The 56,893-nt window shown below is 66.4% G+C and carries 52 protein-coding genes, 1 tRNA gene and 1 pseudogene (1 of these 54 cut by a window edge); 23 read left to right on the plus strand and 31 right to left on the minus strand.

Annotated features, from left to right (window positions below; all coding sequences use genetic code 11):
- The first annotated feature begins 7 nt into the window (after positions 1–7).
- The gene (locus ACZ3HV_RS39595) at positions 8–139 is read left to right on the plus strand and encodes a hypothetical protein (protein ID WP_465692587.1); all 132 of its coding nucleotides are present in this window, start codon (positions 8–10) and stop codon (positions 137–139) included.
- Between the two features lie 586 nt (positions 140–725).
- Here ACZ3HV_RS39595 and ACZ3HV_RS39600 read toward each other — a convergent pair.
- From ACZ3HV_RS39600 to ACZ3HV_RS39620, 5 genes are all read right to left on the minus strand, one after another.
- Entirely contained in the window at positions 726–1,223 is a 498-nt protein-coding gene (locus ACZ3HV_RS39600) for a hypothetical protein (protein WP_465692433.1), read from the minus strand.
- 612 nt (positions 1,224–1,835) lie between these two features.
- Positions 1,836–2,327, minus strand: a complete 492-nt coding sequence (locus tag ACZ3HV_RS39605; RefSeq protein WP_465692435.1) for a hypothetical protein — start codon at positions 2,325–2,327, stop codon at positions 1,836–1,838.
- Positions 2,328–3,067: 740 nt separating this feature from the next.
- The gene (locus ACZ3HV_RS39610) at positions 3,068–3,406 is read right to left on the minus strand and encodes a hypothetical protein (RefSeq protein ID WP_465692437.1); all 339 of its coding nucleotides are present in this window, start codon (positions 3,404–3,406) and stop codon (positions 3,068–3,070) included.
- Between the two features lie 279 nt (positions 3,407–3,685).
- Positions 3,686–5,383 (minus strand): caspase family protein, encoded by a 1,698-nt coding sequence (locus ACZ3HV_RS39615; protein WP_465692439.1) that lies wholly within the window; start codon positions 5,381–5,383, stop codon positions 3,686–3,688.
- The gene (locus ACZ3HV_RS39620) at positions 5,349–5,726 is read right to left on the minus strand and encodes a hypothetical protein (RefSeq protein WP_465692441.1); all 378 of its coding nucleotides are present in this window, start codon (positions 5,724–5,726) and stop codon (positions 5,349–5,351) included. The genes ACZ3HV_RS39615 and ACZ3HV_RS39620 overlap by 35 nt, the downstream gene beginning before the upstream one ends.
- Positions 5,727–6,397: 671 nt before the next feature.
- Between ACZ3HV_RS39620 and ACZ3HV_RS39625 the strand changes: the two genes are divergently transcribed.
- The gene (locus ACZ3HV_RS39625) at positions 6,398–7,489 is read left to right on the plus strand and encodes a DUF389 domain-containing protein (protein WP_465692443.1); all 1,092 of its coding nucleotides are present in this window, start codon (positions 6,398–6,400) and stop codon (positions 7,487–7,489) included.
- A gap of 555 nt (positions 7,490–8,044) precedes the next feature.
- Here the strand turns inward: ACZ3HV_RS39625 and ACZ3HV_RS39630 are convergent.
- From ACZ3HV_RS39630 to ACZ3HV_RS39640, 3 genes are all read right to left on the minus strand, one after another.
- On the minus strand, positions 8,045–8,863 hold the full coding sequence (locus ACZ3HV_RS39630) for a CorA family divalent cation transporter (protein WP_465692445.1): 819 nt from the start codon (positions 8,861–8,863) through the stop codon (positions 8,045–8,047).
- A 259-nt stretch (positions 8,864–9,122) separates the two neighbouring features.
- Positions 9,123–9,560 carry a hypothetical protein gene (locus ACZ3HV_RS39635; RefSeq protein WP_465692447.1) on the minus strand — a complete coding sequence of 146 codons (438 nt, stop codon included), beginning with the start codon at positions 9,558–9,560 and terminating at the stop codon, positions 9,123–9,125.
- Positions 9,561–10,321: 761 nt separating this feature from the next.
- Positions 10,322–10,654 carry a histone-like nucleoid-structuring protein Lsr2 gene (locus ACZ3HV_RS39640; protein WP_465692449.1) on the minus strand — a complete coding sequence of 111 codons (333 nt, stop codon included), beginning with the start codon at positions 10,652–10,654 and terminating at the stop codon, positions 10,322–10,324.
- A 437-nt stretch (positions 10,655–11,091) separates the two neighbouring features.
- Between ACZ3HV_RS39640 and ACZ3HV_RS39645 the strand changes: the two genes are divergently transcribed.
- From ACZ3HV_RS39645 to ACZ3HV_RS39655, 3 genes are all read left to right on the plus strand, one after another.
- Complete coding sequence (locus ACZ3HV_RS39645; RefSeq protein WP_465692451.1) at positions 11,092–11,985, plus strand: Pycsar system effector family protein; 894 nt, start codon at positions 11,092–11,094, stop codon at positions 11,983–11,985.
- A gap of 213 nt (positions 11,986–12,198) precedes the next feature.
- A tRNA-Arg gene (locus tag ACZ3HV_RS39650) sits at positions 12,199–12,265 on the plus strand.
- Positions 12,266–12,356: 91 nt separating this feature from the next.
- A complete protein-coding gene (locus ACZ3HV_RS39655) occupies positions 12,357–12,761 on the plus strand; it encodes a nitroreductase family deazaflavin-dependent oxidoreductase (RefSeq protein ID WP_329475423.1) in 405 nt (134 codons plus the stop codon).
- 90 nt (positions 12,762–12,851) lie between these two features.
- Here ACZ3HV_RS39655 and ACZ3HV_RS39660 read toward each other — a convergent pair whose 3' ends face one another.
- Both ACZ3HV_RS39660 and ACZ3HV_RS39665 read right to left on the minus strand, forming a co-directional pair.
- Positions 12,852–13,817, minus strand: coding sequence for a cyclase family protein (locus ACZ3HV_RS39660; RefSeq protein ID WP_465692454.1), 966 nt, complete (start codon positions 13,815–13,817; stop codon positions 12,852–12,854).
- Between the two features lie 469 nt (positions 13,818–14,286).
- Complete coding sequence (locus ACZ3HV_RS39665) at positions 14,287–15,273, minus strand: 50S ribosomal protein L11 methyltransferase (RefSeq protein ID WP_465692456.1); 987 nt, start codon at positions 15,271–15,273, stop codon at positions 14,287–14,289.
- 477 nt (positions 15,274–15,750) lie between these two features.
- On the opposite strand from ACZ3HV_RS39665, the gene ACZ3HV_RS39670 reads away from it, so the two are divergent.
- From ACZ3HV_RS39670 to ACZ3HV_RS39680, 3 genes are all read left to right on the plus strand, one after another.
- Positions 15,751–16,014, plus strand: coding sequence for an SHOCT domain-containing protein (locus tag ACZ3HV_RS39670; protein ID WP_465692458.1), 264 nt, complete (start codon positions 15,751–15,753; stop codon positions 16,012–16,014).
- 63 nt (positions 16,015–16,077) lie between these two features.
- Positions 16,078–16,491 (plus strand): nuclear transport factor 2 family protein, encoded by a 414-nt coding sequence (locus ACZ3HV_RS39675; protein ID WP_465692460.1) that lies wholly within the window; start codon positions 16,078–16,080, stop codon positions 16,489–16,491.
- Positions 16,484–16,936, plus strand: coding sequence for a GNAT family N-acetyltransferase (locus tag ACZ3HV_RS39680; RefSeq protein WP_465692462.1), 453 nt, complete (start codon positions 16,484–16,486; stop codon positions 16,934–16,936). The genes ACZ3HV_RS39675 and ACZ3HV_RS39680 overlap by 8 nt, the downstream gene beginning before the upstream one ends.
- A 55-nt stretch (positions 16,937–16,991) precedes the next feature.
- Here ACZ3HV_RS39680 and ACZ3HV_RS39685 read toward each other — a convergent pair whose 3' ends face one another.
- The 4 genes from ACZ3HV_RS39685 to ACZ3HV_RS39700 form a co-directional block, all read right to left on the minus strand.
- Entirely contained in the window at positions 16,992–17,222 is a 231-nt protein-coding gene (locus ACZ3HV_RS39685; RefSeq protein ID WP_465692463.1) for a M14 family zinc carboxypeptidase, read from the minus strand.
- Positions 17,223–17,491: 269 nt separating this feature from the next.
- Complete coding sequence (locus ACZ3HV_RS39690; RefSeq protein ID WP_465692588.1) at positions 17,492–17,851, minus strand: rhomboid family intramembrane serine protease; 360 nt, start codon at positions 17,849–17,851, stop codon at positions 17,492–17,494.
- A gap of 12 nt (positions 17,852–17,863) precedes the next feature.
- Positions 17,864–19,510 carry a hypothetical protein gene (locus tag ACZ3HV_RS39695; RefSeq protein WP_465692465.1) on the minus strand — a complete coding sequence of 549 codons (1,647 nt, stop codon included), beginning with the start codon at positions 19,508–19,510 and terminating at the stop codon, positions 17,864–17,866.
- 522 nt (positions 19,511–20,032) lie between these two features.
- A complete protein-coding gene (locus ACZ3HV_RS39700) occupies positions 20,033–22,723 on the minus strand; it encodes a winged helix-turn-helix domain-containing protein (protein WP_465692467.1) in 2,691 nt (896 codons plus the stop codon).
- Between the two features lie 320 nt (positions 22,724–23,043).
- Here ACZ3HV_RS39700 and ACZ3HV_RS39705 point away from each other — a divergent pair, with 320 nt between their 5' ends.
- Positions 23,044–23,328: a hypothetical protein gene (locus ACZ3HV_RS39705; RefSeq protein WP_465692469.1), complete on the plus strand. Its 285-nt coding sequence runs from the start codon at positions 23,044–23,046 to the stop codon at positions 23,326–23,328.
- A 152-nt stretch (positions 23,329–23,480) separates the two neighbouring features.
- On the opposite strand, the gene ACZ3HV_RS39710 is transcribed toward ACZ3HV_RS39705, so the two are convergent.
- The 9 genes from ACZ3HV_RS39710 to ACZ3HV_RS39750 all read right to left on the minus strand — a co-directional run bounded on the left by ACZ3HV_RS39710 (position 23,481) and on the right by ACZ3HV_RS39750 (position 31,963).
- The gene (locus tag ACZ3HV_RS39710) at positions 23,481–23,693 is read right to left on the minus strand and encodes a hypothetical protein (RefSeq protein ID WP_465692471.1); all 213 of its coding nucleotides are present in this window, start codon (positions 23,691–23,693) and stop codon (positions 23,481–23,483) included.
- A 120-nt stretch (positions 23,694–23,813) separates the two neighbouring features.
- Complete coding sequence (locus ACZ3HV_RS39715) at positions 23,814–24,329, minus strand: DUF1269 domain-containing protein (RefSeq protein WP_465692473.1); 516 nt, start codon at positions 24,327–24,329, stop codon at positions 23,814–23,816.
- A gap of 26 nt (positions 24,330–24,355) precedes the next feature.
- Positions 24,356–26,734, minus strand: a complete 2,379-nt coding sequence (locus ACZ3HV_RS39720) for an arylsulfatase (protein WP_465692475.1) — start codon at positions 26,732–26,734, stop codon at positions 24,356–24,358.
- A gap of 179 nt (positions 26,735–26,913) precedes the next feature.
- Positions 26,914–28,353 carry a DUF2252 domain-containing protein gene (locus ACZ3HV_RS39725; RefSeq protein ID WP_465692477.1) on the minus strand — a complete coding sequence of 480 codons (1,440 nt, stop codon included), beginning with the start codon at positions 28,351–28,353 and terminating at the stop codon, positions 26,914–26,916.
- 117 nt (positions 28,354–28,470) lie between these two features.
- Positions 28,471–28,857: a DUF7144 family membrane protein gene (locus ACZ3HV_RS39730; protein WP_465692479.1), complete on the minus strand. Its 387-nt coding sequence runs from the start codon at positions 28,855–28,857 to the stop codon at positions 28,471–28,473.
- A gap of 246 nt (positions 28,858–29,103) precedes the next feature.
- Positions 29,104–29,886, minus strand: a complete 783-nt coding sequence (locus tag ACZ3HV_RS39735; protein ID WP_465692481.1) for a GAP family protein — start codon at positions 29,884–29,886, stop codon at positions 29,104–29,106.
- Positions 29,887–30,548: 662 nt separating this feature from the next.
- The gene (locus tag ACZ3HV_RS39740) at positions 30,549–31,130 is read right to left on the minus strand and encodes a DUF1214 domain-containing protein (protein ID WP_465692482.1); all 582 of its coding nucleotides are present in this window, start codon (positions 31,128–31,130) and stop codon (positions 30,549–30,551) included.
- A gap of 76 nt (positions 31,131–31,206) precedes the next feature.
- Entirely contained in the window at positions 31,207–31,428 is a 222-nt protein-coding gene (locus ACZ3HV_RS39745; protein ID WP_465692484.1) for a hypothetical protein, read from the minus strand.
- A gap of 58 nt (positions 31,429–31,486) precedes the next feature.
- On the minus strand, positions 31,487–31,963 hold the full coding sequence (locus ACZ3HV_RS39750; RefSeq protein WP_465692486.1) for a DUF1269 domain-containing protein: 477 nt from the start codon (positions 31,961–31,963) through the stop codon (positions 31,487–31,489).
- A 473-nt stretch (positions 31,964–32,436) separates the two neighbouring features.
- On the opposite strand from ACZ3HV_RS39750, the gene ACZ3HV_RS39755 reads away from it, so the two are divergent.
- Entirely contained in the window at positions 32,437–32,643 is a 207-nt protein-coding gene (locus ACZ3HV_RS39755) for a hypothetical protein (protein ID WP_465692488.1), read from the plus strand.
- Positions 32,644–33,489: 846 nt separating this feature from the next.
- Positions 33,490–33,756, plus strand: a complete 267-nt coding sequence (locus ACZ3HV_RS39760) for a hypothetical protein (RefSeq protein ID WP_465692490.1) — start codon at positions 33,490–33,492, stop codon at positions 33,754–33,756.
- A 201-nt stretch (positions 33,757–33,957) separates the two neighbouring features.
- Here ACZ3HV_RS39760 and ACZ3HV_RS39765 read toward each other — a convergent pair whose 3' ends face one another.
- Entirely contained in the window at positions 33,958–37,008 is a 3,051-nt protein-coding gene (locus ACZ3HV_RS39765; protein ID WP_465692492.1) for a helix-turn-helix transcriptional regulator, read from the minus strand.
- Between the two features lie 1,245 nt (positions 37,009–38,253).
- Between ACZ3HV_RS39765 and ACZ3HV_RS39770 the strand changes: the two genes are divergently transcribed.
- Genes ACZ3HV_RS39770 through ACZ3HV_RS39780 form a run of 3 tightly spaced genes read left to right on the plus strand, consistent with a single transcriptional unit; the run spans position 38,254 to position 40,469 of the window.
- Entirely contained in the window at positions 38,254–38,712 is a 459-nt protein-coding gene (locus ACZ3HV_RS39770; protein ID WP_465692494.1) for a MarR family winged helix-turn-helix transcriptional regulator, read from the plus strand.
- Positions 38,709–40,142, plus strand: a complete 1,434-nt coding sequence (locus ACZ3HV_RS39775; RefSeq protein ID WP_465692496.1) for an MFS transporter — start codon at positions 38,709–38,711, stop codon at positions 40,140–40,142. Before ACZ3HV_RS39770 ends, ACZ3HV_RS39775 begins: the two co-directional genes overlap by 4 nt.
- Positions 40,143–40,175: 33 nt before the next feature.
- Complete coding sequence (locus tag ACZ3HV_RS39780) at positions 40,176–40,469, plus strand: DUF1330 domain-containing protein (RefSeq protein ID WP_465692498.1); 294 nt, start codon at positions 40,176–40,178, stop codon at positions 40,467–40,469.
- Positions 40,470–41,115: 646 nt separating this feature from the next.
- Here the strand turns inward: ACZ3HV_RS39780 and ACZ3HV_RS39785 are convergent.
- Complete coding sequence (locus ACZ3HV_RS39785) at positions 41,116–42,009, minus strand: phosphotransferase (RefSeq protein ID WP_465692500.1); 894 nt, start codon at positions 42,007–42,009, stop codon at positions 41,116–41,118.
- Between the two features lie 258 nt (positions 42,010–42,267).
- Here ACZ3HV_RS39785 and ACZ3HV_RS39790 point away from each other — a divergent pair, with 258 nt between their 5' ends.
- On the plus strand, positions 42,268–42,609 hold the full coding sequence (locus tag ACZ3HV_RS39790) for a GntR family transcriptional regulator (RefSeq protein ID WP_465692502.1): 342 nt from the start codon (positions 42,268–42,270) through the stop codon (positions 42,607–42,609).
- Positions 42,610–43,644: 1,035 nt separating this feature from the next.
- Here the strand turns inward: ACZ3HV_RS39790 and ACZ3HV_RS39795 are convergent.
- Positions 43,645–44,115 (minus strand): ALF repeat-containing protein, encoded by a 471-nt coding sequence (locus ACZ3HV_RS39795; RefSeq protein ID WP_465692504.1) that lies wholly within the window; start codon positions 44,113–44,115, stop codon positions 43,645–43,647.
- 739 nt (positions 44,116–44,854) lie between these two features.
- On the opposite strand from ACZ3HV_RS39795, the gene ACZ3HV_RS39800 reads away from it, so the two are divergent.
- Positions 44,855–45,223, plus strand: coding sequence for a hypothetical protein (locus tag ACZ3HV_RS39800; protein WP_465692506.1), 369 nt, complete (start codon positions 44,855–44,857; stop codon positions 45,221–45,223).
- A 605-nt stretch (positions 45,224–45,828) separates the two neighbouring features.
- Here the strand turns inward: ACZ3HV_RS39800 and ACZ3HV_RS39805 are convergent.
- Positions 45,829–46,272, minus strand: a pseudogene (locus ACZ3HV_RS39805) (IS21 family transposase); the annotation flags it as partial.
- 187 nt (positions 46,273–46,459) lie between these two features.
- On the opposite strand from ACZ3HV_RS39805, the gene ACZ3HV_RS39810 reads away from it, so the two are divergent.
- Positions 46,460–46,726 (plus strand): hypothetical protein, encoded by a 267-nt coding sequence (locus ACZ3HV_RS39810; RefSeq protein WP_465692508.1) that lies wholly within the window; start codon positions 46,460–46,462, stop codon positions 46,724–46,726.
- Positions 46,727–47,216: 490 nt separating this feature from the next.
- Here the strand turns inward: ACZ3HV_RS39810 and ACZ3HV_RS39815 are convergent, their stop codons facing one another.
- The 3 genes from ACZ3HV_RS39815 to ACZ3HV_RS39825 all read right to left on the minus strand — a co-directional run bounded on the left by ACZ3HV_RS39815 (position 47,217) and on the right by ACZ3HV_RS39825 (position 49,552).
- Positions 47,217–47,402, minus strand: a complete 186-nt coding sequence (locus tag ACZ3HV_RS39815) for an SOS response-associated peptidase family protein (RefSeq protein ID WP_465692510.1) — start codon at positions 47,400–47,402, stop codon at positions 47,217–47,219.
- Positions 47,386–48,312 (minus strand): alpha/beta fold hydrolase, encoded by a 927-nt coding sequence (locus ACZ3HV_RS39820; protein WP_465692512.1) that lies wholly within the window; start codon positions 48,310–48,312, stop codon positions 47,386–47,388. The genes ACZ3HV_RS39815 and ACZ3HV_RS39820 overlap by 17 nt, the downstream gene beginning before the upstream one ends.
- A 625-nt stretch (positions 48,313–48,937) precedes the next feature.
- On the minus strand, positions 48,938–49,552 hold the full coding sequence (locus ACZ3HV_RS39825; protein WP_465692514.1) for a hypothetical protein: 615 nt from the start codon (positions 49,550–49,552) through the stop codon (positions 48,938–48,940).
- A 1,236-nt stretch (positions 49,553–50,788) separates the two neighbouring features.
- On the opposite strand from ACZ3HV_RS39825, the gene ACZ3HV_RS39830 reads away from it, so the two are divergent.
- From ACZ3HV_RS39830 to ACZ3HV_RS39845, 4 genes are all read left to right on the plus strand, one after another.
- The gene (locus tag ACZ3HV_RS39830) at positions 50,789–51,070 is read left to right on the plus strand and encodes a hypothetical protein (RefSeq protein ID WP_465692516.1); all 282 of its coding nucleotides are present in this window, start codon (positions 50,789–50,791) and stop codon (positions 51,068–51,070) included.
- A 240-nt stretch (positions 51,071–51,310) separates the two neighbouring features.
- Positions 51,311–51,442: a hypothetical protein gene (locus ACZ3HV_RS39835; RefSeq protein ID WP_465692518.1), complete on the plus strand. Its 132-nt coding sequence runs from the start codon at positions 51,311–51,313 to the stop codon at positions 51,440–51,442.
- A 139-nt stretch (positions 51,443–51,581) separates the two neighbouring features.
- Positions 51,582–52,910, plus strand: coding sequence for a chloride channel protein (locus tag ACZ3HV_RS39840; protein ID WP_465692520.1), 1,329 nt, complete (start codon positions 51,582–51,584; stop codon positions 52,908–52,910).
- A complete protein-coding gene (locus ACZ3HV_RS39845) occupies positions 52,907–54,601 on the plus strand; it encodes a SulP family inorganic anion transporter (RefSeq protein WP_465692522.1) in 1,695 nt (564 codons plus the stop codon). The genes ACZ3HV_RS39840 and ACZ3HV_RS39845 overlap by 4 nt, the downstream gene beginning before the upstream one ends.
- A 54-nt stretch (positions 54,602–54,655) precedes the next feature.
- On the opposite strand, the gene ACZ3HV_RS39850 is transcribed toward ACZ3HV_RS39845, so the two are convergent.
- Positions 54,656–55,291, minus strand: a complete 636-nt coding sequence (locus tag ACZ3HV_RS39850; RefSeq protein WP_465692524.1) for a hypothetical protein — start codon at positions 55,289–55,291, stop codon at positions 54,656–54,658.
- 248 nt (positions 55,292–55,539) lie between these two features.
- Between ACZ3HV_RS39850 and ACZ3HV_RS39855 the strand changes: the two genes are divergently transcribed.
- Both ACZ3HV_RS39855 and dnaN read left to right on the plus strand, forming a co-directional pair.
- Positions 55,540–56,151, plus strand: a complete 612-nt coding sequence (locus ACZ3HV_RS39855) for an AAA family ATPase (protein WP_465692526.1) — start codon at positions 55,540–55,542, stop codon at positions 56,149–56,151.
- A gap of 30 nt (positions 56,152–56,181) precedes the next feature.
- Positions 56,182–56,893, plus strand: partial view of a DNA polymerase III subunit beta gene (gene dnaN / locus ACZ3HV_RS39860; RefSeq protein WP_465692528.1) — the 5' portion only. 422 nt of this gene lie beyond the right edge of the window; the window shows 712 of its 1,134 coding nt (coding positions 1–712); its start codon is at positions 56,182–56,184; its stop codon lies beyond the right edge, outside the window.

Here is a 56,893-nt window from a genome sequence, read left to right on the forward strand (position 1 = left end):
CGCCGCCATGCTCGACCGGCTCCTGCACCGCTCCGTCGTGCTCAACCTCGACGGCGATTCCTACCGACTCCGCGACCACCACGCCCGCAACGACATACTCCGCCAGACCACCACCGGCACCCGCCGGCCGCTACAGTAACCACCACTCAGGGTGAGGAATTTCGATAAGCATCACTGGGGAATTCCGGCGAGCGCCATCAGCCGAGGAGGCCATCCACCTGGACCGCGCCTGCTCATTGTGGGAACAGGTTTCGCCAGGTGTGCGCGGCTCACCAGCCGGATACCTGGAGCTGCTTCGCCGGGCGAGCGACGTCTGCGGACGCGTGGGCCGGCTCAACTCGGCTGTCAGTCTGGCAGAACAGGCGTTGAACCTGGTCGATCGTGAATCCAAGCCGCTCCTGACGAGCACTCTGCTGGTTGCGTGCTGGAAAGCGAAGTATCAACGCTCGCTGCCCGGGAAGATGGTGGGCGACGAGCTCGTCGAAGCTGTCCGACTCACTGACCAATTCCAGAAGGCGCATGTCGGCGCGGGGGGTCGGTCTCCTAAACCGTGTATCGCTCGACTGAGCTCGAGCTGGCGACACACTTGCCGGGCACCGCGTTGGTCTTCGTCCGCCCTCCTCTCGCACGAAGCATGGTCAGACGACAATGCGGGATCCGAGCGAGCTCGCATCCAGACCGAGTCGGAGGAGTGGTCCAGGGAGACTCCAGCTACGTGCTGGCGATCACGTGATATCGAGCAGCCAGATCTCCGAGTCTGCTGGCGCATTTGGCTGGTTTTGCTGCTGAGTGATCTGTCCACGAGCCGTAGCGTAGGCCTCTGTCCCGCCTGTGATGGCCAACCTATTTGGCGGCTCGACGCTTTGGAACTGGCCACCAGACAAGTAGAACACTCCGTGTGCGGTGATCTGCCCCTTCAGCAGAGGAGTGTTGGCCAGGTCAGTGAACCTGAATACGACTTCGTAATTGAAGAGATAGCTGCCGGGCTGCAAAAAGACATCGTTCGGCTCAGCGACCCGAAGGGTCGTCACGAGTCCTGAGTACGTGCCTGCATGCCGCTGTGGCGGGGTCGGCGGCAAGCCGCCTCCCGGCGTGCTCGCGTCGATGCGTTCAAGTACGAGATTCTTGCTGAAGACGAACCGTCGGCCCGGCCCCTTAGGGGGAGGCCCCTGCACTGCCTCATTGACGGGGTCGGGAAGTAAGTTGCTCACAACGATTTGCATGCCGGGCACCTATCTTCGAGGGAAATGGGCCTGGCCGGCGGCCTTCAGACGCAGGGCCCTCCCGTCGCCTGAAGGCTGGGCCAGGGTCCGCGAGGGTGACCTCACCGGATCTGCAATTAGTCTGGCACGAATCCGTCTCACCCTGTAGCGCCTATCCACAGGTCACGAGCCGCTAGCTAGCGCAGCGTGTAATTGGTCTCTAGACGTATTGGTCTCGGTAATAGTGAGGTATGGCGAAGAGGGTCTGACCAGCGTTTTCGCTGGTCAGACGTAGAGCCGCCTGTCGGAATCGAACCGACAACCTTCTCATTGCGAGTCCGTTGCCCTGAGCCCCAACCACCCGACGACCCCCGACCTTGAGCAGTGATCGTGCTCAGTGGCCGGGGGGCGTTGACGACTGTTCAGGGTCCTTCGGGGGCACCGCCTTCTGATCCGTAGAAGCCTGAACAGCTCGATGCCCACCGCCGCGCTTCACACGCTACTGCTGCCAACGGTGCCGACCAACGCCCGTCGTTAGGGGTCGTTGGGGTCGGACTGGGGTCGGGGCCGTTGACAGCTTGTCGGGGTCTTTCGCGGGCCTCTACTCCAATAGAAGGAAGGCGGGCACCTCCATCATTGCTGCACCTGCTCGATGCACGCCTGGCGGACGATTCCGGCTAGCTCATCCTCCGTCCGGCTCCATGGTTCGCCCAGTTCATCGTCGATTCCCCACAAAGCGCCCAGAGGCTGTTCGAAGACCTCGGAGGCGTACCCGTTGCCAATCACAAGTTCGACGACTTGATTGACGGCCCAGGTCCAGTGGGCGCGGCCGCTGAGGTGCATGTTGGCGATGTGGTCGTATGCCACCTTGAGTGCGGCCTGCCTTGAGGACAAAGGGTCAACGCCCGCGTCCGCGAGAGCTGCCGGGAGGAGGTCGCGGACCTCACGGGTGTCCCGTCCACTGAGGCCGGCTAGTTCCGCCAGCGACTCACCGTCATAGCCCTGAACGAGCCAGGTGGCCGCCCACATCGGCACGGACTCTGCGCGCAGGGTGTCCAGGGCCAGCCACGCGGCGACGAGGGCGGGTGTCGGCGTCTCCCCATCCGGATCAATCCCCTGCAACATGGCGCCATTGTGCTCGGGTCGCGTGCCAGCGTCATGGGCTTTGTTGGTGCCCTCCGCACAGATCTCCCCCTTTCGTCTTCCCGTCTGCCGTTCAGCCCACGCGTAGCGCGATCAGGAGACGCCAGAGGGGCCAAGATGGAGCGCCCCACTGGACGAACGACCTTGGCCCGTCTGGTGGCTCCTGATAGGTCCTGACTGGGCTGGGCGGCAGGCGGGAAGACGCACCCCGACCACCTCCCAGGTAGCCGGCCGATTCCGACCCGTCATCCGGGGGTTCCGCTGGAGCAGATTCAGGACATCCTCGGGCACGAGGACCCCCGCACGACGAAAACCATCTATGTCGACGTGGTGGAGGATCTTCAGCGGGGCGCCGTGGACAAGCTCGGGTTGCTGTTCGAGCAGGACGGCGAGTGACGTTGGGGTCAGCCGTGGGTCAACCACCCTCAGGAACGCGAAAACCCCGGGTCATCCACCTGGCTGACCTGGGGTTTTGTTTGCGCGCTCGGAGGGACTCGAACCCCCAACCTTCTGATCCGTAGTCGAGTTCAAGGCGTCCACCCCTGACCACAGCACGCCCGAGCGCACCCACCGATCTGGCGGAATGTCCAGGGCTGTCCGGCCCGATCCGTGGCCGCTGTTAGCAAGGCCGTTAGCAAGGCGCTGGACGAGCTACTCATCACGAGTCCGTTGCCCTGAGCCCCAACCAGCCGACGACCCCCTACCCTGAGCAGTGATCGTGCTCAGTGGCCGGGGGTCGTTGACGGCTGTTCAGGGTCCTTCGGGGGCACCTCGGGGGCACCGCTCTCCGCCTCGCCCCACCACGGTTCAGTGACCACAACGCGGATGTCAGGCAGCGAATTGCGGATGCTCGTCAGCAGCTCCAGGCCCTCGCTCAGCCAAGTTGGATCCCCTGGCCCGTCGACAGGGATGCGATCCTCCTCGTACCGACCATGCCAGTTGCGAATCCGCTCAACCAGTACTGGCGGAAGGGCCAGCGCATCCAGGTCGACCGCCCGACCCTGCTCATCCCAGAGTGGCCCCTGACCGTAGTCGGGCCAGAACTCCAGCGTTCTCGTCACAGGCACAGTGTGCCGTACGCGGACGCTGTGACGCACAGACCCCGAGCAGCACCACTTACGTCTTCCCGTCTGCCGTTCAGGCGGCCTTCTAATCCGTCGGTCACCCTCTGCTAGACGGTATGGAGTGACCGCTTGGGGTTGCTGGGTGGTTGCGGGCCGGGGCCTCCCACGCATGTCGGATAGACGGAGCAGGCAGCCTCTACTCGGCAACCCATGAATCTGTGTGAGTGCGGCCCGGGCCCGCAACCCCGTCACGACGACGGCGTCACGTCATACCGTCTAGCCGGCAGCTATTTGCACGATGCAGGGATTGGCTGCGAGGTAGGCGAGGAGGTGCCCGTTGGAGTCGAGGACTACGCTGCTGACGCGTGGGTTCAGGTTGTCGGAGTCGAGCGTTTGTCCGTCTTCGGCATCGCGCAGCTCGACGTCGCAGCTGTCGTTGCTCTGGTAGTTCTTTACGCTCACGGTGACTTTGCCCGAGGTCGAGATCGCGAAGGCGTTGCTGTCGCTGCCGGACTCCGGTTGGGAATAGGGCAGCGTGGCCTTCCCGGGGCCGGACTGTGGGGCTATGGCGCAGCCTGAATCGTTGGATTCCCATCGGAGTTTGCCTGTCATCTGCATCTGGAACGACTTTCTGTCGTAGACGTGCTCGTGAATCTTCTGCTTGCCGGTGTCGGTCTGTGTGACCGAGACGGTGCAGCCGTGGGCGCTGTTGTCGTCCCAGATTTCAAGCCGCCAGGGGGTTGTCTCTGTGAAGATGCCGCTCGTTGGGCGTCCTCCTCCTGCTGGTGAGTCGCCAGGCTCGCGGATGAGCAGAGCGAATGTGGTCCCGGCTGCTGCGAGGACCACCGCCGCTGCGGCCGCGTAGACCAGGCGGCGGCCTCGTGGACTACCAGGCCATGCGCGCCGAGCTTGCCGTGTCTCCCTTGCTGATGCGACGTCGCCAGGCGCGGCCTTGCCGGGTGGCGGAGCGGAGTCGAGGAGTTTCTGAGCCGCTTCGGCGACGCTTGGTACGTCGGTGGCGGCAATCTGCCCGAGCGCGTTGCGCGCCGCCTGCGCCTTGGCCGGGTCGTCAGCGGCCAACCACTCGGCGAGGGCGGCAACCGCGCCGAGCCGGATCGTGGGCAGCGAACTGTCCATGCCGGTCTGCAAGGCCGCCGGCAACTCGGCGGGAGCGATCGTGATACCGGCAGGGCTACGAGCCAAAAGGATCGTCCCCTCGGCTCCGTACAGCCAGCGTTGCGGGGTTTGCTGGGCATCGGCGGCCCGGATCTGGTCGAACGCGTAGGTGTAGGCATCGTCCACGGAGATGAAGCCGTCGTGGTCGCTGTCGGCCGCGCCGGTCCGGATGCCTGCCACCAGCGCGCTGGTGAACACTGACCCGGGCATGGCCGAGCCTGGAACTGGCTCACCTTCGAACGAATACTCGCTGGCGCGGGAGGCAGTCAACACGACCCGGCCCCGGCCCTGGCCCTGGAACCGTTCGCCCAGTGCCAGGCCGGTGTCTGCTGCCTTCGCCCCCTGGGCGAACGCACCACTGAAGCAGCAGTCGAGCACGACCACCTGCTGCCGGGCCCGGCAGTCGTCCAACTGGTCGAGCAGCCACTGCGCCTCCACCCCCGTGGACGCCAGCCGGCCCTTGAGCGTGTCGGTCGCGGTGAAGTACAACCGCCGGCGCAGGTCGACGAGCCCGTGGCAGGACAGGTACACCAGCAGCAGGTCGTCGGTCTGGCGTCCAGACAGGAACTCCTCGACCGCCAGGCGGATGCCCTGGGCCGTACTGTCGACAACCGAGGTGACCGCAAAGCCGCCGATCTTCGGGTCGGCGAGAAGGTCGCGCAGGTCGGCCGCGTCACGTGCTGGTGCCCGCAGCCGGCGCAGTGTGGCGTCGGCATATTTGGTGGTCGCCACCACCAGGGCAAGCCTCCGCCCCGTGGGCAGGTCAGGCGCCGGCAGCGTGGCGTGCGAGCCAGGCATCGATGATCTTCTCCTGCTGCTCGGAGGTCACGCCGGTGACCTTCAAGACATCGCCGCCGTAGCTGACTTCCACCACCCGGTGCGTCCGTGCCGCCCAGCCGCGAACGACATCCACCACGGCACGCAGCCCGGCGACGGAGCCGAACTGCACTACGAGCCAGCCCGCGAGGATGCCCAGCCCTTTCGCATGTTCCGGTGATGTCGCCTCTGTGACCGGGTCGACCGCGGCCACATCAAGTTCCAGCAACTCCACCCGCAGCCGCCCGGTGAAGTCCTCCAGCTCGTCCTGATCACCGCCGAGCTCCGGCAGGACCTGCACCGTCAAACCCTCGAGGTCCACCATCTTCCCCTTCCCCACGACGGACCCACCAGCAGTCGCGCCAACGACCAGTGAAACTGGCTGTCAAGGACAGCCGCATACCTGGACTCGACGACATCGGCGCCGACCGCGCCGCCCTCGTCCCCCGCACCCGGTCCGCCGTTCCCCCAGTCACAACCCCCATCCCTTCCAAGGTACGCCGCCCGACACCAAGCGCGGTCATACCCGTGAGCGGGCGCGATCGAGCACCACACGTACTGAGACCCATACCAACAAGCTCTGCTCCGCACGTTGAGCCCGCGACACGGCCACCTCGCCTGGGAGCACCGCAGCACGGGCTCGGGGAACAACCCTGGGAGCGAACTGGCAAGCCTGGGCCGACACCCAGGGACCCCGGTGCGGCGGGCAGCAGACGAGGCACGCGGCACTCGCCGCGTGCCATGGTTCGTGCCATGAACTCGCGTCTAACAGAGAGACGACGCGCCTAAAGGGGGCCGATCCGCAACCTGCATAGGCTCGAGTCGGCCACTGTTGCCAATGGCGTGGCTCTCATAATCCCTGGATCAGAGCTCGAGTCCTGCACTCGATCGTTGGGAGGAAGAACACATCCAGCTCGGTCTGTAGCCAGTCTGGGCGGGCGGCTGGTCTGGCGGTCGACCTTCGGCGGCGCCTGTTGAGTTGGATGGTCTGTCACCTTGCTCGTCGAAGACGGGTCGATACCTGCGGGGTCATTGCCGGCGGTTCCGTTCGCAGGTCCCGAGGGATGGCGCACCAGCGCCTTCGGCCTTCACGCGGTGCAGACTGAGCGGATGCTGCACTTCAGGATTTCGTCGCCTGCGGCGAAGAGCGAGGCTGTGATCAAGGCGTTGTCGGATGACCCTGCCGTCAGCAGCCTCGCGGTGTTGCGCGGGGCGTCTGTTCGCCCGCCCGGTGATGTCGTCCTTGCCGATGTCGCCAGGGAGGCCGCTAATGACGTCGTGGACCGTCTGCAAGCACTCGACGTTCATCGCGACGGAAGCATTGACATCGAGCAGGTCCGGGCTTGGATGTCGCAGCGCGGGCTCGATGCGGAACGGCAGGCGCCCGGCAGTAGTGCGGACTCGGTGGTGTGGGCAGACGTGACACATCAGGCGTACGCGGAATCGGAGTTGAACTGGACCTATGTGAGCTTCATGACCATGGCCACGTTGATCGCCGGCATCGCAATTGTCGTAGATTCACAGATCCTCGTCATCGGTGCCATGGTGCTCGGTCCGGAGTTCGCGGCGGTCGCGGCGGTGGGGGTGGCTTTGGTGCGGCGTCGTTGGACTCTGATGACTCTTGCGGTGCGAACCCTGGTCAGCGGGTTTGTCATCGCGATACTTGCAACGACGCTGGCAGCGTTGGTCGGTCGGGCTCTTGGCTGGGTGACGGTCGAGGACTTGACGGCGCCTCGACCGGAGACGGCGTTCATCTACGAGCCGGACAAGTGGTCGTTCATTGTCGCCGTCATCGCCGGTGCGGCTGGCGTGTTGTCGCTGACGTCGGCTCGCGTCGGCGGCCTGTCCGGGGTCTTCATCTCGGTGACCACCGTCCCGGCGGCCGGGAACGTCGCCCTCGGTCTTGCCTTCGGCCTCGGTCATGAGATCTGGGGCAGCGGTCTGCAGTTAGTTGTGAACCTGTCGGGCATGGCGGTGGCCGGCTGGGCCGCGCTCGCGTTCCAGCAGGCTGTCTGGTCGCGGGTGTCTACGCGGCGGGCCCGACTGGCTGGCCGGCTACGAAAGAGCGGTCACCGTCATGACGAGTGAGGATCCGTGTTGGGATGAGGCCGGCCACACTGGAGTCAGAGTCGTCCCCTCCCGCGCTGGTTGCCGCGTGGGTGTTGGTCCGTCCAACATGTGCCAGTAGGCGATGTCGGAGAGGCGCCGTTTGGTGCAGCGCATGGCTTTCCATCGGGGTTGTGCCGCGGTGATTGGGGTTCCACTGCCTCAGGTGGCTGCTCCTGCGATCGCGTGACGCGTTCGTGACGCGAACTGGAGTCAACTCGTGCTGGCAGAGGTATCCAGAGGGGCTGTCGGCGCCACTCCCGACGCCTAGAGATGGCAGAGTCGATGCCATCGCGCAGCCTGTTAAAACTGCAGGCCGCCAGGTTGATGACGCGACAGCGCCTAAGCGTCGACCGCTCGGCTCAATGAGAGCTCAGCGACATGAGTCACCGTATGGGTTGACGGCACGCTCGAAATATTGGTCGTTCAGGCATGGCCTCGGATGTGACCGCCCAGGGCTGGTCTAAAGCGCGCAATCGCAGGCCGCCTGCGTCACGAATCGCGACCAGTAAGATCACCGGTGTCGCATGATCGGCGTCACGTGCGGCTGATCCGTCGTGCGGTCAGCACCGTCAGGCCGACGAGGGCAAGCGGGGCGACGATGCCGAGGACCGCGAAGGCCGCCGCAGATCCGATGTGGTCGGTCATCCAGCCGAAGTTCATCCCGAAGAACCCGGAGCTGACGGTGAGCGGCAGGAAGAGCACCGTCACCAGTGTGAGCCGTTCGCTGATCACTGCGGAATAGCGGTCGAGTGTGTCGCCAAGCAGCGCGTAGACCTGTGCCGCGGCGGCCGCGCTCGCCTCGAAGATCACTCCGGACTGCCGTAACCGGTGTCGGCCGGCGCGACTCAGGGCATCGGCCAGAGTGTCGTCCACGGTGCACATAACGTGGTGCGCGTTCCATAGCTGCTGGAGCGCGAAGAGGCGGTGCCGCAGCCCGGAGACTGTACGCCGTTGCGCGTCGGCGGCGAGACCGATCGAGCCCTGGTCGAGCCGGTTCGCCTCCGCGGAGAGGTCCTGGACGGCGGCAGCGGCCTGGTTGGCCAGCATCAAGAGCACTGCGAGCATCGCTTCCTGCGGCCCGCGACGTACCTGGGACACTGCCTCGCGCAGTACCGGCATGAGGGGCTCGGGGCACACCGCCACCAGCCCGCGCCTGCCGACGTGCAGGTGCACCTCCTGGCTGGTGAAGTCCTCAGCCGTAGCGAAAGCGACCAATGAGATCCGTCGCCCGGCCGCCTGCGCGACCGGCCGGCGATGCGACGAGGCCAGTGCTTGTTCGGCGGTGGCGGCGTCGGCGCCTACCCAGGCGGCCGCCGTGATCACCTCCCGGGGCGCGGAAGGGGGCACCACCACGCAGACTCCGCCCGCTGGGGCGATCCTGTACCGCTTGACTGTCGTGCCGTCAATAACCTCCACCGCTGTAACCTACGATCTGTTGGCTGCTCGATGGCTACCCGCCGGCCGCCGGTGCGCGCGCCGGCTTCGGTTCCGGCCCAGCGGTTCGATCTCCCACCGCCGGACGTCGAGGTCCGAGCTCGTGCGGCGGATGGAGAGCAGGCGGGAGGGACGCTCGAAGCGACCAAGCGTCCCTTTGAAGGCGGCGAAGGCGTGATTATGGAGCGTTTGCTGCGGCCCTGGCCCGCTCGTCGGCGTATGCCCGCGCGTCCATGGCATCGAGGGCTGCGAGCCGCGCGTTGTCGACCGTCCATGCGGCGTAGTCGATGGCGTCGGCTGCGTCCGCTTCGGCCAAGTCCGCGTCGGCGGCGGCCAGCTTGGCGTCGCGCTGCTCGTTACGCTTCTCGATCTTCGCCTTCACATCGTCCATCTTGGCCGACGCGTCAGCCCTCATCTGCGCCCACTTACTCTGCGCCCGCTCAGCGGTCTCCCCCGCCTTCTGTTCGACATCCTTGCCTGCCAGATCGAGGTCGACCTGGGCCTGGTCGATTCGCGAGCGCAGTTTGTCCCGCGACTCGCCGGCCGCGCTCTTCACCGCGGACAGCCCCTCGGCAGTGCGCTTCTCGAGAGCCTCGAACTGCGTGGAGAAATCCATCTCGTTCCCTCCCTTTACTCGACTCCGGGCCTGCTTCCGACAGATACAGCCAACTCCTGGTGAAGACCCATGACAACCCCGAGCCCACGATCTTCGAGGTCGACCGGAGCCGACCTTGCACGGGACGCCAGCGCCGCACCTGCGAGCCGGTGCCGCATTGCAGAAGTCCGAGAAAATCAGCGACCGCAGGGAGCGCCGAGGCAGTTGTTCGCTGGCCGGGTGGCACGTAGCGCAGACGGTTGCGTGGGGGGCACGGCGGCCCAGAATCGGAAGCCAGGCGGGGAAGGAACTCAGTGGGGCTGCGCCGACGAAGTCGGGTCATCGCCCGCAGGAGCGGCTTGCCCTCGGAGTACACGGCGTCGGCGGGCAGGGCAACGATGATCGCGGACCAGTCCACGCGGCCCCCCGGAGCCCTGGCCTGAATCCTGTCGGTCACCCGGGCACGCCGCCAGCTGCTGCCCGCCCGGCTACCTCCAGGGTCTACCGACGGCTGGCAGCTTGTCACGGGCTCCCCGCCGGTACCAGTTCATTCGGCAGCGGGTACGGGCGGGTATGTCACGCTCAGCAGTTCAGTGTGGGAACAGCGTGGGAACAAACAGGTGTCGATCCGAAGCAACTGGAGTCAAGATCGGCCGAACTGGTGATGGCTGGCTACGTCTGCCGGGGCGTATGTCGGTGTGGTGCGTCGGTTTCCTGAACCGAGCGTCACCTACCTGAACTGGCATCATCGGTCTGTGGTCGCGAGTCTCTCCTAGGGTCAGCTAATTGGCGGCGTGAAAGGCCTCGCGGATGTGGGCTGGGACTCGTCCGCGGTCATTGACCTCGTACCCGTTCGCACGAGCCCATTCCTTGACGGTGCGAGCATCCGCATCAACTGTGGTTCGGATGACCCGCCTGCCGCGTCTCTTCTCGATCGGCCGGCCTGCCTCGACGTACGGACGAAGTACAGCGCGCAAGGCTGCCGCGTGCCTGGTGCGGAGGTCGATCTCGTACGACGTACCGTCGAGGCCGAACGGCACGGTCTCACCCTTGCCGGTACGGATATCGCCGCCGTCGAGGTCGTCCGTCAGCAGGATCTCGACTCTTTGAACCATCGGGCGCCTCCTGGCCGTTGATGCACGTGCACACAGCATCGCTCACCACCCGCCCGAAGGGGCTCACCCGCCGCGACGCGATTACTCTTTGCTCTGCAGAACGGCTCGCGAGTGGGCGCACGCGGTGAGGTTCGCGGGTGCAGATACAGGAAGTCTGCGCCGGAGGCGCGCCTTGAGACATGAGAGCTCGATTCCGACGCGCGTCTGGGTGTCCGACCGGAGACGGTACTCCATCTGTCGATGGATGAACTGTGTGCGAGATGGAGACGCGCACGGTCAACGGGTGAGGAGGTCAGAAAGGCGTTCAAGCCTGAAAGTGCCGACGCCTAGCGAGGTTGGTTGCTACGGCATCATTGCCCCTCTTAATCCACAGGTTGTCGACGTGTGGCTTGATCGGGAGGAGCGTGTGCCGTAGGGACACGCTGACAAGGGGTGCCATGACTACGAGGGATGGCGCGAGGACCACATCACCAGGACGTCCGTGCCCCGAGGACGCCATCCCCGACAGCCCGCTCTGGTGGTACCTCACGTTGTCCGGGACCCATGTGACTGTGTCTGCCGACGACCAGGGCGGCTATCGCTACCGCTGCGCCGGTTGCAGGACGTTTTCGGACCGCGCCGAGGGCCGCGCGCGAACCTTGTCGCACGCGAATGAGCACGCTGCGCAATGTCGTGCGACGTCGCGCCCGCAGTCCAGACACGCCGCCGAGATCGCGCAGGAGGTAACTGCAGACGTCCGAGCAGAACTGCCTCGCATCGATGCGAGAGCTGCTGCGGGTATCGCTCTCTCAGCTGCCGTGCTGATCGGTATAACCAGCCAACCACAACCCGCGCCGATCCAGTACTTCGCTATCATCGCGGCAGCACTTCTGACCATAGCTTTACTCCTGTTCTTCACCGTTCTCCTGCCGGCGCCGGCCAGCGCTTCACGGGTCGCGATTCGCCGCTGGGCCGACTTCACGAACGGTGAGGATCTTGCTAATGAGCTCGCGACTTGGGACCGCGCCGCATATCACGCGTCACTAGCAATCGAGCTGTCCTCCGTAGTTCAGGCCAAACACAAGCGACTGACCCTCGCGCTCTTCTCAGGCGCGCTCGCGGTCTTATCCCTGGCCTCTGGAGCCTCATATGCACTCTTCCTAGGATTTCGCCAGCCAAGTGAAAGCCGGCAGCATCTGAGCAGAGGAGCCCAGCCGGCCCCTTCCGGGGAGAGGACTAGGGTTCGGGGCGAAGCCCTGAGGTCTTCGATGAGTGCTGTCCCCACCGGCGGCGGCCGTCCGAGGACGGCCCCCAGGGCCGCGGCGCAAGGGCGCCGTCCCAGCGGCGCCTGATCCGTAAGGGCCGCTTCCGGCAGGCTGTCCACGGCGACAGTCCACGGCGTCAGCTCTCGGCGGTTTGACGGCAGCTGCGAGCAGGCCTGCCCAGCTCTGCGCGATGGAGTCCATCGAGCAGCTGTGGAACACTTTGTGGAACGAACTGGCGAGTAACAGAGTTACTGGAGTCGATAAGAGCCGAACTCAGCGCGGTCCCTGAGGCTCAAATCGGCCCCTGTCGATGCGGTCCGGCGGCCTTCTAATCCGTTGGTCGCAGGTTCGGGTCCTGCCGGGGGCGCCTCCCAAACCCGATGGTCAGAGGCCGGTCTACCCACAAGCGCCTTCGCCATTACTGCTCCGCGCCCGGCAGGTCTTAGTAGCGTGGTGGCATGAGCGCAGATGGGCGGACGCGGGTGTGGCGGTTCCGGCATGTCGCCACGCGGTACGTGAATCCTGTGTCGAGACATGTCGCGGGGTGGCTGCCGGGGTTCGGGATCGTGACTTACAGCGGACGGCGCAGCGGGCGGATCTACAGCACTCCGCTGAACGTGTTCCGGCGGGACGACAGGTACTTCTTCTTTCTGACGTACGGGTCCGAGGCGCAGTGGGTGAAGAACATCCTCGCGGCCGGTTCGTGCTCGCTGAAGACCCGTGGTCAGGTCGTGCATCTGGTTGACCCCGAACTGGTCACCGACCCCGAACTCCGCCCGGCACCATTCCTGGTCCGGCTCATCGAACGCCGTGTCGCCGGAGTCACGCAGTACCTGACGATGCGGCCGGCACCGAGCATCTGAGCGTGTCCTGCCAGGTACGGGAGGCCCGCTCCGGCCCGAAGCACTACCCCGAGGCCGCCGACCACTCCGCGGCCTCGGGCGCGTGAGTGGTCACAGTACGGCGATCGGGTTGATCGGCGACCCGGTCGCGGTCGGCAGCCGGAGCGGCGCGATGACGCACAGGAAGGTCCAGTGCGCCGTTTCCTCGCATATCCGCACGAGGTCATCGAACTGGAGGTAGTCCAGCAGCATCACGCCGAGCGCGTTGATGGCGAGGACGTGGACGGGGAAGGCCACCCCGTCGGTCAGGCTCGGCGCGGTGTCGTTGTTCCCATCACCGCCCAGAACCGCGATCTGCCGCTCGGCCAGCAGCGGCATCACCTCCGGGTGCAGCCCGGCCCGGGCCGCGGCCGCATCCCAGGGCCCTCGCACCTCCCGCCGCTGCCGGTGACCCACCCGCACCAGCAGAATGTCGCCACGGCCGACGTGGACGCCTTGGTCGCGCTCCGCGGCCAGCAGGTCGTCGACGGTCACGTGGTCGCCGGGCTCCAGCCAGGCCACCCCGCGAGACCGTGGTACGTCGAGGAGCACCCCGCGGCCTACGATCCCGTCGGCGGCCACTCCGACGGACAGCTCGGTCGCGCCGCTCTCGGTGATGGTGTCCGCGGGCACCCCGTTGTACAGCTCGCCGTCGAAGATCACGTGGCACAGGGCGTCGAGGTGGCTGTCGGCGTTGCCGTGAATGTTCATCTCGATCCGGTCCATGCCGAACGCGACGCCTCGGCCGGCCTCCGCGGCCGGTGGCCCTTTCATCTGGTGCCGGGCGGGTTCGGGGTCGTCCGGCGTCACCCGTCCCTCCACCGGTGCGGCGAGCGATACCGCGCGACCCAGCCTGACTTCACCTGCGCCGGCCATGGTTCCGGCGGAAGTGAGGTAGTTCAACGCCCCTCGCCGGTCGTGAGGCCCCCAAGGGCGCTGGCTGCGCAGCTGCTCGTACAGCGAGCGGAACTCTGCCTCGGTCATCCGGCCCGGCGGGAGTCCGGCCTCCCCGGTGCCCGTACGTCCCCTACCGGTCATGTCGTCAGCCTCCCCGTTTTGCGCGCCTGTGGGTAGCCCGTCGCCAGATGGCCCACCGCGCAGCGAGTCCGGCGATCGCACGGCCACCCGGAGCATGTGCCGAACGACGCCGACGTCAAGGCCTCCGGCCGCTACGCGGTCGGGCCACGCCCGAGCCCTGACCCCCCACTCGGCACGCCCCGAACCCGGCGAACAAGCAGAAAACAGTCAAACACCCCTGACCGGCCGCCACTCCTTCAGGGATGACCTGGGGGTTTGGGTGGAGCCGCCTGTCGGAATCGAACCGACGACCTTCTCATTACGAGGAAAAACGAGAGCGTCGCATCCGCTCTCTACGAGCGCTTCTAGCAACACGGCCTCCCCCAGCGAGCGCGAGATTCCCCATGCGTATCCGTCATCTGGTGCTACGAGTCATGCCATGCACACGCTTGCGCCGCCGGGGGAGCCCCCCGGCGGCTGCTGAGATTGTTCAGTCGTCAATCTCCTGCCAGACCGCCTGCTCGTCGTGCTCCTCCCAGTCAGCGCCTGGCAGCGCGACAGCCCAGCTCGTCCATGTCCCGGCCGACCGGGCTGGGGCGGTCCTCACCCTGGCGCGGACGAACATGCCGGGCGTGAGCTCCACGGGCGAGCGCAGCGGGGCCGTCGTCATCCCCCAGTGCGTCGGCGGATCGCCGGGTCCCACCGACAGCGAGACGCCGGGCGCGAGTTCGGCGCTGAACCACAGTGCGAGCGCGTTGGCCGTCCCATGGTCGCGGACGGGCAGCACCGCCTCGGCTTGGTGAGGCGCCTGCGCCTGCTGAAGCGGGATCACGCCGGCGTCCGTCGCCCACAGCCGGCTCGCCTCGGAGCGCCTGTCACCCGCCGCGAGGTGACGAAAGGTACCGGAATAGAAGATCTCGTTGACGGTCTTTTCGATCAGGTCGTCGAACCTGACGCCGTACGGGTTGTCCCGCAGGAACTCCACCATCTCCGCGAGGTAGCGGTCGTGCACCAGCGCGGCCCACGCCGTGACCAAACGGGGGATCATGACCCCGCCCGGCTTGAGCCAGCGATCACGGGCGACGATGACCGGAACGAGCATCCCTTCGTCGATCCCGAACCCACCGAGCCACTCCGAGACGATCACATCGACACGCTCTGGCAGCTCGAGGTCTATAACGTCGCCGTGGATCACCTGGACGATCTCCGCGACCCCATTCGCGGCGGCAAGCTCCTGCGCCAGCACGGCGGCCGACGTCCGCTCCACCGCATAGACGCGCGCAGCACCCGCCCGAGCGGCGAACACGCTCAAGATGCCGCTTCCGGCCCCGACATCGAGAACAATGTCGCCGGGGCGCACCACCAACTCGATCGCACGCCGGAAGGCCCCGGTGCGGACGCGGTCACAGATCATCGTCCGGTGTACCTCGAATTCCGCATACATCGGGTCCGGCGGGTTCCTGATCGGCGTCCGCACGCCAGCATCGTAGCCCCGCCGGTGACTGGTGCACTCGCGGGCGCCAATGCCCGCCTAGAGGGCGTGGATCGGCCAGGAACTATGCGTAGATCTAGCTCCAGACCGCCAGCGGTCGATGACGGTGGATGTGGCGGCCGGGCAGCCGGGCTTGTTGGACGGACAGGGGCGTTTCGTGTCGACCCGGGTCGGCAAGCGGCCGACCCGGCGGTGCGCCGGGAATGTCATCGGCTGTTCCCGAGGAGATTTCTGCTCGTGAGGCGCACGCAACCGAGTGTGCGCATGACAGAAATCGCGAGCGCCGCGGCCCGCCGGGCTGTTATCGCGATCACGCAAATCACCCAGCCCGGGTGGTGCGCACGACGGCCCGGTGCGGCAACGTGGCTGGTGCGGACAGGTCGTGTCGACTGGTGATGCGGCGATGGACGCGCACTGTCCGGACCGGCGCAGGTCGGCCGGACGAACGGGAAGGAGTTCGCTATGGGTTTCAGGCGACGGACAAGGCGGCGCGCGCTGATTGCCGGAGCGGCGATCGCTCACCACGAGACCAGGAAGGCCGACGAGCGGCAGCAGGCCGACGACCAAGCACCCGACGACCAGGCACCGGCCGATGACCAGGCGCAATATGCGCCCCCTCCGGCGGACCCGGCCGACGAGATCGAACACCTCGCACAGCTGCACACCTCGGGCGCGCTCTCAGACGAAGAGTTCACCGCTGCCAAGGCGAAAATACTCGGGACATGAACGCGTGCCCGATTGCCAGAAGATGCCGAATACATCGATTCCCGGCAGGAACAGGTGGCTGAAATGAGTGGATCTCGCAAAGAGGTGCTGTCGAACGCGCTCAAGGCCGAGGTCGGCGGCGCATCGGCAGATCTGAAGACCCTGTTCACCGATGACGTCGTCGGCTGGTCACCCTACGCCACCGTGTTCGGGCTGGCAGCACTCGCTGAACTGTCCGCCCTCCGTGAAGAAGCGTTCTCCAACGTCGTGATCACGTTCCGGGGACTCGATGAAGTAGGCAACAAGGCGTTCGCCGAATGGCTCGTCGAATCCGACCACACCGGGCCACTCGTGCTCGGGGACACCGTGCTGGAAGCGACAGGACGGCACGTGCAGTTGCCCGGCGTCACCGTGGCCGACTTCCGCGAAGGGAAGATCCGGTCCTTCCGGACCTACTTCGACGACATCTCGCTGATCGAGCAGATCGCCGGTGTCTGACGAGCCGACCGCTGTGGAATTCCACGTCGAGGACCATCCGGATCCGCTCGACATCGACGTCCTCGAAACGCAGATCCGTCATGAGGCGTCCGCCGCCATGGGACTCGGCGGCGAAGCCGACCTGGCGATCTTCGTCCGCGACGCCGGCAGGGTCGTCGCCGGCATCAGCGGGTGGACCTGGGGCGACTGCTGCGAACTGCAGAGCCTGTGGGTGGAGCCGAGTCTCCGTGGGCGTGGCCTCGCGACGCGGCTCCTCGCCGCTGCCGAAGCCGAAGCGGCAGCCCGCGGGTGCTCGCAGACCGTCCACTTCACCTACGCCTTTCAGGCCCGGGCTCTCTATGAGCGGAACGGCTACGAACTAGTGGGTTGCGTCGAGGACTTCCCATCCGGAACGGACGTCCTTTGGTACCGCAAACGCCTTGAAGGCTGCGCGGATAGATGCTGAACAGAGCCTTCGTGCCCTCGCCAGTCGCACACCACGTTGATGGATGTGGCAATCGCTATGAACCGACAATGCTACGCATGCCGGAAATCGTGCCATCCGCACCTGATCTGCGATTCCTGCTCCCGGACTGGTTCCGGTTGAGGTCGACGCCGTCGGCGGTGGTGAGCTGCCCGTCGCCGTCGTTGTCGCGCGCATTCTTACGCCACAGCCGGTTGGCTGGATCGAAGGTGAGGTCGTATCCGTCAGGGCTGACGCCTGGGATGAAGTAGACGTGTCGACCAGACATGAAGAACCCCAGGCCACGCTTGTGACCTGGGCCCGAGTTGGGCCGATTTAGTGCGCACCCTGAGCGGCTTCTTGCACCGCGGTCGATGCAGATCTCGGCCTCGATCGCGCATGTGGGACACGCGTAGAGCCGGGCACACCGCGTGTCGTCTTGACACATTCGATCGCGGAGACCGCCAGGGTCGTCCTCGTATATCGAGCGGCTCGCCTGACACCCGGTTCAGGGCGACCCGACTGCACCGATGGTTGCCCGGAGCAACTGTCGACGTGTCAATGATCGGCCTTGATCCCGCCTGCCTCGCGTTGATTGCTCGATGGCGGGGTCTGCGCCCAATAGGTGATCAGGCTGGCCGCGCGGTCCTCGGCGATCTGGGGCTTGTACAAGGCCAAGACGGTGCAAGGGCGACTGTCTCGCCAAATGAGCAGGCAGCCGATGTGACCGAAGGCATCCTCCACATTCTTGCCGAAGATGGCGAGGAACAGCATGTTGCCGAGGATGTGGCTCCAGCTTCCATGCAGGAACATCGCGGCAAACCAGCTGATCGCCCACGGCTCGGCCAGGGCACTGCTCCTGTCGGTGGCGATGTCGATGGAGGCTCCGGCACGCGGTCGAGCGTCCCGGCGAACGATGGTGCGATGTGACTAGTGGAGTTGCCGGAGGGCGGTGCGGATGTCGGTGTCGGAGGTGTCGGTTGGCAGGAGGGTCGACGGTATGCCTCTGCTGTCGAGGAATCCGATCACTCCGGACTGGCTCGGATCGATGCCCGCGGCGTCGCTGAGCCATACGGCGGGCTCAGTGGCCGGGTAGCCGACCGGGACCGGCAGCTGGCCGGCCTTGCGTTGGATCTCGGCTGTCGGCGCGGGATGCTCCTTGTCGCCGATGGTGTCCCAGGTCAGGCCGATCACGGTTGGCGACTTGCCGCCGGAGGTGAGCTTGGCCAGGCGACGGACTGCGGGGGCAACGTCGGTGACGTCGCCGGCGGCCACAACGACCGGTTTGCCGGTGTAGTCGGCCCAGCGCAGTTGTCCGCCGCCGAGACGCGGCACGGTGAAGGCCGGCATACCCCCGGAGGCCGGGTCCAGTGCCGGATCGTCGTACAGTCCCGGTCCATGCTCGCCTGGGCGATGGCCGCATGCGGCGTCGATGAGCTTGAGTTTCGACGCCGGCGGAGGTGGCAACGTCCCTGCCGCGGCCGACTCACCAACCCGGCGCAGTTCCTTCGCGGCCTGCGCGGCCAGCTCGACGTCGCCGGGCGTCGTACCGACGCGGATCGCGAGCGGGCCAGTGAAGACGACGACCGAGTCACCGGCGAGGGAGACGGTTGGTACGCCGTGAATCGGGGCCAGTCGCGAGCACCCGACAACATTCTGGCCAAGCGGGATTTCCCCGGCGCCGACCTCGATACGTGAGCTGCAAGTGCCTTCGCTGCAAAGGGATCCGTAGCCGACGCTCAATGACTGGCCGGGGTCGAGGGAGGTATCACCCTGCGCCTCAGTGCCCCCGGTGAAGATGATCGCGTCCTCCAGCGGCAATCCGTGGAATTCGGCGCCGAGGTAGTAGATCGGTGTCGAGGTGGTGGCCGCGATCTGGCGGAGCCGGGCCTCGGTCTTTGCCGGCCCCGGTCCGGACGGACCACCGCCGGCTGTCGAACTGTCGCCGCCGCCAGGTGGCATCTTCGTCGAAAACGTGTCAGGAGCGATCACAGGGGCGAACGTCACCTCGGTCAATTTGTCCGGGCCGCCGTCCGCCAGGACCAGGCCGGTCTGCTCATCCAGAGCGATCTCCCGCGCGTCCATCGGCTCCGCCGGCGAGTCCTCAGCCGGCACCACCTTGTCGCAGTGATAGCGCACCGCTGTCCGGCCGAAAACTGTCGCGGTGCCCAGCCGCCTCGCTGCGCGACACAGCTCGGCGAACTCCTTCGTGCCGGGCCGATAGAAGAACGTGGCTCCGGGGAACTCGTCCTCGCTCGGGTTGTCCTGCTGCTGGTACTTCGGATCGCTCTGCGGGTCGTAGGAGAGCAACACCTTGCCGTCCCACACGACATACGCGCCGGCGTCTGGTCCAGTGAGTACCGTCTGCCGGAACCGCCTGTTTCCGTCCACGATCAACTCGTACGACCCGGCGTCGTCGGCAGCCGTTCCGCGCATCTTGACCAGATCAGGCGGCACCGTTGCCGAAGGCGACGCAGACCCGCTCCCTGATTGTTGCCCGCCACAACCACCTGCCGCCGCGACGGCGAGCACGACCGCCACGACGAACATCTTCGCTTGCTTGGCCCGCACAGTCATCCCGACTGCGCTCCTCCCCTGTCGATGATCCTCCAGGGACCGGCGGGGGCGACCGGCCATGATCCCGTGGTTCACCCCAGACCTGCCCCCTTGGCGCACGCAGCACGGCTTCAGCTCAGTCTGCGCGCGGACACGCCGGCACGGGCTGAGTAATAATGCTCAATTCGCCCGGGAGACCGTGCCAGATTCGGCCTGACACTCCAAGCGGGACACCATCGTCGCTGCCTGTCCGGCGCCGTGGAATCAATCGTGGTGCGAAATCGCGTCAAAGAGAGTCGACTGGCCGGGCCAGAATCCCTTCGAACCCAGACTTCTGACGCCTGGAGAGGGCTCGTTGCTTAGGGCATCATTGCCCCTCATAACCCGTGGGTCGCGGATTCGAGTCCCACCCGCACTACTTACCACCGTGTATGAGTCAGTTGGCACGCAATCCGTGCCCGCGAGCCGTTGGAGACGGGCTCGGCGTGCGCGCCATCTGTGATCAGGCCCGGCGGTGCTCCCGAGCGTTGTGGCGCGACGAGCTCAAATCAGCCCGAGCTCACGCGCCCGGCGGACCGCCTCGCGGCGACTGTGGACTGCGAGCTTGCGATACACGCCCCGGGCATGGGCCTTCACCGTGTTGACCGAAACGAAAAGTTCTGTGGCGATCTCTTCGTTGGTTTCGAGTGACGCCAAATGGCTTAGGACGACGTGCTCACGATCCGTGAGGGGCTCGTCAAGTGGAGTGGGTGCGATAGCGATGGGGCCGGCCGTGCCGATGTCGTCGAGGAGGGCGTCAGCAAATCGCCGAGCATCAGGCTCCGCGTCGCCCCAGAGTCGTAGCCGATGCCTCAGCAGTGCCTCGGGGCGCCCGTTGCCGAGGGCGACAAATGGCCGGCGAATATCCTCCGGTTCGGCAATGGACACCGCCTGGTCGATAGCAGCGAGGGCTCGATGGTCCTCCCGCTGACTGTCGGCCACCAGTGCGGTCACCAGCCAAGCCCGAGCCTTGATGACCGCACTCGGGCATTGCTCGCGCAACACCGACAGGATGTCCTCCGCCACTGCCAGGTTGCCGAGAGCCTGCTCGGCTCGCGCCAGGCACAACCTGACCTCGTCAAGACCCGCGGAGCCACCAGGTGCGTCGGTGATCGCGTCGTCGCCTGCAGCTGGTACGTCGAGCAATGAGCGTAGCCGATTCACGGCGGCGTCTTGACGTCCGCGGGCCAGATCGATCTCGGCTTGGACGAGTGCGACCCATCGTCCGACGAGCGGCGCGATCGCACGATCTTTGAGCTCAGAACCCAAGGCGACCATCAGGTCCTCGGCCCGATTGACTTTCCCCGCCGCGAGCCAGAGCCTCGCCTCGGTCGCGCGCAGCGCCGGGTAGGGGGTGCGGTCCGGGTCGTTGCGCTCGGCGGCCAGGCCGGCGTCGATGAACATCTGGGCGGTCTCGCGGTGGTTTCGCTCCAACTCGATCCGGGCCAGGACCAGGTAGACCACAATGGCCTGGGCGTGCTCGGTCCATCCCCGCTGCTCGATGATCTCCAGGGCCCGGGCCGCCACGTCGTGCGCGGCCTGCACGTCGCCCCGCTCCCACTCGATCAGCGCCAAGTAGCCGAGGCTGTTCACCATCGTGAGGTCGGTTCTCGTGGCGGCGGCCATGCCCATCGACTCGCGCAGCGGCTGCTCGGCTTGATCGGTGTGGGCCGACCAGACGAGCCCGACCCCGAGATTACTCAACGCCGGCGCCTCGTACGTGGGCGCGGCCGGCAATCGCGCCAACTCAGGGTCCGAGAGCCGGCGCAGCAGCCGCCTGGCGGCCACGATCAGGTCGGGCACGCTGCCCTGCACACGGCTCAGCACGAGGTCCGTTACGCAGAGAAACAGTTCGAGCGATGTGCGGGACTCCTCGCCGCGTTCGGTCAACATGTCTCGTGCGTGCGCGACATGGTTGCTGAATCCCGCATAGTCACGAGCGATGAAGCAGGCGATCGCCGCGCATGCTCTCAGCTCTGCGCTGGAGTACAGCTCTGCGGCGGGTATCTCCGCCAGGAGTGCGGCGAACGCCTGCCGCTCGGCCGACAGGGCACGCATCGCGGCGCCATTGACCATCAGGTCTCCGACGAGTTGCCAGTCCCGCGCGCGAACCGCGTGCCGGACCGCCTCGACCGCCTCTCCATGGCCGGCGAACCACCGGGCCGCGCGCCGGTGCAGTTCGGGCGCCAGGTCCGGCTCGTCCAACAGCAGCCGGTGACGGAGCAAGTCGACCAGCAGCGGGTGGTATCGGAACCAGTGGTGGTCTGTTCCGAGGGCCACGACGAAGGCGTTGGACTGCACCAAGCTCTCCAACTCCCCCTGACTCCCACTGCGATCGGTCAACAGATCGGCCAGGTCGGCGCACATGAGGTCCGCGGCGCTCGTCCGCAGCAGGAAGCGGCGGCGCTCCGCAGGCAAGGCCGCGAGGACTTCGTCGAACAGATACTCGGCGACGCCCGAGTCGGTCCCGGTGAACTCCTCGATGCGGTCGACCTCTGCTCTGGTGGCCGCGAACATCGCCGCCAGCCGGATCCCGGCGGCCCATCCATCGGTTCGATCCAGGATTCGATTGCTCAGCGCGGCCGGCAGGTCGACCCCCGAACGCACCAAGAGCTCGCCGGACTCCGCCTCGGTGAAGGCCAGGTCACTCGCGCGTACCTCCGCAAGCGCGCCGTCGACGCGGAGCCGGTGGAGGTGCAGACTCGGGTCAGATCGGGTCACGATCACCAGGTGGAGTGGCAAGGGGTGGCGAAGCATCTCGGTGATCCCGTTGAGGACTTCCGGATTGTGGATCTCGCCGAAGTCGTCGAGGACGAGTGTGAGCGGACGTCGCAGCTGCGACAACTCGAAGATGATCCTTCGTACGACGTCTTGGCCGACTGGCGGTCTGATCATCAGCGATCCGAGCCCTCCGCCCGGGGCTTCGCCGCTGCCGTGAACCGCGGCCACTAGGTAGGACCAGAAGAGGACAGGGTCGTTGTCGAAGGAGTCCAACGACAACCAGGCCACGGGCCGCGCCGCGGATCGCTGCGTGGCCCAGCTGGCGACAAGGATCGTCTTGCCCCAGCCGGCTCCCGCACTGACCAGCGTCATCCGTCCGGAGGTCCCCGCCTCCAGCCGATCGACGAGCCGCGAACGGACCACCAGCCCGGACGGCAGCTGGGGTGCAGCCAGCTTGCTGGTGAGCAAGCTCACCGCGGGCAGCGGCTTGGCTTCGCCGCCAGTTGGCCACCCCGACCCGCGCGATTCTCGTACTGCGCCCTCGGCGCCCGCACGAGTGGACGCCCCCCGCGCCAGTTCTCCAACCTCTGAAGTATCCACTTCGGCCCCCACCTCCCGGCCGGCCCCCGCGGCCCCATCTCCTCCCAGACTAGGCGAATATCACCCGCAAGAACCCTGTGCGGCCCGGACCAATCCGCGGAGGGTCCGTGCGACTACCCATTGGGGATAATGCGCTTCGCGCGCCGCCCCGCGACGCTGGATGTCAACAGTCTCCGACAGCCGAGGTGGCAGCAATGACCAGTTGGGTCTACGAGGTCCAGGTCGTCGGCCGACTCAGTCAGAGCGTCCTCTCCGAACTCGACGCCGAGGTCGGAGAGGTCTTCACGACGACTGAGCCGGTCACCACGCTGATCCGGGCAAACACTCCTGACCAGTCCGCGTTGGTGGGGTTGCTGGACCTGCTCCACGCTCTCGGCCTCAAAGTCTTCGCGCTGCGCCGGGTGATGGACATCGACGAAAGCGGCGATGCGGAGATTCTGCCATTCTCGCCCGGATCTCGACCGGGGCCGTCGACATGATCTTCGAGGCCCGAATCGCCGGTCGGATCGGACCGCTCACCGCCTCGGCACTCCCCCATGGCGCGCTGACCGTTCCCTGCCCTGCCACAACGTTGCTGACGATCGTGAGCCCAGAATCTAGGCGGGTCGCCGAACTCGCTCGTCGGCTGGAATCACACCACGTCGAGATCATCGCCATCCGCTGCCACCAGATCGGGTCCTGACATCGGGCGTCGCCGACGGCCGGTCGGCGCAGCCGCGACCCACAGCGCAGCTGGCGCCGTGGGTCCGTGGCGCGGTTCAGCGTCGTCGTCCAGCAGGACCGAGTACGGCGGGCAGGACTCCGTCGGCAGCCGCTCCATGGCGAACCGCTGTTCAGCCGGCACCAGAAAGACGCAAAGCCCACGGCACCCTTCGCCATCGATTCCAAGGTCTGCCGCTCGATTGTCCACCAGACGGTGCTTGACGAGAAGGAGCCCGGTCGCACCAGCCGGGCGTTCGAAGCGTCAGCCGCCCGCTTCGGCCATCTTTTGTTCGGCGTCGGCCAGGGCGCCCTTGAGGGCCTTGACGTGGTGACCATCCGCCTCGCCGACCACGTGTTTGATCGCTCGCGTCACCGCGGGCTCGACCACTCCTGCAGCTTTGTGAGGGTATGCCAGGATCAGACCGGCGCCGCCGATGGGAATCGTCTCCCCGGCCTGTTCTTCGATCTTTTTGCTCGACTTCTTGTGCAGGAGCTTTCCGCCGACGGCGCCTATGCCTGCTCCGATCGCGGTCGCCGCCAGCAGCGGTGGTGCGAAGAGACCGACTGCGAATCCCACGGCGGCCAGCCCTGCGGTGCCCTCCTCGACCATGTGGTCGGATTGCTCGACCGAGACGTTGCCCTCGAGGTCCTTGCTCACTACGACGGCGCCCCACAGGCGCTCGCCGCAGTTCAGGGCAGCCTCGTAATCCTCCTGTGCTGCATCAACGGACAGGTACCCGCCGATCAGCACATCGGTGGTCTCCTCATCGAACCCCATGGCAGTCCTCCTTGCGGTGTCGTGCGTCACCCTGACAGGCCGTGCGCGGCCTGTCCGTGCTGTTCAGAAGCGTGGATGGTCATCTCGTCATCGGCGGACAAGTGCGGTTTGATGTCGAACACAACCTTCTTGATCGTCCCGGTGAATGCGAACGGCTTCTCGCTGTCGTAACTGAGGTCGACAACGCCGCCGTTGTCCCTGCCGATGTCCATGCCGGAATAGCCTGAGAACCGGATGGGCACGGTGTGGTCCATCCGTCCCTTGCCGACCGGTCGGTCGTCGACGTACAAGGTCACGTCGCCGCCGGTCGCCGGCTGCGCACCGTCAGCCTCGAACTCCATGCGGACCGTCACCTCGCCAGTGGGCATCGCCTCGTCAGCGACCTGTTTGAAAACGGCTACGCCCATCATCGAGTAGGTATGCGTGAGCTTGCCGTCCTTCACATAAAGGGTGAAGCCGCCGAGATGGTCGGCCTCAGCCACGATCACACCTTCGGCCCCACCCTCAGGCACGACAAGGTCGGCCTGGATCGCGTAGGAATGGTTGTAGATCCGCGGGATCATCCCGGACATCACGTTCTGCACGTCGCCCCGGAACTCGAACTTGGTCTGCTCCGGCAGCGGCGGCAGCATTCCGAAGAAGGTGGACAGCGTCGCGAGCAATGGCAGGACCTTGTACTGCTCGGCCTCCTGCCAGAACAGCTCCTTCAGCTCGCGCACCTTGTCGGGGTGCTCCGCAGCCAGGTCCTTCGCCTGGGTGAAATCGTCCGGCAGGTAGTACAGCTCGGTGGGGCCGGCGTCGGGATCCCACACGTCGGGCGCGTAGGGCTTGAGCGCATCGGGGGTGATCACCCACGCGATGCGTTCGGTCTTCATCGCCAGCCACCAGCCGTCCTTGTACATCGCCCGGTTGCCGATCGTTTCGAAGTATTGCTGCGATCGATGCTCCGGCGCGGCCTCGTTGGTCAGTGACGCGGCGAACGAGGTCCCGTGCATCGGCGTCTGCTCGATCCCGTCAACGGTTCGCGGCAAGGGGATCCCTGTCACGTCGAGGACCAGCGGTGCGATGTCGATCACGTGAGCGAACTGCGAGCGAAGGCCGCCGCGGTCGGTGATGTGCCCTGGCCAGTGCAGCACCAAGGGGTTGCGCGTCCCACCCAGGTGGGACCCGACCTGCTTGCCCCACTTGAACGGCGTATTTCCTGCCCATGCCCAGGCCGCCCCATAATGCGGCGCCATCATCGACGTACTCCAGGCGTCGACTCCGCCGTACCGCTCGGACAGCTGCAGCTGCATCTCGTCAGTGAGCGGGATGCCGTTCTGCATCGTCAGCTCGTTGAACGAGCCGGTGACAGTCCCCTCCATGCTGGCGCCGTTGTCACCCCAGATCCAGATGATCAGCGTGTTGTCGAGCTCGCCCAGTTCGTCGATCGCGTCGACCACTCGCCCGACGTTGTGGTCGGCGTTCTCCGAGTAGCCGGCGTACACCTCCATCTGGCGGGCGTAGAACGGCTTCAATTTGTCCGGCACATCATCCCACGCGGGGAACGCCGGGTCCCGAGGCGTCAGTTCGGCGTCGGGTGGAACGACCCCGAGTTCCTTCTGCCGCGCGAAGGTCTGCTCGCGCAACTGGTCCCAGCCTTGGTCGAACTGGCCCTTGTACCGGTCCGCCCACTCCTTCGCGACATGGTGTGGAGCGTGACTGCAGCCCGTCGAGAAGTACACGAAGAACGGCTTCTTGGCATCCTGACCGCGGACGCCGTGCAGCCACTCGATTGTCCTGTCGGCCATGGCGTCCGGGAAGTAGTACGGATGCTCCTCGTCGTAGAACTCGGGCGGCGTACCGATGATCTTCTGGTTCTCGGCCAAGCACGGGTCGTACTGGCTGGCGCCGCCACCGAGGAACCCGTAGAAGTAATCGAATCCCCAACCGGTAGGCCACCGGTCGAGCGGACCGGCCGGACCTTGTTGCCCGTCGGGCGTCAGGTGCCACTTGCCGAAGGCCGCTGTGCTGTACCCGTTGTCCCGCAGGATCCGGGGCAATGGCGCGCAGTCACGCGGCAATGTGGCCGAGTAACCGGGAAAGCCACCGGCGAACTCACCGACCGAGCCGAACCCGACCGCGTGGTTGTTCCGCCCGGTCAGCAGGGCGGCCCGAGTGGGCGAGCACAGCGCCGTGACGTGAAGCCGGTTGTACCGCAGACCGCCGTCCGCGATGCGTGTGAAGTTCGGCGTCCGGATCGGGCCGCCGAACGTGCTCGGATTGCCGAACCCGGCATCGTCGATCAGCACCAGCAGAACATTCGGGGCGTCGTCGGGTGCGGTCGGATGCCCGATCAGGTTCCAGTCCGGCTCGGAGCCGGCCAGCGTTCGGTTGGCCACTCCCGCGAAACTCGGTCGCCTCATCGGAAGGCTGGTGCGATCTACTTGATTCAACGTCCTCGCCGCCCTCGCTCGTGTGGCTGCCGGAGCCACGTTCGACCGTGACCCGCGCTGCTGCTTCTTCTCACGATGGTGTCGGCCGCTTCGGTCGGCATTATCCTGAGTGGGTAATAGCGTCAGCGTCGGCTGACCTACTCCGCGTTTCAGACGCCTTCGAGTGCCTGGAGTCTGCCGGATCTGATGGCTTTCACGAATTCGTCGTAGTCACGGTCGTTCTGGTCGGCGTAACGCTTCGAGAAGTCGGTGATCGCCTGGTCGAACGCGTCCGAATCGCCGAGGTACGCGGTGATGGCGATCGGATCTCCGGATCGTGCATGCGCCCGGGCCAGCGTCCAACCGCAGGTTTGTGCGTAGAAGGCGAGGCCCGTCGGTGACATGGCCTCGACGTCTGCCGAGCCCTTCATGTCGCGCAACTGCCGCCAGTAGAAGTGGCGTGAAACATCCGCTCCCTTCGTCCATCCGAGGAAGATGTCGCTGGCGGCCTGCATCATCCGTTGCCCTTGCACGACCCGCTCGCCGGGCTGCCTGAAGCGGCTCTTCGGCAGGTGGTCCTCCAGCACCGACGCAGTGGCCTCCTTGACCTGCAGGAACAATGGGTCTTGTCCGTCCCTGCCCTGGAGCAGTCCGATAAACGCCCGGGTCCCGACACTGCCGACGCCGACGACCTTTCGGGCCAGATCGACCAACTCGTACCGCTCCAGCAGCTGACGCCGGTCGTTCTGCAAGGTTTGCCTGTAGGCGCGGAACTGGTCATGGAGCGCCTTGCCCACTTCCTCCGGCGCCAGCCCGTAGTCGGTGGCGGCCAGGTCGCGCAGCGGCACCACGATCGGCGGCTGGCTGACGATCCGGTACTTCCCGTCGACCAGCTCGGCGAGCTTGGACAACGCCTGCAAGCTGTCCCGGGTCCGGGCCTTGCCGAAGCTCTTCTTGGCGCGCTTGACGTCCTTTTTCGACTTCTTGCCCTTCTCCTGCGAGCGCGCGGCCGCGAGGATGTCCTCTTCGTCGAGGTGCGCGTACCAGATGTCCAGGGTGCGCATCTTCGCGAACCCGGCCATCGCCTCGCGATACGCCGCCACCGACGCGGCGGTCGCATCCCGGACCTCCGCCTTCCGGAAGCCGTTGTTGCGGGCTGCGATGGTGAAGCTCGCCGCCATCCGCTTCACGTCGTACTCGAACGGCCCCGGCAGCGTCTCGTCGAAGTCGTTGACGTCGAACATCAGCCGGCGCTCGGGGGAAGCGAACCCTCCGAAGTTGGACAGGTGCGCGTCGCCGCACAGCTGGACGGTCAACCCGGCCCTCGGCGTGTCCTTCAGGTCGGCCGCCATGATTTTCGCCGCGCCACGGTAGAACGTGAACGGCGACACCATCATCCGGCCGTGGCGCACCGGCACCAGGTCCTGCTCACGCGTCAGGTTCTGGTCCTCCAGCAGAGCAACCGGGTCGGGGCGGTGCGCCGCCGGCTCCCATCCGGCATGGCTGGAGGGAGGCGTCTGGTGGCCGGCGTCCTTGCCTAGGGCCAGGCGATCGTCGACGCTCGGATGATCGATCTTCGCGGTCAGCGACCTCTCTCTTGTCGTGGTCATCGACCTCTCCTCCTCGAACTGGAAAACTGTGGCGGCCCGGCCCACGCTGGTGGGCTCGGGCCATCGGACCGATCGGTGCTACTGCCGGTGCCGTCGCGGCCCGGCATCGAGTCGTCGTCAGTAGTCGGACTTCATCTCGCGGCCGTGCACGATGACGGCCCAGATGATGATGATGTCGAGGCTGACCATGAGGGTGGACCACAACGGGAACGCCGCCAGGAAGGCGACGTTGACCACAGCGCTGGCCAGCGCGGCCAGGACAGCGACGATCCGGGCCCACATCCGGCCGACGAGCAACGCGAGCCCCGCCAGCGCGATGATGATGCCCAGCACCAGGTGGACCCACCCCCACGTCGTGTAGTCGACGTGGATCGTCAATCCACTCTTGCGCACCAGGTAGTAGTCGTCATTGAGCAGTGCGATGAATCCCTGGAACGCGTGGAAGGACCCGAGCATCACCATCATCATCGACGCGAACGCGATCCAGCCGGTCCAGCCGGTCATGCCGACTGATTCCGACCCATCGACCCGAGCATCGGCCGAATAGCTTGCATCGGCATTTGACGAGTGCGTCATGGTGGACCTCCCGTTCGAGAACGTGGGTCAAGCCTGCGGCCGGCGCAGGCTGGGCGCCTCGTCCTCAACGGGTAATCGGGCTGGCCCTCGCCGTACCGGACACTCCCTGACCGCTCCATGCATGGCTTGGCTGAAGTCGGGCTGAGCCGACGGAGTGTAGGCATACGTACACGCTCAGCCTGCGAGGCTGATGAGAGCCTGGGCGACAAGCACCAGACCGATCGCCACGAACAGTGCGCTCACCACGACCCTGCTGTTCTGCTCCAGCCACTCCCTCAGGCGGTCCAACGAGGGTCGCAGCCGGTCTCTCGCGACCAGGTAGGAGAGCACGGGGACGGCCACGGTGCTGGTCGCGATGACGGTGAAGACTGCGATCGCGGCAACCTGCTCAACAGTCTCCGCTGACGTGCCGCCGATCATTGCCCCGGCCACCGCACAGATTGCCAGGTTCTTCGGATTCAACGCCGAGAGCACCACTCCCAGGCCCGCGGCCCTCCGCCGGGAAAAGGAGTCGAGCGCGTCCATCCAACGGGGACGTGTCGTCGCGGCCGGCGACCTCCGCCGCCACAACCACCCGCGAATCCCCAGGAGCAGGAGGAGCAGACCCAACCACAGGAGAATCCAGTCGGTCGCCGGCGGAGATGTATCCGATCGTGCTTCGACCCGGGATGTCGAGGCAAACAGCGCGGACACCGTCGTCACTACGGCAATTCCCGCTGTCCAGCCAAGCAGGAACCCCAGCCCGGTGTCCGTTGAATGCCGTGCCAGGAGCATCAACAGTGTCGCGATGACCGGCACCGGGCTGAGTGCAACGGCAACCGCCAACGGAAACGGATCAACGATCAACCCGCCCACCCCCTCGACGACAGTTGCCGCCCGCCGGGCCCCGCCACAGCTCCTCGGCGAACCACTACTGCGTGGGCGAGCGCCAGCGCCGTCTGTTCCGCTCGCCAACATGCCACCCGGCGGGGTCTGGTGAAATCATCCCTCAGGACGGCCGGTGGACCGTGCCTTGGAGCGAAGATCGACGTCCCACGGTTGTGCCACGAAGACAACAACTCGCACCCGTCGCGGCGAAATGTGTGCCCTTCGCTGGAGCAATCGAGCGAACCAGGAGGGCGCAACATCAGTGCTCACGATGGAGCGCTCAACCTTCATCAGTGACGATGGCGACCTTGAGGAGAAGGACACCAAGTCACATCAGCACAGCCGGATCCTCCTTGAACCCGAGGCCGCCGGGGTGCTCGACGAGCAAGAAACCTGCGAGAGGCAAGGTACAGACCTCGAGCGGCGGCGCCAAACGCGCGCACGGCGGTCGGATCGGTCCGCGCCCGGACAACGACCAGCGCCGGCCTTGAGGCCAGCGGGCGATGTGACCGCCGGGCTCGCTCGGTATCACGACAGGCCACGTCGTTGACGCAGAAGGGAGGCTCATGTCCCATCTGCTGTCCCCGACGACAGGTTCAGGGCCGTCGCACCCGACATTTACACGCCCCAGGTTCGCGCGCCGTGCCTGTGTGCGCGGCGGAGGGCGCCGGGCGGGTTGGGTAGCGGACGCCGTCCCAGCCCCGCGGTCAGAGCTCGTCTGCATCGACCCTGATGGTGGCCTGCGGCAACGGCTACTCGACGCGTGTCACCCTCGTCACGGGTGGGATCGTATACGAGCCCGCGTCGATGACGAGGCCGTCCTCCGTCCGTCCATCCAGCAACTCATCCTTCGGCTGGTAGATCCGGGCGCTCAGGTTGAACGGTCCACTCGGGGGACAGGGCAGCCAGTTCGCCTCCTTGTCGGCGCCAGGCGGCCGAGCCTGGATGTACACGTCCAAGGAACCGTCCGGGTGGTACGCCAGCGGCATACGAGACGTGACCGCGTACCGCTCGATCGCGTTGCGCACATAGAAGTTCTCCCGGTACGCAGAGATGGACCAGGCTCCACTGTGCGATGGGAACGTTCGGTCCGGTTCGAAGTGGATCAGGTACTCGTTCTCGCCTTCGAGCGGCTTCCCATCTCCGTCCACGAAGGCGCTTGGATACACGCAATCCTCCGCCGTGAGCGCGCCGAGGCCAACGAACGCTATGAATGCCCGGGTTTCGTACTCCGTCCCGTACCGGCCGAGTTCATAGGGAGCAGCCAACCGTTTACGGTCCTCATGGCGTAAGGAGCGGATCACCAAGCTAGCGCTGGCCTGCAGAACGAGCATCACTCCGAACGGATAAACTGCTGAGCATCCCGCACGATTCGCTTGACGACTGCAGCGAGACGCACGGGACTCGGGTTCACGCTCGCAGGACATGACCGCCGCCGATGCCCGCAAGCCGATCACCGTGAACGAGCTTCGTACCCCGGCAGCCGACCGTATTTCCCTCGCGACTGATGGACGGGCTGAAGCCAGACGCTCGGGTGCGCTCACCGGAGTACGGCACCGGGACGACCAGTGGTGGCGAGCTGATCATCTGGTGCTCGCCGTCGTCCAGGCGAGCGAGCTTGCGGGTGGCCAAGATGCTGTCCTTGAGGATGCGGCTGGATCGTCGGCGTCAGAGGACGGCGGTGACGGGGCTAGGGCGTGGAAGCGGTGGCGGCTTGGTGGGCCTCCTCGAGATCGTCGTCGGACACTGTGTGCGACTCCGTCGTGCCGCCCAGATCTGTCAGCTTGGTCGAGACGGCGTCCGCTTCGCTCACCGGCGCCAGCACCCCGACGGCGGCCTTGCCATCGGTGAGCGCGGCTCCGAGGCGTTCACGGTCGGCCTTGTCCAGGCCGAGGCCCTTGTGGTGCAGCGCACCGACAAGTCCACCGCCGATCAGTCCGACGCCGAGGCCTATCGGGGTGAACAAGGCCAGCGCCACACCAATGCCGGCCCCCTTGCCGGTGGAGCGTTTGCCTACCTTCTCGGCCTTGACCTCACCTTTCTCGTTGAGGACGAGAACGCCGATCGCATCATGGCTCGCGAGCCCGGAGTCCTTGAGGGTCTGCGCCGCGGAATCCGCCGCGGCCTCGTTCGCGAATACTGCCAGCACAACGATCTTGTTTCCCATGGGATTTCCTCTTTAGGTGGCATGTCGCAGATCCGCGACATGCCCGTTCTAGTCCGCCGCCAGACGTACCGCGTCACCCCCAGCGGGCGATCCGGTCAGAGTGACGCGCCTACCGTCGCTTAGACCACCATTGGCAGCCACCTAGCCCACGCTCTCGACCTTCACCAGGCTCAGGCTGCGTCTCCCAACGTGCTGCCCGGCAAACAGGGACTTCGACGCACGGTGAGGGGACGGGCCGATGAGTGACGACGCGGACGCCATTGCACGAGCAGAGAGGGCCAAGGATCCACCATCGCCGTCGCCGTCGCCGTCGGCAGGTCGCGACGCAACACCCTCGTGGTCGGTGCACTCGCCGTGCCGTTGTCGATGGTCCTGCTGCGTGCCGGCCTGAGCCTCTTCCGGATCTTCTACCTCGACGCGATCCCGGCCGACCAGCCTCCGGCGGATGCCGCCGGAGCAATCTACGACACCTGGTGCGCTTCATCATCGACAACCTGGCGGCGATGCTCTTGCTGTTCCTGGATATCGCAGCCATCGCGTTGGTCACCGGCCCTGCCAAGGCTCCGACCATCCTGAGGACCGGGTTCGGGAAGCCTGTCGACGCGATTCGCGACCGCTCCGAGAGGCCTGGGATCGCGCCGGTCATGTGGGCGAGCTGGTCTATACCAACGAATCGGTAGACGTACTCGACAGGTCTATCGAGGACGGCGGCGGCCTGAGCCCGCCGACCGGGCACGCCAAGACTCGCAGCATCAAACCGGCACAGCACGGCTCAGTCGCAAGGAGTCGCGTGATGACGGCGCACGCTCACCAGTTCAGCGTGGGAACAGCGTGGGAAGGGAGAGGTGTTGATTCGAGTCGACTGGAGCCAAGACCGCCCGAACTGGTGTTGCCTGGTTACGCCCTGAGGGGCGCATGTCGGTGGGGTGCGTCGGTTTCCTAAACCGTGCGTCGTCAGGTGAGGTCCCGACTGGACCGCCCGATCTCCGACCGACCGAGGCGCGATCGCTGCTCCGAGGCGCGCCGCACAGGCTCAGTCGCCGACGGTCGTTGACGACTGATCGGAGCCGTCCGTGGGCACCACGCCACCGCTCCCACTCGGCAGCTCCCCTTGCGCTCCTCCTCGCCGAGGCTCTGTTCGGACGCCTGCCTCCGTGTGAGGTCTTCGCGCATCCGCTCCTTAAGGGTATCCAGACTGGAGTCGCGGGCCGCCCGTGATTGCTCCATCTCCTGAGCTCGGCCGCCTCTGGCGATCGCGACCACGCCGCCAACCACTCGTGACGCTGCGTATTGATCTTGGTCGTATTCCGCCCGACCGCGACGTCCGGACGACGCCCGTTGACCGGGCAGGGGGAACCGGGCGGGGCGAAGAGAACCGTGCGGCGTATCCACGCGAACTCGCTTAGGGGCCTAATCTGAGGAAGTTTGGCCCTCGATTTGAGGTGATGAGCCCGATGTGTGGCGCAGCCTGCGCGAAAGACCATGAAGGGAGCGGCGATCCCGCCGCATCGAATCATGGAGAAGTCATGAACCGCAGGAACTCAGCCATCGCAGTTTCCGCACTCGCGTTGGGCGCCGCCGCGTTCATTGCGACCGAAGCGTCGGCACAACAACCCCCGGAGCCGAGGTCTGGGGACAGCACCGTACCGGCGTCGGTGACCAAGCGGGTGGAGGTGCCAGTGGACGATGCAGCCGTCGAGGCCGTCCAGGCCGGCGCATCCGCGCTCGGCGGTGCGGGCCTGGCCCTCGGTGGGCTGTGGCTGTACCGACGTGGCCACGCGCCTGCCATCTAGGTGGATCGCCGTACGTACATATCCTCGTAGGTACGGCGGTTGCCTATCATCCGCATGATCTTGGGCAGATACACGCTGGCGAGTTTGTTGCCCGTGACAGCGTCGATCGTTGTGCTCGACGTGCCGCCCGGGAACGGCATCCTGAGCCAACGTCCCCGATCGCATTGATCTCGGAGGCCCGCCGTCCCGAGCCGGGCTGGTTCAGTCCGGGTTGACTGTGGGCGGGCCGAGTCTGAGAGCGAGCGCGGATACATTTTGACGCGACGATGTTCCCGTTTTGCGGAGAAGGTTCGAGACATGGACGCTGACTGTCTTCTTGCTGATGAACAGGGCGTCGGCGATCTCTGCATAGGTTCTCCCCGCGATGAGGTGGGTCAGGATCTCTAGTTCTCGCTGCGTCAGCGCAGTGAAGGGCGCCGGCAGCGCGTCGTGTCGCGGCAGCACAGTAGGTTCTTCGAGCGAGATCTTGCCGAGGGCCGCCAGGCCGGCTGCCTGCCGCTGCATTGGGTGAGCCTCAGATGCAGCCGCGAATTGATGCACCGCTCTGAGTGGCGCGGCGACGATGGAAGGACCTGCTCCCTCGGCCAGCAGGGCTTCGGCCCATCGCCAGGACGCGATCATTTGCTCCCATCGCAGGCCCGCGGCTTCGCACGAAGCGACGGCTTCCTGCCACGTCGAAGATGTGACCGCCTCACCGTTGCACCGCCCCGTCTCCGCGTTGAAGAGTGCTTCGATCGCCGGTTGGACACGGTCCTCGGCCACCAGCACCTCGAACGGCCGATGAGGGAGATCCTTGCGTAATGCAACGAGGCTGTCGAGGGCCGCTCTCGCAGAGCTGACTCGATCGCCGTCGTGTCGGTCTCGGGCATCCTGCGCCATGTCTGCTGCAGCACGCGCACCCCACATCAGCATCTCGTCGGCAACATGGGGATCTATGGACTGGGCTGCAAGCGTCCGCGTGAGCATTTCGAGAGCTTGGTCGGGATGACCATCTGCCAGGAGGTACTCGGCCAGGATCGGCGGGGCCATTAAGCCTGGCCGCTCGTCGAGGTTCGGTATCGCTTCTCTCGCTCGTTGTAGGTGCAGACGGGCGACCTCGATGTCTCCTCGCCGGGTGGACAGCAGCGCGGCCGCGAGCCGTACGTCAGCTGTCTTGTTCGCCCCCTCGGCCAAGGCGAGGCCTTGGCGGATGACGCGGCTGGCCTCTTCGAAGCGCCCGAACATGAGGAGCTGGCACGCCAGGGCACGTGTGAGGCCGGAGACCACGTTCAACGCGCCTGCGTCGAGGGTGTCGCTGAGCCCTTCGGCCATGATCTCGGCCGACTCGGCCACGCGGCCGCGCGCTTCGAGGTAGTCCGACCTGATCATTCGAGCGTCCTCGAGCAAGATAGGATTTTGCGTCATCTGGGCGAAACGCAGGCACTCGGCTGAGTCGCGGTCGGACCGGTCCTCCCGGATGAACGCCAAGGCCCGCGACCTGTAAGCATGCGTCAGTGCTTCGTTGGACCCGGACCGATGCGCTGCCTGGACTGCTTGCTCGGCGTATCGTCGCGCCACCTCGGGGGCGTTCGCGAACGTGTGAGACTCGCTCAGCTCGGCGAGCGCCTCGGCATACTCCCTGCTGTCAGCGAACGCACGGGCCAGTTCGACAGCGTGCTCGAGCTCGTGGATCGGTTCGCCCGTGGCTCGGCCCGTTGACACGGCGCTATAGGACCAGCGCCTGAGGACCCGGCTCGCCCGCAGTGGGTCGGCGCGTTCATCGACCAAATCATGCGCCCGATTCCACGCCGTGAAGACTGACTCGTCATCACCCGCCAACTGGTGCGCCCCAGCGACGCGCCCCAGCAGGTCCAGTTCCTTGCCCACGCTCTGGGCGTCGCCGCGATGGACGGTAGGCCACAGCCGCGCCGCCCGGCTCAGGTGGAGCGCCTCCTCGCGAAGTGCCTTGACTTCTCGCGCGAGATCGGCTGCGCGTAGCGACGCCTCGAGGCAGGACTCCAGGTCCCCTGCACCCTGGTAGTGCAGCGCCAGGTCGCCGTGCCGTCGTACCTCGTCGAGGCCTGTGCGGGACCGAGACTCGAGCGCCTTCGCCCATGCCGCATGGATTGGGCCTGCCTCGCCGGGGACGAAGGTTCCGCACAGTACGTCGGTCAGCAGCGGGTGCCGGAACCAGCACGTTTCGGCGCCCAGCGCTACGCAGATCCCGGCGTTCGTCGCTTCGACCAGCGCGGCGACGACGGCCTCGGCGCCGATTCCGCGTGCCGCGGCGACCCCGGTGAGATCGTCGACCAGGACAGGCCGTCCGCCGACCGCCAGGATCCGCATGACCTCCCGCGCCGGCGCCGACAGCCGGTGCCACGCCCCGAGCAACGCTCCCGTCAATTGTGTCGGCAGATCAGCAGGAAGGCCGTCATCTGCGAGCGTGACTCCACCGACGAGCAGTTCGCTGAGGTAGGGATTGCCGTCGGACCGTCGTATCACGTCGGCTATCAGGCGCGGATGTGGTCGGCCACCCAGCAGCAAGGCGAGCTGGTCCTCGGTCTCGTCCCGGCTCAGCCTGTTCAGCCGGAGAGACGAAACGGACGGCAGCCGGGTCAGGTCGGCCAGCCAGCTGTGCAGCGGATGCCCCACGGCGAGTTCCTCGTCCCGATACGTCGCCAGCACTGCCAGCCGCTGGCTCCTGAAGCCCGCAACCAAATACGTGATCGCATCACGCGACGCCGGATCCGCCCACTGCACATCATCCACGACCAGCACCGTCGGCCGCCGGGCTGCGATCGCCATCACCAGCCCATCGACCACCGACAGCAGCCGAACCGCCCCGAGTGAGGCCTGCCCACCACCCAAGGAAGGCAACAATTCAGCAGCGGCCGGAACAGCGGCCAAGACCTCGGACACCTCCGAGGGCGCGGCCGACTCGAGCCAGCCCTCCAAGGCGTTGATCAGCGGCAGGTACGGCGAGTCGACAGATCCAAAATGGACGCACTGCCCCCACAGCACGACAAAGCCCCGCCCGACAGCAGCGTCGCAGATCCGCCTGACCAGGCAGGTCTTTCCCACGCCCGCCTCGCCGTGCACGAACACCGCACACGGCCGACCTTCAGCCGCCCCCTGAATCGCGGCACCGAGAATCCGCTGTTCCTCGACCCGCCCCGCAACGAGGGATGGCCGCGCAACTGCCGGCTCACCCACGCCACCCAGTCTGCGCCGCACGCGCCGAATTGTCTCCGTCGACCTGCCCAGGCCGACCAAACACACGCCGCGAACGACTGATCCGACCGGGCAGGCGACTGAGATCCGGCAGACTTGCGGGGTGTCGTCAGTCCCCGTTCATCTCGACCGACGCGAAGATCGTGGTGGGGGCGGTCGCGTCGGCGTCCCCCGATCCGATCCCGATCGTGCTGCTACCGGGTTTCGAGTACCGGATGCGCTAGTGGCGGCACCCGGGCACCCATGAGATCCACTGGCGGCTAGAGCCAGGAAGTCCACCCAGCACGGCGACGACGAGCCTCACTCACTCACCGCCAACTGTAGCTTTCAGCAAGCGAGTGCGCCGTTCCGTTGGTCGGCGACAACACCAACGTCCGCAATTCGGCCGTGGGCTAGGAGTGGCCGGCCACACCATGGCGATCAGGTTGAAGCCGCCGAATCTGCGCGCGGACGAGGTGCGGCCGTCTCCGCCCACGCGCTTCGGTTGTGCAACCTGTCGAACGACTGACTGACGACCTTCTCATGACGAGGAGGAACGACAACGCCTCATCTGCCCTCTACCAGCAACTTTGCCATCATCCTCTTCGCACCACGGCCACATACCCCGCGTCAGTTGACACCTCTTCGCACCACACCCGCACCACGCCTGAGACTGGTGCCCCTGAGACCGCATCGCCCGCGTGGCAACAAGATGCAAATCGCTGGTCGCCTGCTCGCCTGTGACTACCCTGCGTGGAATGAACGGGGCCGACAGCAACCAAACTGCCAACCGCCAAAGGCACTCCGCTCCGCACGTGCCTGACATGATCAGCCCAGGGGGCGTCCAATCGCCGGAGCCGCTGCCGCCCCGGCCCGCTGCGATCGTCCCGCCGCAGAGGCCTCAACTTGGGCAGGTCGTACGGAAGGTGAAACCGGCAGCCTGGGTCGAGTTGGCGCTTGCTCTGCCGTGGTTGTGGTGGAGCTGGCTCTCGATCCAGTTCCTCGGTGTGCCCAACCGTGCCCCGTGTACTGGATCGGTCTCGCGGTCTGGGTGCTGTCCGCCGTCGTGGTCATCGCTCACCCGCGCGTAGAGGATCTGCTGGCCCGGAACGTGTTCCGGCTCCGACCTCCGTCAGCGCCGGAATCTCAGCGTCTGGGCCGACCGGCTCGCCGAGGGCGACCGCGCCGACCGGCCGCTGGGCCTGGCACTGACCCGGATCCGGCGGGCCGGCCTGCTCAAGGGGCGCGCCGCCTGCGCCACTCGACCATCTCCATAAACAATGAATATAAAAGTGTTATGCTTCGAGCATGAGTCGTCAAGACACCGCTCCTGGCGCGTCCGCCGCCATCGGGGCAGCCCTCTACGGCCTGGCCACCAGGGCCACGAGACGCCTGCCCCGGGACATGAGCCTGACGTCCGCCGCCACCCTGGCCACCCTGGACCGGACCGGCCCGCGACGCATCACCGATCTGGCCGCGGTCGAGGGCGTCACCCAGCCCGCGATGACCACCCTGGTCCGGGTGATGGAGGAGTCCGGCCTGGTCGAGCGGTGGGGCGACGCGTCCGACAAGCGGGTCACGCTGGTGTGCCTGACCGAGGCCGGCGCCTCCTATGTCCGGACGCGGCGCCAGGCGGGCGTCGACGCGTTCGAGCGGTTGATCGGCGAGCTCACCGGCGACGAGGTCGAGGCGCTGGTGGCGGCCCTTCCGGCGCTGAAGCATCTGGCAGAGCTCGAAAGCCAGGGCCGCGAAGGGCCTAAGCAGTGACCGGGCAGCCGGTCGGCGGGGTCGCGGCGAAGGCGTTCCCGGTGGCGCGTTCCGAGGCGCGGCTGCTGGTCCCCGCCCTGATGTTCATCGCTCTGGTCGTGGCGGCGGTCGCCAGCCTCGGGGCGCCGCTCATCACCAGCGTGGCGACCTCGTTCCATGTCTCGCTCGGCAGCGCGCAGTGGACGCTGACCATCGCGTTGCTGAGCGGCGCCGTCGCCACGCCGGTCCTGGGCCGGCTCGGAGCCGGCCCGCACCGGCGGGCCACGATTCTCGTCACGCTGGCGGTCGTCGTCGCCGGCAGCGCGCTCACCGCGCTCCCACTGCCGTTCGCATGGCTGCTCGCCGGCAGGGCGGCCCAAGGTGTGGGGCTCGGGCTGACGGCGCTGATGATGGGCGTGGCCCGCGACCATCTCCCCGAGGAACGCAGCGCGGCCGTGATCGCCCTGATCTCGGTGGTCTCGATCATCGGGGTCGGCGTCGGTTACCCCCTCGCCGGGCTGCTCGCAGAACTCGGCGGGGTGCGCGCCGCCTACGGCTTCGGTCTGCTCGTCACCGCCGTCGCCTTCCTGACCGCGTGGCGCTCCATGCCCGAAGCCCCCGAAGGCCGCTCCGCCCACGTGGACGTGGCAGGCGCGGCCGTCCTGGCCGCTGCGCTGCTCCTGGTGCTGTTCCTCGCCGGCGAACGGAATCTGTGGAGCCGGCACCTCGCCGTGGCGGCGGGCCTCGCCGTCGTCGCGGTGGTGCTGCTCTGCGTCTGGGCCGTCATCGAGCTGCGCAGCACGACGCCCCTGGTCGATGTGCGGGCGGTCCGGCACCCTGCGGTCGCCGGGGCGAACCTCGCCATGTTCGTCGGCGGGATCGGCATGTACCTCCTGCTCACACTCATCACCCGGTACGCGCAGACGCCGCACGGCGCCGGCTACGGCTTCGGGCTGACGACCTTCGTCGCCGGGCTGGTCCTCATCCCGTTCTCGGTGCTGGGGTTCGTCGCCGGCAAGCTCACGCCGCGGGTCCGGACGCGGATCGCCGACCCCCTGCTCCTGGCCGGCAGCGCCGTCGTGGTCGGCGGCGGGTTCGCCCTGTTCGCGGCGGCCCGGTCGGACCTGGCCGAACTGTTCGCGGCGATGGGCGTGCTCGGCTTCGGCGTCGGCGGCTTCTCGGCCGCGATGCCCGGCGTCATCCTGGCCGTCACCCCCAAGAGCGAGACGTCGAGCGCCATGAGCTTCAACTACGTCGTCCGCAGCGTCGGGTACTCCCTGGGCAGCGCCATCGGCGGCCTGGTCCTGGCCGCGGGCACCGGCCCCGGCCACCTCTTCCCCGACGACAGCGCCTACACCACCGCGGCGCTGGTCGGCATCGGCGCCATGGCGATCACGACGCTGACAAGCCTCGCTCTCGCCCGCCGACGCTCGTCCGAGACCAACCCGTAAGTCAGATGCACTCATCCCAACACTGGAGGTTCCATGCCCAAGGGCTACTGGGTCAGCGCCTACCGCACCATTTCAGACCCTGAGAAACTGGCTGCCTACAACAAGCTGGCCCCTCCGGCCGTCAGGGCCGGGGGCGGTCGGGTCCTCACCCGCGGCAGCCGGGTCGTGGCGCACGACGCCGGAATCGCCGAGCGCACCGTCCTGATCGAGTTCGACAGCTTCGAGCACGCCGTCGCGGCGCACGAGAGTCCGGCCTACCAGGAGGCGCTGGTCGCCCTCTCCGACGGCGTCGAGCGCGACTTCCGCATCGTCGAAGGCATCGACTGACCGAGGTCCAGCCGGAGCTTCACTGAAGCAGCAGGATTCTGGGGTATACCGGCCCGCTCCCGAGTCCTATGGCGTTCACCGCCAACTCCAGCTCGACTCGCACAACCCCGACAACGTGGTGGTCGAACTGCAATGCCCAGTTCGGGAAGCCGGCGCAGCCTGCAACTGAGTAGGCCCCGGGGGTCTGCGTCCGAACACCGTGCACGACGCAGACCCCCAGGTCACACCCTGATCTCAGGATTTGAGCTTAAGGGGACATATGTTCTAGTCGACCTCGAACCGGCACACGCTGGGTCAAGGTGATGGTGTGACGTCCTGAGACATCACACAGCGTGGTTGGGCTGGCGGAGGTCGCGGAACTGGCGGAGGTGGCGGAACTGCCCCCAATGCTCCAGCGATCGCTGCTGGTTAGGCCTATTGCCAGAATTGAGTCCCGAACTCGGTTCGTCGCCAGGTCCTGCCGATGTAGGAAGTTACTCGCCTCTGATCTTCGGGTAGTCCGCCCTGAGGGGGCAGTCCGGCGACAGCAATTGCGTACTCGCGTTCGACGTCGGCCAGGTTCTGCACCGGCCCGGGTGCGTCCGGCCCGCCGATTCTTCGCGATCGGTGGCCAGAACGCGGACTCGGATGATCCAGAATTGTTCGGCTAGCGCGGGGCGGTGCCGTCGGGCGACGGAAGCCCCAGCGATGACGCTGCCCACGAAAGGTCGATCGCGATCAGCCGGATCATCACCGGGACCAGCCAGTCCGGCAGGGAATCGTGGTGAATGCGATAGGCGAGCGTGGCGGCACCGGCGGCGGCCCAGGGTGCGCCGTCGGGCATGACGTCGTAGGGAAGGGCGCCGCCCTCCAGGTGCAGGGTCGGGAGCAATCCGGCCAGATCGTGGTCGGCGCTGCCGCGTGAGGTATGGCTCCAGTCGACGAAAACCACCCGGTCGCCGTCGATGCAGATATTGTCGCTGCGAATATCCCCGTGCACCAGGCTCATTCCGTCCTCGTCGCAGCGGGATTCGGCGGCGATCAGCTGCGGTGCGGCGTTGTCGAGCCACTTCTCCGAGCACAGCTGCAATTCGAGGAAGGCCGTTCGGTCCGGGCCGCACAGTAGGCCGGGCCAGCGAGCGCGCGTTCGCGGTGTGGGTGAGAAAACGTTCGGTGCCTCGATATGTGAAAGATTGGCGACAGCGGTGAGTAGGAGATCGATATCGCCGGGGCGCCAATTCACACCCTGATGGCTGGCCGGCCAGTGAGCCCGGCTGAGATCTTCAGTGACGAGAATCGGGCGGCCGGGCTCGTCGAGCCACGCGATGATCGTTGGCGCGAACCGCTCGGGAACGTGCTGCAGGGAAAGGTGTTCGGTGCGGAGCCAGCGCTCGGTATCGTCGTCGGTGGCGGCTTTGACGAAGACGCGCGTGCCGTCGGCCAATCCGACTGAGTGCCGGATCGCCCCCGACCAACCGGTATCGGGGACGGCCCACGTCGTGGTCCGGCCCAGTGCCTGTTCGACCCGGCGTCGGATCTCGGCATCGGGTTCGTCCGGCATCAGTTCCTCTCCCAGGGTTCACGCATCTACGTCGTCGCAGATTGGATTGTGGCAGAGAAAGCGTGGCTGCGCGCCCTTTCCGCGTTTGGTTGGCTGGGACTTGTCGAGGGGCCCGCCTGGCCCACAACTGCCGAGACGTAGAGGCAACTGGCTGGCGGAAGTGGCGACGGTAGCGATGCTAGCGACCCCCATGCTCTAGCCCCTGCCCGTGGCCCGGTTCAGCCAGAGCATTGGTGCATCCCCCGTGCATCCTTAGCGGTGGTCAGCCGAGGCCGCGGAGCGGGCGCGGGCGTCCATAACCGGACCCGGTCATTTCAGACTCACCTAACAGCCGACACCATCTCTAACCTCATCCCGCGACCAGAGACGACACCACGCTGGCCGCGCGAGGTCATCGCCCACAATCTTCGCAAAGCGATTGCCGCTGGCACCTATCCCGTTGGTTCGTCTCTGCCGATGAACGAAGACATCCGGGTGAACTACAAGGTTGCTACCGGCACAGTCAGCCGCGCAGTCCATCAGCTGCGTGACGAGGGGATTCTTCGCGTCGTTTCCGGCAAGAGACCCATGGTGATCGCAGTTCCTACACCAACGCCATAGCGGTTGTTGCCCACAGCACCCGTACCCGACGTTGCGCCATCGCATGCCTGGACGGAAAGCACTCCACGAGGCACCGTGGAGCGTGGACATCGACGCGGTGGCTGTGGAGCTGTACGAGCTCGATCCGTACCCGGTCGCCGCCGGGCGCAACGCCACCATATCGGCATCGGCCTGCTCCTCATCAAGACCTGCAGATCTGCGGCGTCGACGCCGCTACCGGCGACCTCCCGCGCGAGCTCACCCTCGACTACCAACCCACTGGACCGCCAAAGGGGAACGGGATGTCCTGAGACATCACAGCGGAGCCGCCTGTCGGAACCGAACGGACGACCTGCTCATTACGAGGAGGACCTTCAGCGTCGCATACGCTCTCTACCAGCGGTTTTCTAACATGGCCGCCTGCAGCGCGCGAGAGGTTCCCCACGAGTATCCGCGATTTCGTGCCACGAGTGATGCCATGCGCAGGTGTCAACGAACCGTAGGTTCAGCGCCCCGGGGCGCTGAACGGTTTCGTCCGGGTCACCTGAGGGCCCCCGCTCGCCCTAGCTGGCTTGCAAGCAGGCGGGCCTCGGAGATCATTCCCGCATCTGCCACCATCCGTGACCCGCGGTTGAGGTGGGGAATCAGCCGCCCGGGGGAGGTAAACGCGGTGCCGGGGAAAGTCGAATGGAGGCGCCGCCGCGGCAGGAGGGCAGCAGGCCCGTGATCGGGCTGCGACTGCCGGGCGAGCACCTGACTCAGCCGGGCTCGGCTCGGCCACCGCCAGACGAGCCACCGTGTCCGATGACGACGTCTGTCTTGTGAGGAGCTTGCTGTTGTTCGGCAGGCCAAGGGCTCTGACGGTGCTCTGAGGGCTGTAGGCGGGTTGGCCTTGGTCGACGCGGGCCAGGAGACTCCCGCCACGATCGGGTCGCGGGGACTGAGCCAGGTGGTGGCCGGGTTGGACTGTAAGCCCTGTTGAACCTGGCTTCCAGTTGGACTGAGCCCAGTCGTTCGGCTGGGCTCAGTTCGTCTGGGCGCACCGGCCGAGTACAACTAGACCTCGAACTGGCCGTGCTCCAGGAAGTACCGCGCCGCTTCCGGCGTGTCCTCGTCGAGGGCCTGCTCTGCCGCCGCACGGACCGCCGGATTGGTGGTCGGATCGGCGAGGATTCGGAAAATGGCGACCCTGTCGTCTTCGAACTGGGCGAGGCGGCAGCCGGTCTCCAGGAAGTCGCGCAGGACAGTCGGCGTGCCGCCGTTGAGGGCCTGCTGCGCCGCCTTGGTGACGCCGCGGTCGTTGTACACGCTCGCAAGGTGGAGGGTGGTAAAGACGGCGACCCTGTCGTCTTCGGCTTGGGCCGGCCAGCGGTCGGTTGTCAGGAAGTTGCGCTGGTCCTCGATGGTGCCGTCCATGGCCTTCTGCGCGGCGGCCTCGACCGCGCTGCCTGTGCTCGGGTCGCCGATGATGCGCAAGATCGTGACCCGCACATCGTCGTCGGACATCTCGTCCACCGGCGTGGTCACGACGAACGTGTCCGTGGGCGCCTGGCAAGCGGTCGGGGCGCCGACCGGGTCGGCAGCGAACGCGGGGGTGGTTGTCAGAAGCGCCGGCGTCAAGGCGATTGCCGCGACAGCCAGGGCAACGTTGGTTCGTCTCACTTGTCGACCTTCCTTGTAGGCGTTGAGAGCACGAGAACTCCTTCTGAGTTTCACTCGGATTCCTTACGTCGAGATCTCGGGTCGTCTGACACCCAGGCGACGAAACAGCCAGGCAATCTGTGAGCCGCACCCGAATGTGATCTACGTCTACCGCCCGCGGCGGCCCATGCTCCACGGCCGGAGCTTGCCTGCCCGCAGGCCGCTGAAGATCGTCTTCAGCCTCTGCCTGCTACAGCGAGAACGAGGAACTGCGGGGGGCGCGGCCATCGGCTACGCGCCGTACCGGAGTTCGAGCCGGATCTGGAAGAACTCGCCGAGAACAACACCAGCGAACACATCAGAAATCAGGCATGCGCCGCGCTCTTTGGTTTGCTGCCCACAGTCCAGGGCTACTGAGAACGGTGTCGTGGTCAGGCGGCGGCGGGGCCTGACGCTCGCCGGGATCTGGCGTTGCCGCAGCCCGCAGGTTGAAGACATGGACGTCGACGCGTCCTCGGTCGAGCTGTATGGGCTGGCCCCGTAGCAGTTCACTGCTGCCCGCAACGCGGCCGCGAAGGCGGCCGAAGACGGTGGCGACGTCCGGTCGGGTGAGGCGATCAGAGCCTTGAGGAAGCCGACGCTCGCGGCGTGGCTGGCCAACCAACTGGTTCGCGCCGATCCGGACGGGATCAACGACCTCACTGAGCTCGGGGAGCAGCTACGCCAGGCACACGTGTCCGGAGACGGCGCACAGTTGCGCCGGCTGACGCCACGGCGCCACAGCCTCGTTCAGCGAGTCGTCCAGACCGCTCGTGACCTGGCCCGGGAGCAGGGCCACCCTGTGAGCGAGCAGATCGCGCAGCGGCTGACCGAGACCCTCGACGCCGCCCTGGTCGATCCCGGCGCCGCGCAGCTTCTGCGGTCCGGACAACTGACCAGCGCGCTACGCCATGTCGGTTTCGGCATCGTCGACGAGACCGGAGAACCCGCCTAGCTCGCACCGGTCAAGCCCCGCGTCGTGCCCAGCCGCTCGCCTAACGGCGCTGCGACGCGAACCAGCAACGACTCGCCAGCTTCGACAACTGGCCGCACTCCCTCAGGGCAGCTGTGACGACGACATCGTGCCCCGCAACCGGCGAGATGAGCGGCGGATGAGTGTCGAGCCGAGCACCCCGTCGACGATGACTTCCCAGGTTTCGCGGTGTTTGACCTTTCATCGGGGTTGATTTGGTGTCGCGCATTGTCGCGCTGGGGCGGCTGATCGACTGGTGCGCGACACCTGCTCGGCGGTGAGTGTCTGGTGGCCGGTGGCTCCCTAGGTTGGGCGCTCGTGACCGGCTGAGCAGAGTGCTCAGCCTCGTCGATGTCGTCAGTCACTGGGGTCAGTTGCAGCGACAGCGCCCAGGACAGTGCGAACTGCTCGAGTCGCTGCCGTCGGACGGTCCAGTGCTGGGTGCGCAGGTCCACTCCCCCGGTCGCCAGCAGATCGAGCGCCGCATAGGCAGCCGGCACCTGGGCGCCTTGGCGCGGGCCTTCGCTGGGCTGGTCACCAGACAGGCTGGAGGCATCAAAGCTCAGGCGGCCATCTGCACCGAGGATGCACGCGGTCGTCACCAGCACCGGCGGCGATCCTGCCTGCCCCGCACCCAAAGGAACCAACGCCGGCGGGAACCACAGGTCGCACTGCGCCCGATGGCCCGGGTTGGAGTCGGTGCGCGATGCCGGATCGGGCGGCAGATAGTGCGGCCGCAACACCCGGACCCGGTCCTTGAGCACCGTCAACCCATAAGGCCACTCGATCCGCTCGGCGATCACCGTGGCCGGCATCGTCGGCGTCTCCAGCAAAAGCTCCCGGATCCGCGGCTCCACCGCGTCCACCACCGACCCCCTCGACGGCCGCGAGTACACCGGCGGGCTATCACTGGCCAACGCCCGCCGAACAGCATTCCACGAGATCTCCAGCTTCCTCGAGATCGCCTTGATCGCCATCCCCTCCGACCGATACAACCGGCGGATCTCAGCCCAGTCCTCCACTGTCATCAGCCTTCACAGGGTCACGCAGGGGGTTCACTTTCAGCCGCCGAAAGAGGGTCAGTCTTCACCCGACGTCGACACGTACCAGGAGGTCCTCGAAAGAATTCCGGAGGCGGTGTCGGATCCGGCCAAAGGTGTTCGTAGAAGGGGTGAGCGGTCGCCCACGAGGGCGCCACAGATCACGGGAGATGAAACGATGTTCGGGATACCGTTGACACCAGACTCGATCAAGGCGGAGACGGCGTACCGGCTGGAGCGGACCAAGCGTGCGTTCTGGTCCGCGCGCCGCCGGGAGCGCCCGGAGCAGGCCGACGTGGCCCCAGCCGCGCCGAGCTCGCCGGGCCTTCCGGCCCACCGCCGCGGCATGACGGACCCGAACGCCGTCCCTGATCCGCTGCCCGAGATCAGGGACAGCGTTCTCACGTCCTGGGGTGTTGGTAAGGAACATGTCGCCAGCGGCTAACGGTGAGGGGTAGTGCTGGGGGCGGGGAGGATCGCCGATCTGGCCGAACTGTTCACGGTGTCACGGCCCACGGTGTACCGAGTCCTCGAACGCCACCGCGCCAGCACCGCTGATGCCTAACAGACCTCGTTTGCCGCTGGTGACCCATTCCTTACCAGCACCCCTTGTTGTCGTCACTTCCTCCGAGCGCGGAGCCACGAACACCTAGCGGAGCACCGACCCGGACCAACGGGTCTCTGCCTGCAGGATCGTCAAAGGCAACCAAGGGCATGCGCACTCTTCTCGCTCTCTTCCTTCCACACGCGCGGCGTTACCTGACCCCGGCCTGTTGGATTCATGATTGGCTTCGGCGGCGACGAACCTGATCAGATCGTCGTTTTGGCCGGCAGGACGGCGCTGTCGCCGTGGGCGTGGATCCGGAACACTAAACGTTTGTAGTCGGCATCGAGCAACCGCTACTCACGCAGCGCTGCGACTACATCGGGTCGTGTCAGCCTTTAGCGGGGAGCGGCTCCCGCAGCTCGGGGCCGTTGTGCTTCACGTTGTTCACGGCCTTCGACACCGCGTACATGTCGAGGCTGCCGTCGACCGGTGGCGCCATCAGATCGCGGAGCTGGTCGACGTCGTGGTTGCGGGGATCGAGCCAATCGGCCCACCCGTCAGGGGTGATCGCCATGGGCACGCGGTCGTGGATCCGGCCGGGTCACGGGGGTATGCACGGAGATCAGGTCGGCGAGCTCCTCCGGAAGGCCTGGGCAGAAGTAGACGTGGCCCATGCCAGGGACGACGTGCAGGTGTGCATCCGGGATGGCGGCGGCCAGAGCCTCGCCGTGGGCCAGCGTGAAGATCGGGTCCTGGTCACCGTGGACGATTGTGGTCGGGGCAGTGATCGTCGACAGCGGGGTGAGCAGGTCCGGGCCTTTCTTCCGGCCGATCAAGCCGTGGTGGGCGGCGGCGGACGGGTCGGTGGCCCTCGCCCAGCAGCGCTGGAGCATCGCTCTGACGGCCGGTTCGTCGAAGGGGCGAACGTCGCCGTTCATGACCCGGAAGATGGCTATGTCGGCTTCCACGCCCGGCGGGGTGCCGTCCGAGTCGGCCAGGTGCTGCAGGAAACGCGGGGTCGGCGGGGGCAGGTCGTCGGGGTCGGCGGGTTGCCCGGCCATGGCTCGTTGCCAAACCGGACCGGGATCGTGGCCCATGGGGGTGGTGGAGAGCAGGGTCAGGGAGCGTACGCGGGCCGGCTTGTGCACGGCCAGCCATTGCGCGATCACGCCGCCCATCGATGCCCCGGCGACGTGGGCCGACGGCAGCTCATAGGCGTCCAGGATGGCCAGAGCATCGGCGGCCAGGTCGGACAGGCCGTACGGATGCCGGTCGAAGTCGATGATGCTCGAGCGCCCGGTGTCGCGATGGTCGAACCGGATCACCTGCACGCCGCGAACGACGAGGCGGTTGACCAGCGCGTCGGGGAAGGTGATGCCCTGAGCCGACGCGCCCGCGATCAGCAGTACGGCGGGATGATCGGGGTTTCCGGTCCGTTCGGTCCACAAGCGCAGCGGACCGGAGGTCACGAAGGTCTCGGTCATGACACGTGACAATAGGCGATCCATCGACGTGAGCCGACGGCATCTCCACCTCTACGGGCAACTCGCGAGCAGACGCCGCCTCACCACGACGGGTTCACCGTCCAGGCGGGCTAGGGACGTTCCTCCGGTTCCGTAGTCGAAGGTGCGGACCAGCTCGATGGTCGCCGCGGTCTCGCCACAACGGACCGATCGCTGGACGGCGGTCAGTCGAGCTATGAGTACGTCCTTGCGGGTGCCGCAAATCCTTGGTGGCCACCGTGGCCGGTGCCTGTATCCGACGCCCGCGCGAGCGCATCCAGGAAATCGCCCAGTCCCGCGACCTCGTCCGCGCATAGGAGCTCGGTCACTCCCTGGATCCCCAGCGCTCGCGGCACCAGCAGCCAGAACGCCGGGAGGAAGCGAGCAGAACCACGTGGCCTGGGAATCCCCTGGGAATCCAGCCCCGGCTACTGGAGTGAACCTGAGTCGACGACAAGCGCGCTGAAGTAGGCCAGAGCTTCGCTGGTTCAGGCGTGACAACGGGGTCCGTCCACCTTCTAGTCCGTTGGTCAGACGCTCGGATCATGCTGGTCAAGCCAGGCCCCGAACTTCCAATCAACGGCGAACTCGACGGACCATTGTCGCTCTAGGGCCAGTTCGTGGTGCCGGCGTCAGGGGCAAAATCGAGAACCTGCAATGCCTCTGCGCCGAAATGCGACTTCCGCAGCGCGTTGACCGACAGCCATTCGAACGCCGCAGGGTTGCCGATCAATGCCGGATCGACCCCGAACTGCACTTGGTCGCGCGCAGTGTTGAACGAGAACGGAATGAAAGTGGTGACAGCTTCTCCACCCGAGGGGAGCGGCGTCCGATCGATGACAAACGCGCTGAATGCGATGCCATCCCAGGCCAGCAGGATGAAATATTCAAAGGGTCGTTTCTGTCCTGGCGGGTACAGATAGCCCGCGATCGAACCTGGCTGGGTGTCAAGGGCAAAGGCCCATAAGAACATCCCGGAATCACCCTTGGGGCGCGGGGGAGCTTCCGGCACAGGAACGGCAAGACGCAGGCTCATGGAAAATGTTCCGGAATCCTTGGAGACCTCGGCCCGGACGATATCGAAGTACCCCTGCTCTTTCTCACTGCCCAGGCTTTGGTCGTTAGGGTTTCCCGAGTCTCCAACAGGATCCTGAACCGCCACGGTTTGAGCGCTGGCGGCGCCAGTCCCGATGAAGGCGATCAGAACCGACGCCAGCACCACGATAATGATTCTTCTATACATGGTTCCCCCTATTGCTGCCTCTCCCCCAGCCGACCGGAAGCCGGCGCAGTCGTCCCACCATGCCCGACGACCGCTGCCCCCTTGCAGCCAGAGTCCTCCCACCGACTCGGTTTCCACAAGGCTGCACATCTGCAAAGTGGAATTACTTGAAGTTGCCTCATCCAAACATTTGAGTAATTCCCGGACCACGGTGTTCGCAAAACTCCCAATGGGTGCGGTACGTCACCAACTGTCGTCGTACCCGGCGCGTCAGACGGCCGCTGAGCGTCAGGCTGGCTGCGCGGGCGGGGATCCGCGGCCGCACGCGGGGCGGGAGCCGGTCCCTACCACCGGCGTGACCTCGTCCGTCAGCCCTGCAACTGCCCGAATTTCTCGTGCACGGCCGGTGAAGCGGCGGAAGTCGCGGATCAGTTGCGCCTGGTCCGGGTGCCCGGCTCAACGGCGGCTGCTCCCAGCGCGAGACCTGGTTGCTGCCGAGGAACCGCCACACTCCCATGTGGCCTGGGGATCCCCTGGGATTCCAGCCCCGGCTACTGGAGTGAACCCGAGTCGACGACAAGCGAACTGAAGTAGGCCAAAGCTTCGCTGGTTCAGGCGTGACAACGAGGTCCGTCCACCCTCTAATCCGTTGGTCAGACGCTCGGATCGTGCTGGTCAAGTCAGGTGACCGCCGCGGCGGCCAAGTCGCGAGTAGTTACAACGTGTCAGCGTTATCGGGCTCGGGCGGTGCGCGAGGGCCGTCTCCAACTCTGGCCGCCTGGCGGGATTGTGCAGTCCACCCTTCGCTGCTGGTTCTTTCTCCGTGATGATCGATCGTGCCTCGCAACCACACGAGCTCGACCGGACGACCCGCGTTTCGGCGAGCCGACGATGTAGACTGGTGAGACTCCGGAGCGATGGCATCCCAGGCGGTATGTCAGGAACCGGCAGCCCTATGAGGCGATGCCCGATGTCCATGCGCCCGCTTCCCCTTCTGCGCGGAGCCCGTCGCCGCTCGGCCGTGGATCATGAGCTTTCACACCTGCTCGCCGAGGTCGCGTCCGCGCGCGCGGACGATCGACTGGCGCGAGTCACGGGGCGTCGGAACGACACCTTCCGCGCCGACTCCGGTCATCTCGCCTCGTCACTTGGTGCCTACGCCAAGGCGCTGGAGAGATATCGGCTGCCTGTGCCGCGCGCCGTTCGCGACGAGCTTCGCTTGCGCCGGGGATTGACATGAACGAGGTGGAGCAAGTCCGGTCCCAGCACGCCCATGCGGAGTGGAGGCTGCACAGTCTCCCGCTCCCCGGACACGTGATTGTGCTGACCGAAACCGGTTGGCAACGAGCGTGGTTGGTCGCCCGCGAGAACGGTCCCGCCGGCTGGATCGGGCTCGTACAGTACGAGCAAGGCGACGTGGAGATCACCGAGTACCTGTCCTCCGACCGCATCGCCTCACCGGACCTCTGGCTCCCGAGCGAGCCGGCAACCAGTCCCGACAGTCACACCGCCCACTAGTTATGAGGCACGTCCTGCGGCGGCCGGCGCTGCAGCGCGAAGGAGTCCACCGTACGATCCGGACGACATTTCACGGCTGTTCAGCGAGAACGTCGGGTACCGGTACCACCCGTATGATGAGCCGGTCCGCGGCCGGGACGCCCGTGGTCGCATCCTGGCTAGGAGAGAGTGCGTCGCCTGACGCCCCCACCCGGCACCTACGAGGCCGAATAGTCTCCGGTCGCGGTCGACGGTGACACCGTGGTGGCCACAGGCACGTCGCGGTACGGCGATGTGCCTGGCGGGCCTGTCGTCCGCATGGACGCATTCGCGATCGAGCCGGGCGTGCGGCTGGGCGACGTCTGCCGTCGACGCGGTCCGGCGGCCTTCTGATCTGTTGGTGGCAGGTTCGAGTCCTGCCGGGGGCGCTGATTGATGTCTCGGGACGGCCTTGGCTCGATCATCCGGGCGGGACGATGCGGGCGGGGACTCGCAACCTGATGGTGGAGGGGCGCCTGAGGGGGTTCTCATCGTGACGATCGACGCGCCGCCGGCCGGTCCGCCGGCGATGGATCCGCAGACAGTCATCCGTTCGAAGCAGTATCTCTCGGCGCTGCTGCTCGCCGCGCTCCTGGGCATTCCGATCTCGGCCATCGCGTACGGGTTCCTGGCGTTGGTCAGCGCGATCCAGGAGTACCTGTTCGACGATCTCCCGAAGGACATGTTCACCGGGGGTGCACCCGCGTGGTGGCCGGTGCCCTGGTTGGTGCTGTGTGGACTGTTGACCGCGTTGACCATCCACTACCTGCCCGGCAACGCGGGCCACTCACCCGCCTTCGGGTTCAAGACCGGCGGAGGTCCGCCGGTCGACCGGGATCTCCCCGCCATCATCCTGGCCGCACTGACCACACTAGGTCTTGGCGCCGTCCTGGGGCCGGAGGCTCCGCTCATCGCCATCGGTGGCGGTCTTGCCGCGCTGACTGTGCACCTGGTCAAGAAGGACGCGCCGCCGATGGCGCTGACGATCATCGCGTCGGCCGGTAGCTTCGCGGCGATCAGTACGCTGCTCGGTTCTCCCGTGCTCGGTGCCTTCCTGATCATGGAGACCGCCGGCATCGGGGGTGCGACGCTGAGCCTGGTGGCGCTACCGGGGCTGCTGGCCTCCGGCATCGGCGCTCTGGTCTTCGTCGGTCTGGACAATTGGACGGGACTGGGCAGCTTCTCCCTGGCCCTCACCACAGTGCCTCCGGCGGTGGACCCGACGGTGGCCACGATGGCCTGGGCGCTGGCCATGGGGGTGGCCGGTGCGCTCCTGGGCTGGGTGATCCGCTGGATCGGGCTGTCGCTGCGTCCGGTCGTTCATGTGAACCGGGTGCTGGTGACAGCTGGCCTCGGCCTCGCCATCGGCCTGACTGCCATGGTCTACCAGTTGATTTCCGACAACAGCTTCACCCAGGTGTTGTTCTCCGGTCAGGATGCGCTGCCCGAACTGGTCGAGAACGCCGCTGACTATTCGGTCGGCGTACTGATCCTGCTCGGCGTCTGCAAGACGCTCGCGTACGGACTCTCGCTCAGCGCGTTCCGCGGCGGACCGGTGTTCCCATCCATGTTCATCGGTGCGGTCATGGGCATCGCTGCGGCGGGTTTGCCCGGCATGAGTCTGGCGCCGGCGATCGGTATGGGGATCGGAGCCATGTGCGCCGCGATGCTGCGGCTGCCGCTGACCGCAACGCTGCTCGCCACTGTGTTGCTCGGCGCCGACGGTGTGACGGTGACACCGCAGGTTGTGGTAGCTGTGGCGGTGGCCTTCGTCGTCACGTACTTGCTCCCCGTTCCAGGCCCCAAGGAGCGGGCGAAGTGAACCTGATCCCCGAGTCGTTTCGCGGGTACCAACGAGCCTGGCTGAGCCGCGACATCATCGCCGGTCTGACGCTGGGAGCGGTGGCGATACCGGAGGTGATGGGTTACACGTCCATCGCCGGTACGCCGATAGTGACCGGGCTCTACACCATCATCTTTCCGACCCTTGCTTTCGTTCTGCTGGGCTCCTCGCGGCTGCTCGTCGTGGGCGCCGACTCGGCCACTGCCGCCGTACTCGCGGCCGGCCTGAGCGGTCTCGGCATCGCCGGGGTCACGCCCGGGTCGCCCGACTGGCTCGCCCTCACCAGCCTGACGGCGCTGGTCTGCGGTGCGCTGCTGATCGTGGCGCGTCTCGTCCGGCTGGGTTTCATCGGGGACTTCTTGAGTGCGTCGGTACTGATCGGGTTCCTCACCGGCGTCGGCATCCAGGTGCTGTCCGGGCAGATTCCGGACCTGCTCGGCATCTCCAAGGGCACCGGCAACTGGTTCGAGCAGCAGTGGCACTGGATCAGCTCGCTGTCGTCGACCAGCCTGGCCACGTTCGCCTTCGGGCTGTCCACGATCGCGATCATCCAGATCTTCAAGCGTTTCATCCCGGCCGTCCCCGGTGCCGTCGTCGCCGTCGTGCTGCTGACCGCCATCTCGGCCCTGACCGACGCGCACGCGCACGGCGTGGCCGTGGTCGGTTCCGTGCAGGGCGGATTCCCACCGATCGGCCTGCCGCCGGACGTCTCCTGGTCGGACGTGCGCAAGGTGCTGCCGACCGCCGTGTCCTGCTTCGTGCTCATCATCGCCCAGAGCGCCGCCACCTCCCGCAGCTTCGCGTTCAAGCACGGAGACCCCGTCAACATCAATCGGGACATCGTGGGGCTCAGCGGGGCCAGCATCGCCGCCGGCCTCAGTGGCACGTTCGTGGTCAACGGCAGCCCGACGAAGACGCAGATCCTCGACGAGCAGAAAGGGCACAGTCAGCTCGCCAACGCGACGATGGCGGCGGTCACGCTCCTGTTCACACTGTTCTTTACCGGCCTGCTGGCCGACATGCCCAAGGCGGTCCTCGCCGGGATCGTCTTCCTCATCGGCGTCAGCCTGATCGACGTGCCCGGCCTGCAGCGGCTGAGGCGCCGGCGCATCAACGAGTTCGTGGTGGCGCTGATCACGATGGTCACCGTCTTCGCCATCGGCGTCGAGCAGGGGATCATCCTCGCCATCCTGCTGTCGCTGCTCGATCTCGTCCGGCGGCAGTACACGCCGGGCGACTACGTCATCGGTCAGGACGAGGCCGGGGAGCCGACGTACCTGCCGGCCAAGCCGGGCACACAGAGCCTGCCCGGACTGGTGGTATTCCGCTACGACGCGGCTCTGTTCTACGCCAACGCCAACCGCTTCGCCGACGACCTCGAGGCGGTGATCTCCGGTGCGCCCGACCCGGTTCGCTGGATCGCGCTGGACTGCGGCGGGATCGACGACATCGACTACTCGGCCGGAGTGACCCTGGCCAACCTGGTCAACTACTGCGGCGCTCGCGACGCCCGCTTCGTACTCGTCCGGCCGGACACTCAGCTGCTTGCGACACTCCGCGCGTACGGCGTCATCGACGCGGTCGGCGAGCACAACGTCTTTCCAACCCTGGTAGACGCCTTCAGCGCCTACCGAGCCGACCCAGAAAACAACACGTCCACTCGCAGCTAACCCTCTCGGACGCCCGCAACCCGTCCGAGGGTTGCGGGGCATCCGAGCGCCAGGCTAGAAGGTCGCCTCGGCGGTGACCTTGGTGAACTTCTTGGTGTAAGTGCCGTCGGGGACGCAGTTCATGGTCTCGGACTGACCTGGTTCCAGGTCGCCGGTGTTGCACATGACGTGGGCGACCACCTCGTCACCCTTGAGGAACTTGACGTCGATGAACATCGTGCTGGTCTTGTCGTCGGTGTTCTTCGCCTTGCCGACGATCGTCATGCCGAAGCCCGAGTCCTTGATCTTCCAGCCGGCCAGGACTGTGTGGGAGCCGAGCTTGAACGGGGAGCCGACCGTCACCTCACACGGCGCGGACCGGTCATCCTGGCCCTCGCAGGCGAGCTTCGGCGCCGCCGACTGCGTCGGCTTGACCGGAGGTGCGGATGTCTTCGGCGCCACGACCTTCGGCGCTTCGGTCTTCGGGACCGCCTTCTGAACCGGCGCCTCGGTGGTGGTCGTCGCCGCCGGAGCCGCGTCCGGCTTGTCGGCGGACTTGTTGCCGCCGATCGAGCCGAGAGCTCCGATCAGAACCAGTCCACCGAAGATCGATCCGACGATGATCAGCGCGGTCTTGGTGGTGTTCTTCTGCTTCGGCGGCTGCTGCATCGGCATTTGGGCATGCGGCGGCTGCGTGTACTGCTGTGTCATTGATTTCCCCTACAAGAGCCCGAACCCCCCTGGCTCGGCGCACGCATCATGGGCGGAATCGCAACGCTGCGTCAACTTTTAACGTCCAACTTCCTGAAGGCGATCACAATTTGTTACCTACCTCCCGGTAGAGGTTCTCTCAGGGAGTTCCTAGTGACTTCTCAGCGTCTTCTCGGGGCAGCGGGAGGAGCTCGTCCGTCATACCTGTACTGGCGAGTGGCGGAAGGCGTGGCGTGGTGGAGGTCGAGATGGTGGACGTGGTGGGCGTGCGACATCGGGTCGATGGGGCGCGCGAGTTGCGGTATTCGGCGGACTCGGTGGTTGTCGTGGCCGGCGTACCCGGGGCGGGGAAGAGCACGCTGTTGCGGCGGCTGTTCCCAGGGGACAGTGCAGTGCGGGTGTTCGACTCCGAGCGGATCCGGAATCGGTGGATGCCCGTGCTCGGTGTGCTGCCGTATGCCTGGTGGCGTCCGCTCGTGCATGTCACGTACTACGTGAGTGTGCTGAGAGCGATGCAGCGCGATGGCGGGCCGATGGTGGTGCATGACTGCGCTACTCGGCCGTGGGTGCGGCAACTACTGGGGTGGCGGGCCAAGAGGGCCGGACTGCCACTGCATCTCGTCCTGCTTGACGTGCCGGGTGACGTGGCGCGGGACGGGCAGTGGGTGCGCGGCCGCATCGTACGGGCGGGCAGTATGGCGACCCATTGCCGTCGATGGCCCGGGCTGCTGGCGAAGGCGGCCGATGATCCGAGTCACGTCGTACCGGGCGCTGCGTCCGCGGTCGTCCTGAACCGGCGCCAGGCGAACCAGCTCGAGTCGATCAGCTTCGGCAGAAAACTGTCGGTGGTGAGTGATTGAGTCGTACTTCTCGTTGGGGAGGAAGTGCGGATGAAGGTTCGGGTTGGGCGTGAGGTGCTGGCCGAGGCGGTCGGGTGGGTGGCGCGTGGGCTGCCGAGCCGGCCGAGTGTGCCGATTCTGGCTGGGATGGTGGTGGAGGCCGGGGACGGGCAGGTGACGTTGTCCGGGTTCGACTACGAGAGTTCCGCGCAGGTGAGTGTGCCGGCCGAGGTCGCGGACGACGGGCGATTCCTGGTGTCCGGCCGGCTGCTGTCGGACATCTGCCGGAGCATGCCGCGGGACTCGGTGGATCTGAGCGGCGATGCGACTCGGGTGCAGGTGAGCAGCGGGAGTTCCAGATTCGTCCTGCACACGTTGCCCCTGAACGAGTATCCGGCGCTGCCTGAGGTGCCCGCGGCGAGTGGTGTGGTGGACGGGGATGTGTTCGCCCGCGCGGTCGCGCAGGTCGTGAGTGCCGCCGGCCGGGACGACACGCTGCCGGTGTTCACCGGGATCCGGGTGGAGATCCGCGGGGCGACCATCTCGCTGCTCGCGACCGATCGCTACCGCCTCGCCGTACGGACGTTTCCGTGGGAGCCGCTCGATCCGGACGGGGAGGCCAACGCGCTGGTCCCGGCGAAACTGCTCTCCGACGTGGCCAAGGCGATGGCCGGTCATGAACTCACTCTCGCGCTCGGTTCAACCCGCACAGGGGACGGGTTGATCGGGTTCGAGGGGGGCGGCCGGCGGGCGACGAGCCGGC

It is taken from the genome of Kribbella sp. NPDC020701, from assembly GCF_055562215.1.

Coding starts and splice junctions, on each gene's coding strand:
- ACZ3HV_RS39595 (WP_465692587.1), top strand. CDS start 8: ATGCTCGACCGGCTCCTGCACCGCTCCGTCGTGCTCAACCTCGACGGC.
- ACZ3HV_RS39600 (WP_465692433.1), bottom strand. CDS start 1,223: ATGCAAATCGTTGTGAGCAACTTACTTCCCGACCCCGTCAATGAGGCA.
- ACZ3HV_RS39605 (WP_465692435.1), bottom strand. CDS start 2,327: ATGTTGCAGGGGATTGATCCGGATGGGGAGACGCCGACACCCGCCCTC.
- ACZ3HV_RS39615 (WP_465692439.1), bottom strand. CDS start 5,383: ATGCCTGGCTCGCACGCCACGCTGCCGGCGCCTGACCTGCCCACGGGG.
- ACZ3HV_RS39620 (WP_465692441.1), bottom strand. CDS start 5,726: ATGGTGGACCTCGAGGGTTTGACGGTGCAGGTCCTGCCGGAGCTCGGC.
- ACZ3HV_RS39635 (WP_465692447.1), bottom strand. CDS start 9,560: ATGGATTTCTCCACGCAGTTCGAGGCTCTCGAGAAGCGCACTGCCGAG.
- ACZ3HV_RS39640 (WP_465692449.1), bottom strand. CDS start 10,654: ATGGTTCAAAGAGTCGAGATCCTGCTGACGGACGACCTCGACGGCGGC.
- ACZ3HV_RS39645 (WP_465692451.1), top strand. CDS start 11,092: ATGACTACGAGGGATGGCGCGAGGACCACATCACCAGGACGTCCGTGC.
- ACZ3HV_RS39655 (WP_329475423.1), top strand. CDS start 12,357: ATGAGCGCAGATGGGCGGACGCGGGTGTGGCGGTTCCGGCATGTCGCC.
- ACZ3HV_RS39660 (WP_465692454.1), bottom strand. CDS start 13,817: ATGACCGGTAGGGGACGTACGGGCACCGGGGAGGCCGGACTCCCGCCG.
- ACZ3HV_RS39670 (WP_465692458.1), top strand. CDS start 15,751: ATGGGTTTCAGGCGACGGACAAGGCGGCGCGCGCTGATTGCCGGAGCG.
- ACZ3HV_RS39675 (WP_465692460.1), top strand. CDS start 16,078: ATGAGTGGATCTCGCAAAGAGGTGCTGTCGAACGCGCTCAAGGCCGAG.
- ACZ3HV_RS39685 (WP_465692463.1), bottom strand. CDS start 17,222: ATGTCTGGTCGACACGTCTACTTCATCCCAGGCGTCAGCCCTGACGGA.
- ACZ3HV_RS39695 (WP_465692465.1), bottom strand. CDS start 19,510: ATGACTGTGCGGGCCAAGCAAGCGAAGATGTTCGTCGTGGCGGTCGTG.
- ACZ3HV_RS39705 (WP_465692469.1), top strand. CDS start 23,044: ATGACCAGTTGGGTCTACGAGGTCCAGGTCGTCGGCCGACTCAGTCAG.
- ACZ3HV_RS39715 (WP_465692473.1), bottom strand. CDS start 24,329: ATGGGGTTCGATGAGGAGACCACCGATGTGCTGATCGGCGGGTACCTG.
- ACZ3HV_RS39720 (WP_465692475.1), bottom strand. CDS start 26,734: ATGAGGCGACCGAGTTTCGCGGGAGTGGCCAACCGAACGCTGGCCGGC.
- ACZ3HV_RS39725 (WP_465692477.1), bottom strand. CDS start 28,353: ATGACCACGACAAGAGAGAGGTCGCTGACCGCGAAGATCGATCATCCG.
- ACZ3HV_RS39730 (WP_465692479.1), bottom strand. CDS start 28,857: ATGACCGGCTGGACCGGCTGGATCGCGTTCGCGTCGATGATGATGGTG.
- ACZ3HV_RS39735 (WP_465692481.1), bottom strand. CDS start 29,886: ATGTTGGCGAGCGGAACAGACGGCGCTGGCGCTCGCCCACGCAGTAGT.
- ACZ3HV_RS39740 (WP_465692482.1), bottom strand. CDS start 31,130: ATGCTCGTTCTGCAGGCCAGCGCTAGCTTGGTGATCCGCTCCTTACGC.
- ACZ3HV_RS39750 (WP_465692486.1), bottom strand. CDS start 31,963: ATGGGAAACAAGATCGTTGTGCTGGCAGTATTCGCGAACGAGGCCGCG.
- ACZ3HV_RS39760 (WP_465692490.1), top strand. CDS start 33,490: ATGAACCGCAGGAACTCAGCCATCGCAGTTTCCGCACTCGCGTTGGGC.
- ACZ3HV_RS39770 (WP_465692494.1), top strand. CDS start 38,254: ATGAGTCGTCAAGACACCGCTCCTGGCGCGTCCGCCGCCATCGGGGCA.
- ACZ3HV_RS39780 (WP_465692498.1), top strand. CDS start 40,176: ATGCCCAAGGGCTACTGGGTCAGCGCCTACCGCACCATTTCAGACCCT.
- ACZ3HV_RS39785 (WP_465692500.1), bottom strand. CDS start 42,009: ATGCCGGACGAACCCGATGCCGAGATCCGACGCCGGGTCGAACAGGCA.
- ACZ3HV_RS39810 (WP_465692508.1), top strand. CDS start 46,460: ATGTTCGGGATACCGTTGACACCAGACTCGATCAAGGCGGAGACGGCG.
- ACZ3HV_RS39815 (WP_465692510.1), bottom strand. CDS start 47,402: ATGGCGATCACCCCTGACGGGTGGGCCGATTGGCTCGATCCCCGCAAC.
- ACZ3HV_RS39820 (WP_465692512.1), bottom strand. CDS start 48,312: ATGACCGAGACCTTCGTGACCTCCGGTCCGCTGCGCTTGTGGACCGAA.
- ACZ3HV_RS39830 (WP_465692516.1), top strand. CDS start 50,789: ATGAACGAGGTGGAGCAAGTCCGGTCCCAGCACGCCCATGCGGAGTGG.
- ACZ3HV_RS39850 (WP_465692524.1), bottom strand. CDS start 55,291: ATGACACAGCAGTACACGCAGCCGCCGCATGCCCAAATGCCGATGCAG.
- ACZ3HV_RS39855 (WP_465692526.1), top strand. CDS start 55,540: ATGGTGGACGTGGTGGGCGTGCGACATCGGGTCGATGGGGCGCGCGAG.